Origin of the sequence: Rickettsiella massiliensis 20B (assembly GCF_000257395.1) — a bacterium.
Lineage (GTDB): Bacteria > Pseudomonadota > Gammaproteobacteria > Diplorickettsiales > Diplorickettsiaceae > Diplorickettsia > Diplorickettsia massiliensis.
This window is the reverse complement of record NZ_AJGC01000002.1, coordinates 506,372-564,042: the sequence shown is the minus strand read 5'-3', so window position 1 is coordinate 564,042 and position 57,671 is coordinate 506,372. Positions and strand designations below refer to the sequence as shown.

Here is a 57,671-nt window from a genome sequence, read left to right as displayed (position 1 = left end):
GATGAACAACTATATTTAGACATAGGGACTCTTTATCTGCTTGTTTCAAATGATTTTTCAACTAACAAATCATCTTCTTTTGATACAGGAAACGGTGCCTCCCAAAAAGAACATCCACTTAAACGATCGCATTTTTTCTCTAAAAGTTTGTATTCATCTCCTTTTCCTCTATTTGAATTAAAATTTAATTCTTTTTTTATTATCTTACTTGATTCCTCTACCAGTCCAACTTTCTGCTGACGAATAAAATAACCTAACTTTTCTTCGGGTAAATCTTCTTCATATAATTCAATTGAGGTATTTAAGAGAAGATTCAAATACAGGAGAATATTTTCTGGTCCATGTTGTTTTGCTAATTCTCCAATCTTGAGAATACAAGCCTACTTTACTTGACTCTCCGCTTGAATTTTTTTAATTTTCAATTTTTTTATATTTTTTAAAGCTGATTTTTTATTTAATTGGAATATATTTAATTTTGAATTTTCTTTTTCATAAACTTGTTTTTGTTCTTCCTCTGCTTGTTGGGAACACTGTTGTATTTTTGTAAGAGTTACTACTCTAAATTGATCAATAAACTCATCGCCATATAAATTACATTTTATTGTTTTTTGATTATTTTCTTCATATTTTTTAATCACTTCATTGACGGCGTTATTGATAGAATCTGGATTATTATGATCAACATAACTGCCAAAGCTAATTGATTTGCCTCGATTTGAATCAAGTAAAGTAGGTTAAATCATTGATGCTTACTGATGCGTTCACTACCCACAAATCAAGCACTACGAAGCGTTAAAAGTGTTTAAAGCGCTAAAATAAAAAAGGCACCGCAAGGTGCCTTTTTTATGAAAAAATATTTGAATTATTTTTTCATCATTTCTGATGAACTGGATTTGATCACTTCACCACGTGTCTCTTTAACAAACAGAGTTAATATTGCAGCAAAAATAAAGGCGACTGGAATGACACTCAACGCGTATTGAAAGCTTTCTACCGAGAATGCCATTAAATTGCCTTTCACAGGGATTCCTGTTAAGACATCCAGTGCCTTGCCTATCAAAGGCTGAGATAAAAACACCACTAAACATTACTAAAGAATTGATCACCGCAATCGCAGTCCCAGCTAAAGCCGGCACATTAATTTCACGGGCAATCGGAAAAACAATAATCTGAGCAGAACTACAGACTCCAAAAATAAACAGTAAAAAGGGTAATTGCGCACGGACAATTTGTGGACAGTAAATAATTATTGTAAATAACACCGCGCCGAACAATGCACCAATAATAATCGGGCAACGCCGATTACCGATTTTATCTGAAATCCAACCGACGAGTGGGCTCCCAATTGCCCAGCCTAAGAAAACAAAAGAGATATCCCAAGCCGCTGCTTGATTAGACAGACCATAGGCGCGAATTAAATAAGGAATACCCCACACTTCAGCAAATCCAGAAAGCGAAAGATAGAGGAGACTTCCAATAAGACCGACGATCCACATTTGTGGGTTTTTACAAAGTTTAAAAACCGCCAAGGAAAACTCACGATAGTTGAGCTGACTCGATGCCGCAGCCGCTTTCGTTTTAATCGTTTTGGTTTCTGGAATAATCAACCACATCAGCAAGGTTAACACTAAACCAACGGTGGCTGCCCAATCAAGCGTCGCACTCGAGCCCAAAACATGAACCAGCTTTGAAAGCGTAATATCACCAATCATTGCGCCAAACATGCCCAATGAAGTGGCCATCCCTGCAATAAAAGCAAAGCGTGAGGGCGGGAACCAGAGGGAAGCTAATTTTAATACTCCAACAAACGCAAAGGCCGAACCAAGCCCTACTAAAAACCGACCCGCTTGCGCCGTAGGAAGATGATGATGGGCAAATAAGTAGGTCCCAATCGCACAAACACAAGAAGCAAAGACCAATAATTTTCGTGGCCCAAAGCGATCCATCATAATCCCAACGGGCAACTGCATTGGAGTATAGGCGTAGTAGTAAAAAGCCACCAGATGACCGAATGCAACACCACTGATACTAAATATTTTTAGAAGATCTTCGCTCATCACACTGGGCAAGATCCGCAAAAAATATTCATAACAGTAAAAAAGTGCTCCTAAACCACATACTAACCAAGGAAACAAGCGAACACGTTCTTTAGGCATAAATCTCCCCGCCGTTGTAATAATTAGTAGAATTGGCTAAGTGTGTGCAAAAATAAGATACTTGTAGAAAAGTATCTCTATAATGACGAAGCCTAGCCCGAGGCATTAAAAACTAGGCAGCTTCAGCAGTATCGCTAGATTTATCAGATGTTATTTTTGCGGAGCGATTTCCATACTTTTGTTTGAACTTATCAACACGCCCACTGGTATCAACAATTTTCTGTTTCCCAGTGTAAAAAGGATGGCATTTGGCACAAACTTCAATAGAAAGTGAAGAGTCACTGAGTGTTGAACGCGTCTCGAAGTGATTACCACAGCTACATGTTACGGTAATTAACTGATAGGCCGGATGAATATTGGGCTTCATACGTTTTTATATCCCCTGTAAAGAAATTAGGCGCGCATTATAACAGAACAAATCTTAAAAAAAAATTTCGTCTGGAAGTTTCTTTTGCAACAGTCCGTCAAAGAGGCTGAATAAAGAGAAAAAAGTAGGCTTTTTGCCTACTTTTTTAGGTTTGCTCAGGTGAGAATCATTTTCCATTTTATGTTATCTTCCCTACCTATGATTTAACAAATTTACATAAAAAATGGCCCTCTAAACAAAAAAGGATGTTTGTATGAAGAACCGCGCTAATCAAAGTCCCTCAGAAAAATAAAGCGCTGAATAATAATATTTCGTCCATCGGTTATGAAAACGAGACCGTTTAAAAAGAGTACTTTTATCGTCCAGCCCACCTTGTTGTCGGGGGGACTGCTGCTCTTTGCTGGTTTTTGTGAAATGGCACACGCTTCATTGGGAGACATGGGGATACGTATTGGTTATGGCTACGGAGAACCTAATCGCCTTCAAGGACAACGATTTGCCTTACAAAAGGAACTTGGCTTTCCCTTTCTTTGCCTTATTTATCCTTACAACCCTATTGGGATTTAAGCTTTGCACACTGGCACGTCAAATCCAGCAGATCCAGGTACATCGATCACCCACAGTCGATTCATATCTTTGCGCTTTCTCCTGTTTTAAAGCTTCAGTTTAAAGGAAACTCCTTCTTCACACCCTTTATTGAACTGGGTATTGGGCCCAGTTTTTTAGAACAATCTGTATTGGGACATCGTCACCTTGGAGGACGTTTTGCCTTTCAAGATCAAATTGGCATTGGGTTCCCTTTAGATAAAAATCAGCATTGGCTGATCAGTTATCACTACATTCACTATTCAAATGCCGGTCTCTACCCGCCAAATCAAGGGATAGACATCAAACATTTTTTTAGCCTAACGATGCAATGGGGATAATATTTAGTACAACAAGAAAATAAACTGTACCATGGAAGTATTGTAAAATTGAACAGGCCTTTTATACTGCATAAATCTATTGGAGAGGCCACGTTGTTATGGTTAAAGCAAAAATAGCTCGAGTGACTGCTAGCACAGAATATCAGCCCTTACATCGTTTTGCTGAAAAAGCGTACTTAGACTATTCCATGTACGTAATTTTAGATCGGGCTTTGCCACACCTTGGCGATGGACTCAAACCGGTGCAACGTCGCATCATCTATGCCATGTATAAAAAATCCGCGCGCACGGTGGGGGATGTCTTAGGTAAATTTCATCCTCATGGCGAATCCGCCTGTTATGAAGCGATGGTTCTGATGGCGCAATCTTTTTCATATCGTTATCCATTGATTGATGGGCAAGGCAACTGGGGCTCACAAGATGATCCGAAATCTTTTGCAGCCATGCGTTATACGGAATCTCGCTTGACGCCTTATGCGCAAACTCTGTTGGTACGGTTGAATGGGCGCCGAATTTTGATGCCACTTTAGAAGAGCCACGCTTATTACCGGCACGTCTACCCAATATCTTACTCAACGGCGCCAGCGGCATCGCTGTGGGTATGGCCACGGATATTCCGCCACATAATCTTCGTGAAGTGGCCTCTGCCTGTATTCACTTACTCGACCATCTCCCTATCCGATCTCTGTCAGTTTATACAAGGACCTGATTTTCCAACGGCGGCAGAAATTATCACGCCTCGTGCAGACATTGAAACGATGTATCAAACAGGCAAAGGCAGTATTCAAGTTCGCGCCGTTTATCATCAAGAAAAGCGACAAATTATTATTACAGCCCTGCCTTATCAGGTTTCGGGTGCAAAAATTATTGAACAAATTGCTGAACAAATTCGAGAAAAAAAATTACCCCTGATTGAGGATCTCCGTGATGAATCCGATCATGAACAACCGACAGTTTGGTGATTGTTCCGCGCTCCAGTCAAGTCGATATTCCGGCTCTGATGGATCATTTATTTGCAACGACCGATTTGGAACGCAGCTATCGTGTCAATCTGAACATGATTGGTTTAGATGGCCGACCTCAGGTGAAGAACTTAGCGACTATTTTACAAGAATGGCTGGCCTACCGTGAAGAAACCGTCCGTAAACGGTTAGGTTTTCGTTTAGAAAAAATTTTAGCGCGCCTCCATTTACTGGAAGGTTTTCTGATCGTTTATCTTCATATTGACGAAGTCATTGCCTTAATTCGTGAAGCCGACGCCCCCAAAGACGAATTAATACGCCGCTACCCACTGAGCCTCACCCAAGCAGAAGCCATTTTAGAAATTCGCTTACGTCAATTAGCCAAATTAGAAGAAATTAAAATTCGCACCGAACAAAAGCATTTAAGCAAAGAGCGCGATCAACTACAAAAAATTCTCGGTTCAAAAACTCAATTAAAACAACTGCTGCGAACTGAGCTTAAAAAAGATGCCGAACAATTCGGTGATGAACGACAATCACCCTTAGTTGTTCGCCAAGCGGCGCAAGCTTTTCAGAAAGTAGAAATGATCCCAGCGGAGGCCATGACTCTGATTTTGTCAACCCGCGGTTGGATCCGTGCCGCAAAAGGACATGACTTTGATGTGGGAGGCTTAAACTTTAAAACAGGTGATTCGTTAAAAAGTGTTGCTAAAGGAGATAGTCGTCAATTAGTGGCTTTTATTGATCAGGTCGCAGTTATTCGACGCCCATTCATACATTACCCTCCGCACGTGGGAGTGGTGAGCCACTCACTAGCCGTTTTAATCCACCGGTGGGTACGCAGTTCATCACAATGGTCACCGGTGAATCAGAACAACTGGTTTTAGTCGCTTCGGATGCCGGCTATGGATTTATTACCGAACTGAATGCACTGTACTCAAAAAATCGTAGTGGAAAAACACTGTTAAAATGCCCCGAATCCAGTCAAGTCTTACCGGTTCGCTCCATTACCGATTTAGAGAACAATCAAATTGCCGTGGTCACGAATACCGGTTATTTATTAATCATTGCCGCAAAAGAACTACCTAAATTACCTCGAGGCAAAGGCAATAAAATTATCCAAATTCCTAGCAAACAGTTAGCCACTCGTGAAGAATATGTTGTCGATCTGGTTATTTTTAGCTCATCAAAACAGTACGCTTGAGTTACGCGCAGGGAAACGTCGCCTCACTCTGAAAGCCGCTGACTTAAAAAAACTATAAAGGAAAGCGTGGACAACGAGGTCATAAGTTACCTCGCGGTTTACAACGCATCGATCAACTCGCAGTTGATACGGATTAATTATGGACTGCTCCATTCAAAAATCAACTTACCTACTCTTTTTATTATTAGCTATTTTTTGGAGTGGTTCTTTTGTCGCAATTAAGGCCATGGTCCTTTGGATTCCTCCTTTATTATCGGCCATGTTTCGTATCGGGATTGCCTTACTTTTTTTAATTGGCCTACTTATCTTTTTACGTAAGCCTGTACACGCTCCTTTCTCACTACGTTGGCGACTTTGGGTAACCGGTTTATTTTCACAAGGGATTCCTTTTAGTTTGTTATTTTGGGGTGAAAAACACATTGCACCCGGTCTTGCCGGTATCTTAAATGGAACAGTACCCCTTTGGGCCTTTATGCTCGGTTTATTTTCACCAAAAACACGCGATATCTCGCCACTCAAATGCGTGGGATTAATCATGGGACTGATTGGCACAGCGGTTATTTTTGGACCGATGCTGGATACACAAGGCTTACAACCGGATGTTTTAGGCCTGATTGCGATTTTACTCATGGCTATCAGTTACGCCATAGGTAGTTTACTTGCGCAACATTTACTGCGTGACACTACATTCAAATTAGACGTTTATACCAACATCTACCATCAGCATTGGGCAAGTTTTATTTTTGTTCTTTTACTGACTCTTTTTTTTGAATCTTGGCCCAGCTCGACTATTTTTACCCAGCATCCTATTATTGCTATTTCCGCTCTTTACTTAGGTATTTTTTCGACAGCCCTCGGCTGGCTAATTTACCTATATTTGATTCGCGAATGGGATGCTGTCCGTGCGAGTGCGGTGATGTATCTCGTCCCAATTATGGCACTTTTCTGGGACTTTCTTTTCTTTCATCGCATCCCCCAATGGACAGAAGGGGTTCGGGTATCCTCATCATTTTAGGTAGTATTATTTTTCTACAATGGCCTCGCTCTCGATGCACCAATTAACCTGCTTTTGGCTTGATCGTCACTCAAATATTTCTCCCTTTCCCCGTGCACAGCCATTTATTTTCGAGAAAAAGTTCTGTGTCGCTTATTATTTAGGTGAATGCACACGCTTCGCCGCTAAAACACGCTTTAAATGCGCCGCAAACGCTTGAGGCCCCATTTGCCCAACAATACGAGTATTATGAATTTCTTGTCCTTCTGGATTTAAAAATATAAATGTAGGTGGAGCAATCACATTAAATCGTTTTTCAATCGCCTTACTGGATCCATCATTGGTGGTCACATCAACACGTAAGACAATAAAACGCGAAAGAAAACGCTTTACATAGGAAAGACGATATGCTCCATTTCTTTACAGGACAAACACCAGTCCGCATAAAAATCTAACATAACCAACTTGTTTTTCTGCTTCGCCTTGAGTAACGCCTGATTCAATCCAGGAATGCTTTTAATCGCTTCAACCTGTATACCTGAATCGGTAGAAGTCGTTTGTGCCGATTTTGTCAGATGAAACGATTTTGCATTAACAGGAATCACACGCAACAATAGCCAGGCGGCCATCATTAACATCATGACACCTAACACAATTTTAACCCAATTCATCCATCGACCTGATTTTGGTAACCATTTGCCAGCAGACGTTCCGATAATTAACAAAGGAACCCCTGAACCGAGTCCTAATATGAATAAGGAAAAACCACCTAAAACTGGGCTACCCGAATTACCGATATAAGTGAGCACGCCCACCAATGGTGCCGTAATACAAGGCGAAATAACCAAGGTTGAGAGTGCTCCCATCAGTGCAACACCCAAATAATTGCCTCCTTTTTGGCGATTCGTCAATTCAGTTAATTTGTCATGCCAACGGGTCGGTAATCGTAAGTCGTATAATCCAAATAGCGAAAAAGCGAGCAGGACAAATAATAAGCTCACCACGCTAATCACCCAAGGGTTTTGTAGAAAAGCTTGTAAGTAACTCCCGGCTAACCCTGCAAAGACTCCTGCAAGCGCATAGGTCAAGGCCATAGCCAACACATAGGTGAGAGACAAAGTAAAGGCTTTGGTTGTATTGAGTTGCTTTTGACCTAAAATAATAGCTGATAAAATCGGGATCAAGGGTAAGACACAGGGGGTAAAAGATAATAACAAACCAAAACCAAAAAAACCGATTAAAATTAAACCAAGATTATTTCCAGCTAAGAGCTTCATCGCCTTGCTTTGTTCACCACTCATATCTTCTGTTAATTGTTGATGTGCTGTTTTTTTAGTGGTGTCCGATGGTGAAGTGAGGGGGGTTGGAGAAACCATTTTTGGATTCGCCACTGCAGCGGCGGAAGTCGGCGCAGCCGCCACGAGCGCGGCTTTCACTGGAGGAGAGGATGGGGAAGCGATCTTATTCTGCTTTTTAGGGACAGATGTCACCACTTGGATCGTTTTTTCACAGGTGGGTAGCAAAATCCCGCCGCAGCACATCCTTGATACTCTATAGTCAGTGGTAAATGAGCTGGAATAGATTTTGTAAACTTAATAACCGCGGTTACGTGATTTTGATAAACCTGATAATCGCCTAAAAATCGATTATGTTTTGCTAACCCCTTCGGCAGAACCACCGCTTTAATTTTTGCCTGTTTGCTCTGAAAATGAATTTTATCACGGTACAGATAATAACCCGGTTTAATCGCCCACCGCGCCTCGACACTTTCCGAACTTAATGGCTTGACCACAACTTGAAAAACTTGATCAACTGGCAAGGGGTTTTTTGCATCGCTCGGTGAAACCAGCGATGTCAAACACAAGAGGAGTCCCAACCACTTACTGCCTGTTTTTAAGGTTGATGCACTCTTTGCAAACCAAAATTTGCTTACTTTTTGATAAGAAAACAAAACATAGCCCTCCTCTTTCATTGAACTTGTCTCAGAAACAAGTTGAATCTTTACTCTATGGTTCCGAGCCTAACATGTTTTTAGGAGGAACTGTACCTTTCCCTGCCCTAATTTAGGTCGAATGAATGCTTTTTATTATTTAAATATCGTTATTTTACCCTTAAATCGATAAAATAGCGCTATTATAATATAAATTATAATCTAAATTGATAATAATTATTATTAGATAACTTCCTATTTTTTCAAGCTTTTCTTAAAGTCTAGGTTGAGCGCCAAAGCCCCCCTCATATATCATGGGAGCTCCTCTGACCTAGTCAAGAATCAAAGGATAATGGATATGCAAAATACACTCGATCAACTTCCCGTTCTTCCTATCCAGGTCCCCAGCACGGGTATGCCGCAGCAACCCTTGAGAACCTGTGTAGAGCAAGCACTCGAAAATTATTTTTCACAACTAGAAGGAACTTTACCCTGCAATCTTTATGAGCTGGTCCTCGCTGAAGTCGAATCACCCTTATTAGATGTTGTTTTACAACAAACTCGTGGAAATCAAACAAAAGCCGCTCTTTTGCTTGGTATTAGTCGGGGGACTTTACGTAAAAAACTAAAACAATATGATCTCGCGTAATTAACGCTATACTCTGTTCAGCTCTTTTCTTATTCATCAAAAACAACAACAAAAAATTTATGATTTTTTGCTTCTCTACCAAAAAATGGCCTCATGGCCTTTAACTAAAATTGTAATAATAAGGAAAGATTCGGTGTTACGCTGTCAGAATAAATTATTCTGGTGTTTCCACTCATATGCATGGTGTAGCTTATGAACAATGAGCTATTTTTTGTGCGCCATAGGTTCACCTGAATGACAACTTTTTTATATAAAAAACCACTCCAGGTGGTTTTTTATTGGTTTTAAACTTGACAGACTTGCCTGACCTTGCGCACAATAGGCGCCTCTTTGGCTATGTAGCTCAGCAGGTTAGAGCACAGCACTCATAATGCTGGGGTCGGTGGTTCGAGCCCACCCATAGCCACCAAAAAATATTATTAAATCAAATACTTATACAAAACTCTCTTCCCGCTTGTTTAAAACCCATACACTCCAAGTATCCAAATTTTTACCTTGCTATATGTTGAGTGATTTCTTTATTCAACACAATTCACTCGCCACGAAAAAACGATTACTAGACGACTATAGACACAATCCAACTTTCACCGACTATTTAGTTTTCCCTGATCAATGGGCAAGCTGCTCGTGAAACAAGCATCCGTGAATCATTCTGCGCGGAGGATTGTGAAAAAAATATCGCTCGATTATCCGCCTGCTTTGTCGTCACCCAACTATCTGAGTTAACCTTAGACCCCCATTTCATCTGAATACAACACAACCTGCTCATTACAATTCTGATCATCAATCACTTCATAACTCGCTAGCACTTTTTTACGCGTTGCTCGAGTAGATCCAATGAATCAATATCAGTATGCGGGTAAGCTCGCCTACGTTTCACCTGATTAATTCGATTCATGCATGAAAGAACTCCAACCTAGATAATGTAATACATACTTCAGTAAATATAGACTGCCTATCCAGTTGTTATAATTGTCGTCTCGAACAAAACTTCTATTATGCTTTTTATCTCCATCGCTTTTAGTGTGTTGTAAATGTTCTAATATTAGCTGTTTATAAATTGGCGTGGGGGCTTCTGGAGAACTTTGATACCCTCCCGGGATTACTCTGGAGAGAAACTGACGGCCCTGTTCTTTTACCCAGCCTACAATCTGACCAATTGGGCTAAACAAGCTTATTGCTAAATTTGAGATATTTTCTTTTTCTCGAGAAAAAAAACGACGATTTCGCTGAAATTTTGTCGTACGATTCAATAATACACGGTAACCTGCTTGTTTATACTCAGCGATTTTTTCTTCTAACAGCGGGGCATTTATTATTCTTTGTATTTCACTGTTTATAAAGATCTCTTTATCTATAAATCTTATAGGTAAAGTTTCTATTTTCAGTATTTCATAAAACTGAATTAATAATAATGTAAAACGCTGTGCACGCATTGTGATATTCTGATCGAAGGCATTTGTAATCACTAAATTATTTCCTGAACGTGCAAAATGATAATTTCCAGATTTTTTATCAATCATTAATTCGTTTTCTTCTTCTATATCTTCAGGAAAAATAACTATAATTTCCTTATCCCGGCTAAATTGTAATGGTAATGGTTTTAAATCTAAGCCTTTTAATTCCATGGTCACATGATTTAAAATAATATGTAACCTTTTATACCAATGAGTTCGCCAAGCATCCTTCAAGCGAACAGTTACGAATGTATATTCTGCTTGCTCAGTCGAGAATAAATTTATTAAGAGATCATGATCTGATGAATGTATTTGTGCTTCAATTTTCAACTCTAAATCTTTTTCAAGTTGCGTCCTTATTTCCGTTAAATCTAAGGTATTAATTAAATTTCCCACATCAACATCGTACAGGATGATCTCAGGAATAGGTAAATGACCCTTATCTAAAATTTCATACCAGAAGTGATACGAAAAATATTTTCACCACCGTTTCCAATATAATACGGATTATTATAGAGAACATTATAATTTCCATTTCCAATGGTAATGGTTTCATTTTTTAAAGGTAAGTGAACAACGATATACATCTTTAGTTTATTCGCTATTTCAGGATAATCGTTAATAATACTTTCTACCGGCTTATCTGTGCTTTGCAAGGCATAAAAGCTATTGTTTCCCTTTTGATGGATACTTTTAATTTTATCAAAAAATAACTTAGCTCTAAGCTAAAAAAGCACGGGCATTTCATAACCTTTACTTTTTTTCTAAAAGTTCGGTCATCGCATGCAGCGTTTCCTTTTGATCCGATAAAGTTGCATTACGCAACGCAACACTTGGAATATGAAGTAATTTATTAGTCAGCCGATAACTAAAACGTTTGAGGACTTCTTCTGCTGGAAATCCTTTTTTAAGTAAAGAAAAAGCCTGATTAAGCTCTTGTTCGGAATCCTGTTTCGCTTGTTGGCGGTAAGCTTTTATAAGCAACGAAGCTTCTTTATTTTTTTCTAAACGCCGGTAATCCGCTACTTTTTCAGTAATAAACGCTTCGGCCGCGATGGCCGCGGTGCGGCGTGAAGCCTGATTTTTTTGAATCCAATACTGGAAATCATCTAATCTAGAAAGATAAACGTCTTCGAGTTGATTGACGGCCGGTTCAATATCACTAGGCACCGCAAGATCCGCGATAAACAAGGGGCGCCGTCGTCGTTTTTTTAAAGTGCTTGCAAGTACTTGTTTTGTAATTAAGAGAGAAGTACTCGCTGTCGCTGAAATCACTATATCGACATAGGGAATGTGCTCGTTAATTTGTTCAAGCGAAATCAATTGCGCACCAATCGTTTGAACTAGTTTTTTAGCGTGCTCAGGTGTTCGATTGGCGACATAGAAATGCTGTATCCCTTGAGAGACAAGATGTTTAGCGACTAAAGTAATGGTTTCCCCCGCACCAATTAATAAAACGCGTGTTTCGGCCAGGCGTGCAAAAATTTGTTTGGCCGCGTGCACCACCGCAAAACCCAATGAAACAGGATGAGCATTAATTTCAGTTTGTTGACGAATCTGTTTCGTGGTTTTGAGTAAGTAGTTTAAAAGTGGTCGTAATTGAGTTTTGACAAATCCTAAAGATTCAGCAAGAAAAAAGCTTGTTTGAGTTGACCTACAATTTGTGCTTCACCGACAATAACCGAGTCAAGACCACTTGCCACACGTAATAAATGGCGGAGCGCCGCATTATGGTGATACGTATACCAAGCGTCTTGTAATAATTCAGGAGAAAGCTGTTTGGTTTGGCAAAGCCAATTGCACAGCTCGGTGACTTGGCCGTTCACTCCATAAAACTCAGTACGATTACAAGTCGACAACATAACCACTTCTTCGGCTTGGGTCAGTTGTTTAATTTCGCGGAGTGCCGTCGCCATACTCGCGGGTGAAAACACCACTTGTTCACGTACTGCCAACGGAATGGTTGCATAACGAAGACCACACGCGAAAAGATTCATAAAGATTTAGGTCTCTTGTTGCAAGTGGAGTCGCGCCCATTCCTCTTTATAGGCCACGTCTACTAGACGAAAACCGGCTTGCGCATAATGATCCTGTATGCGTGTGACTTGTTCGCGTAAAATACCCGCTAAAACACACCGCCCACCTTTTTTAACATACTGAGCAAATCGTTCAGCCAGCTGGGTAAGCGGTTCGGCTAAAATATTCGCGATTAACACATCCACTTTTTCAGGAGGATGAAACTGTTCTGGTGAAAAAACAAGGATTTGTTCACGACGAATCTGGTTTTGGATGGCATTCGCTTGGGTCGATTCTAAGGCCTGTGGGTCATGATCCACCGCCCACACTTGACTTGCTCCGCATTGGATAGCCGCTAAGCTTAAAATACCCGAACCACAACCGTAATCAAGCACAGTCTGTCCGATTTGCATCTGTGCATCGAGCCACTCTAAACACAGTGCCGTACTCGGGTGGGTTCCTGTACCAAAAGCCAATCCAGGATCCAACCAGACAATAGTCCCTTTAGGATCAGGCACAGCAAAACCATGAGGACATACCCATAAACGCTGACCAAAACACATCGGTTGAAAATCATTTAACCAAAGACGTTCCCAAGGTTGGTCGGCAATCGGTTTAATTTGGCAATTTAAAATCACTTTTTCGGTAAACCGCTGTCGTAATTGTTGAATCAGTTCCTCTAACTGGAAGTGCTCAGGAAAAAGCGCATTCACCTCGACCAAAGACCATAAAGGGGTGGTATCAGGGTCTGGTTCAAACAAAGCTTGTTCATCTGCCGCTTGCCAAGTAATCGCCACGGCCTCGGAGGTTTCCAAAAAATCACTCATTGCCGCAACATACGCTTCCTGAGTCAGTAAAGATAAATTTTGCCAAGCCATATCAACGTGCCAAGTGTTGTTCGAGATAGTGAATATGTGTGCCACCTTTGATGAAATTGGCATCTCTCAATAAGCGTTGATGCATTGGAATATTGGTTTTGATCCCTTCAATCACAATTTCATCTAATGCCGTACGCAGACGCGCTAAAGCAATATCCCGTGTTTCACCATAAGCAATCAATTTCCCTATCAAAGAATCATAGTAAGGGGGTACCGGGTAACCGGTATAAATAGCGGTATCCACGCGTATCCCAGGGCCACCGGGCGGATGATACAACGTAATGGCGCCCGGTGAAGGCATAAACGTTTCGGGATCTTCGGCATTAATACGACATTCAATGGCATGCCCGCGAAAATGGACATCACTTTGTCGATACCCTAGTTTTTCGCCTGAAGCAATGCGCAGTTGTTCACGCACTAAATCAAAACCGGTGATCATTTCCGTAATGGGATGTTCAACTTGAATCCTGGTATTCATTTCGATGAAATAAAAATGACCGTCTTCATAAAGAAACTCAAAGGTCCCCGCACCACGATATTTCATATCCCGACAGGCTTTCACACACAGCTCACCAATATGGCTCCGTTGTTTGGGCGTAATGCCCGGTGCCGGCGCTTCTTCAATGACTTTTTGATGGCGACGCTGCATGGAACAATCGCGTTCACCTAAGTGAATCGCATGACCTTGACCATCACCGAGAACTTGAATTTCAATATGGCGAGGCGTTGTTAAAAATTTTTCGAGATAAACGCTAGCATTCTTAAAATTGGCTTGCGCTTCCGAACGTGTTAAAGCAATCGCATTGAGTAAAGCGGCTTCGCTGTGCACAACCCGAATTCCACGACCACCCCCACCTCCTGAAGCTTTGATCAGCACAGGATAACCAATTTTTTGCGCCATTTTTAAATTTTCAGCATCATTATTACCTAATTCCCCTTCTGAGCCAGGAACACACGGTATTTTAGCCTGTTTCATTGCGGCAATCGCTGAGACTTTATCTCCCATTTTTCGAATGGTATCCGGCTCAGGGCCCACAAAAATAAAGCCACCTTGCTGGACACGCTCGGAATGAATCGCAACCGTTTGAATGCCCATCTCTTTACACGCACGTAAAATACGTAAGGCAATTTCACCTCGGTTTGCAATCACTACTTTATTTAGCATGGCTCTGACCTATTTGTGTTTCGCATTGCACAAAAAATATTATTACGTTTTTTTACTCGTCCACGGTTATCCGTAGAACCTATTCAATAATGAACAACGCTTGATCGTATTCAACAGGCATCCCATTTTCGACTAAACGTGCTTTGAGGACACCCGCTTTATCCGCTTCAATTTGATTCATCATTTTCATTGCTTCAACAATACAAAGCACATCCCCTTTTTTAACGATTTGCCCAATTTCCACAAGTCGGATTAGGGGCTAAATAGACCGTACCGACCATAGGCGATCGAACTTTGTGGCCCGTTGGCTCACTTGTCGAACCAGTTCCGACTTTGGCCGCTGGCTCAGCAGTTTGTCTCGTGATCACCTGAGCCGAAACGGGGGGCGTAATACCCAACGTCGTTGCAGAGGTCAGCTCACGCTTAATACGTATTGACTGTGCCCCTTCGGTGAACTCAATTTCACTGAGATGATGTTCATCCAGCAGTTTAATGAGCTGTTTAATTCTTTCAGAATCCATAGAAACCAAACCTCTTTTTTCAACCAGGTATTCAGCCGCTTATTGGAGCATATTCACTTCTCCTTGGCTAGTCTTTAGAAAGCGAATCCTGAGAAACAACTTGCTAATTACCTCAATCGATATATCCCATCGATACGAGGCTCTATTGTGAAAACGAAACGGCTTGGCTAGGATGGAATAATTGAATCCATTTTTCGACAAAGCTAGACGGTGATGACAAACAATTTTGGATCCATCCCCTGCCATCGATTACGTGGCGTTGGGCCGAAAATAACCGCGTTGTTAGCGAAATGCGGGGTACAAACTTTAGAGGATTTATTACTCCATCTCCCGCTTCGCTATGAAGATCGCACACAAATCACACCGATTGATCAGTTGTCCTTTGGAAAACCTGCTTTAATGTACGGGACACTGTGCACGCTGCTCACACCACGCAATCCGCGTGGTCAGCCTTTTTGTTGTCGTATAGAAGATGAAACCGGAAGTATTGATTTACGTTTTTTTTCCTTGCACCCGAAGCAACAAGCACTTTTTACGGTGGGTCGCCGCTTACTTTGCTTTGGCACTCCACGTATTTCTGGGCGCAGTCGATTCACCTGGGAAATGGTACACCCAGAAATTCAATGGCTCCATGCGAATGAAAAAATGACCTTACCCACCCATTTCACGGCAATTTATCCGACCACACAGGGACTTTCACAAACGACCTGGCGACGGCTGGTTACACAAACATTCACTCTGGCTTCCACTCAACCTCGCGCGACGACGGACAAACGCCCCCTCAACTTTTTTTACAGATTACTTAACCACTTTTTTACAAAAAATAGGGGATGAATCGCTACCCGATAGTTGGCACGCGTTACGTTTTTTACATCAACCCCCGGTCGACGCACCTCTAGACCAGTTGTTGAATAAAACCCATCCCGCTCAACGACGCCTTATCTTAGAGGAATTACTCGCCCATGCTTTGAGCGTACAACAACGTAAACAGGCGCGCCGTCAAGAGTGTGCTACCGCTTTGCCACCCAATCGGGGCTTGATTGAGCGTTTAATGCAAGCATTACCTTTTCAACTGACTTCGGCACAACAACGTGCCGTAGAAGAAATCAGTGCGGATATGCAGCAACCCTATCCCATGCAACGCTTATTGCAAGGGGATGTCGGTTCTGGAAAAACGATTGTTGCCGCGCTGGTCGCTCTACAAGCGATTGAAAATGGATTCCAAGTCGGTTTGATGGCACCCACTGAGTTACTCAGTGAACAACATCGACATCATTTTTGTACTTGGTTTGAGCCATTGGGCCTAAAAGTGGTCAATTTAACAGGAAAAATGCGTGTTAAAGCGAGAAGCGCGGCGCTACAAGCGATTGAGTCCGGTGAAGCCGCGATGGTGATTGGTACTCATGCACTGTTTCAAGAAACGGTCCGTTTTGAAAAATTAGGCTTAATCATTATTGATGAACAACATCGTTTTGGTGTTCAACAACGTCTCGCGCTCTGGGAGAAAGGTTTACAAGCCACTCAACAAGCCCATCAATTATTCATGACGGCCACACCGATTCCACGGACATTAGCCATGACGACGATGACAGAATTAGATTTATCCTTCATTGATGAAATGCCGCCAGGTCGTTTACCGATAAAAACCGTTGTTTTATCGGCTGGGCGGCGCGGAGAAGTCATTGAGCGAATTCGGCAACTGGGTTTACAAAAAAACAGGTTTATTGGGTCTGTCCTTTAATTGAAGAGTCAGAATTACTGTCTTTGGAAGCCGCCACCACCCTATTTCAAACCTTACAAGCGTGTTTACCCGAATTACAGTTAGGTTTGATTCATGGCCGACTCAGCGCTCAGGAAAAAGAAACGATTATGCAGCAATTTAAAAGCGGTCAGTTTGATCTCCTCGTCGCCACCTCGGTAATTGAAGTGGGGATTGATGTTCCGAATGCGCAGGTCATGGTCATTGAAAACGCCGAACGCTTAGGGCTCGCACAACTGCACCAACTCCGTGGTCGTGTCGGTCGTGGTGATGAACAAAGCTATTGTATTTTACTGTATCAAAATCTATCCCCCATTGCGCAACAACGCCTAGCTATTATGCAGCAAAGTCAAGAGGGGTTAGTCATCGCACAACGTGATTTAACACTCCGTGGTCCTGGCGAAGTATTTGGGTTTCGGCAAACCGGCTGGTTACCGTTACGAATCGCGGATTTTACACGGGATCAATATCTACTGCCCAAGGTCCTACCGCTGGCGCAATATATTATGGATCAAGCGCCCTATCTGATTAAACCACTTATTGAACGCTGGCTAAAAACGACCGCGGAAACCTGTCGAAAAACTTGAATGATGTGTTCTAAAACATACTCTCTTTAACAGAGGCCTCTACTGTACTCTTCTTGATAGTTTATGCTGTTTTTTCATTTTTTATATTTAATTTTTATTAACAAGTTTGACTTGTTAATGATTCGCTCTATATCAAAAATGATGATCCCTCACGCAGATAAAAAAATACCTATTGAAGGCTCTTTTTGAATAAGTCATCTTTTATTCCAAAGCACAGGTCAATATTATTTATTTATTTTTATAATATAAAAATAAATAAATAATAACTTATAACTTAATTATGAATTATTGCATTTTATCTATTCTTATCGCCTATAACCACGAAATCTTTTTATCAGATTCCCCATCAAAAACTTTTTTATTCTTTAATTTTAGATGATATATAAGATATATAGATTATATTTTATCTAAAAATAATATTTTCTTAATAATTATATCTTACAATTAAATAGAGCCTAAGTTAGGTTTTCATATTTAATTGACTATCCTTATTATCTATATGCCAAAAAAAATAATAAAAAATTACAAAAAATTATCTTATCACCTGGAAGAGCATTATTAGTTCTAATCGAGCAATATAAAAATGAATTAAAAACACTTTCAGGAAAATCTGAAAAAACGGCATCAATTAATGAAAAAATAAAGAAGTTAGAAGATGCTCTCGAAAAGCTATATTTATTGTATTTATCTGGCACAAAAGATGAAATAGATGGCTATGCCTTTAGAAAATTAGTTACTGATGAATCGCTAACAAACTACACGCTCTCTTATGATTATAAAATCATTGATAACGATCCCACAAGACGATATTTTGAAACTCATTTAGCCGCAATAACACTAAAAAACAGCTTGAAAAAGCTTGATATAGAAGATTTAACATCTCACCATCAATTTCTTTATGACTTACTTTCTGAAACAAAGAAAAAAGAGGTCACCGAAATATTTTATAATCCGACTTTACCTTTGGGTCAGTTTAATATCGAATATGTTAGTGTTCTTAAAAGTCTAAACGATACACCTTCTTACAAAGAAGCGTCTGAGTTAGATCAAGAAAAGATGTGTCTATTAATAAAGTGTTCAATTCTTAGTGTCTTTCTTATGACAAATAAACCCTCTACTATCTCCTTTCCAATTGGAATATATAATATAGGTCTTTTTAAAAAAGAAAATCGAGGCGTAAAAACTCTATTTAGACAAGAGAATGTTCATTCTAATCATCTAGGTATTGTAAAAAGTTATATGCCCCTGCCCATAAGTGATATTGCTTACAGAGAGAATAAACCGTTTCCCTATTTAAGAAGTGCTGATAACACAACTTTTTATAGTGATGCACAATGGCCCCGTAAAAATTTTAGATTGCTAACCCACCCATTTTCCAGCTCAATCTCTGGAACAATACTGTGTCATCTTAGAGTAGCAAAGTATTTGTTAGATCAATCGTCGTTAAGCTTTAAAAACAGTAAACACTTCGCGAATTTTATTCGATGTGTTATCTCAGTCCTGTTATATCAAACAGGAGGGCACAGCCTAAATGAATATGTAAGTGTATTAACCTTACCTGAAGTCATCAACGCATTTGATCAATTAGAAAATTTTAACAGTATAGATGAAAAAACATTATTTTTTACAGAAAATAAAGCGGCTTTTTATCAAGCAATTGATGCTACAATTGTCTATTGTAATACTTTATTAAGAAAAGAAAAACTACATAATGAGCTGAAAAACGATTTTTCAAAAGAAGAAGATGATCAATTTAAAAATGAAGAATTAATAAGCAAAATAAATAAATAAATATGATGCTCATATTTTCAATTATATTTCTAATTACATGAATGAAATCGAAAATGCATTTTTAAAACGACTTGAAAAAATTAAGTGTAAGAAAATACTTGATTTCGAAATAAGCCAAGAAGAATTTGTAAGCTATATTCATTCAATAAAAGTCGCGCCTGAACTATCAGATATGAATATATTTTGTCGTGATAATATACTTGCCCCTAAGCTACGCGCTTATTACTTAGCGCAAATAAAAAAAATAAAAAGCCAAGTCATTTCATCCTGTCAAACTAGTGATAACCAACACCTAATTACTAAATTTAATGCCGCTATTCAACTACAATATGATTATGTCCAAGAAACAATGAAGCCCGATATAGTTTGTGTAAGAATAAAATTATATAATTTACAACAAGAAATCAAGAAATCAAGAAAAATATGAAGAAAAATTATAACACTCTTTCGATGAGCCCAGGAGAGAGACAAGGAGACCATTGCAAGAGCGATACGAGGCCGAATAAACCTCGATAAATACGCATTGGTTGGTGGTCGCTCTATTTACTATTGCTAAACTATATTAAAAATAGTTTAGCAATAGTAAATAATCTAGAAAAAATGTTATACATAACTAATTACAAATAAAGCTTATTATTAGAAAAATAATTTTTCCAACAAACGATTGCCTATACCGCTTAATCATACCCGTCCAAATAATAAATAATTCGTTTAAAGTTTTTAGAAAAAGATCTCAACATATCATGTAATGACTATCGCTCGATCATTTTTTGGATAAGAATTTACATCAAGCTTTATCAAAAAAACCGGAATATCTAGAAGGAACAAAGGAACAATCGTTTTTTAACAAAAAAACTGTATTTTCTTATAAGAAATGAAGTCACCTAGTTGGCGACTTCATTGGTTTTTAACAACAAGAATACGAATCTATCCTTATTTTCCTATTGAACTTGTTTTTTCTTTGGTACGTATAGATCCGTAATAGTGCCTTCGATCATTTCACTAACATCAGTGTTTCCGAAAGTGTTGGGTGTGGGTGAATGGTTAATGCAATATCCTCGGCTTCACAACCCATTTCAATGGCTAACGCGACTTCACCAATCAGTTCTCCCGCATTGGGGCCCACGATTCCTGCACCTAAATCGTTGTGTTTCTTGACCTAAAGAACGACCACTGGCCATCCACGGGAAAACCGCTTTTTCATAAGCAATCGATTGGGCTTTTGCTTCCATTTCTGTCAGGCCTACCCAAGCAATTTCGGGATCGGTATACGCAACAGAAGGAATACAACGTGGCTCAAAATAATGTTTTTTACCGGCAATCACTTCGGCCGCAACGCGTCCTTCCGCCACTGCTTTATGCGCTAACATCGGGTTACCGACAATATCACCAATCGCAAAAATATGCGGCACAGCGGTCCGTAGTTGTTTATCCACCTGAATAAAACCACGCTCATCCACTTCAATCCCTAATGCCTCCGCGCCAATGAGTTTACCATTTGGTTTACGCCCAACCGCGGATAAAATTCGATCGAATCGTTGTGGTTTATCTGGCGCACCTTCTCCGGAAAAATGAACCCAAAGGCCGTCTTTTTTCGCTTCCACTTGCGTCACTTTGGTATTTAATAAAAACTTATACTGCGCACTTAATCGTTTAAATAACGGTTTAACAATATCTTCATCTGCACCGGCAATGATATGGGCATTCGCTTCGACAACGGTAATCGATGCTCCCAAAGCGTGATAGACAGTCGCCATTTCCATACCGATAATTCCACCGCCTAAAATCAACATTTCGCCCTGTGTGGCTTCCAGTGCCAGCGCACCCGTTGAATCGATAATGCGTGGATCGCTTGGCAGAAAAGGAAGTTGTACAGGCTGTGATCCGGCTGCGGTTTTTTTCCATCGATCGTGAGAGTTAACTCATTTTTCCCAGTAAATTGTCCTTCACCCTGAATCACTTCCACTTTACGTTGTTTGGCTAACATCGCCAAACCACCCGTCAGTTTTTTCACAACACTGTCTTTCCAGACTTTTAATTTTTTAATGTCCAGTTTTGGTTTGCCAAACTCAACACCGAATTCTTTCATAGCTGCCGCATCTTCAATTACTTTCGCCGCATGCAATAAAGCTTTAGAAGGGATACAACCCACATTTAAACAAACACCACCTAAGGTACTGTAACGTTCAACCAAGGTTACTTTTTTCCCTAAATCCGCCGCACGAAAAGCAGCGGTGTAGCCGCCCGGCCCACTCCCTAAGACGAGTACTTCAGTTTTTTTGGTTTCTAAGTCAGCCATACTTTCCTCTTTTATGCAGTAATATGAGTTATGTTATTTCATTCGTACAAAATAGTGGATGATCTCGTCTTTAGAGCAACCAACGTCGAATATCCGCAAGACAATCGGCCAAATAGACAATAAAGCGCGCGCCTTCGGCCCCATCAATCACGCGATGATCGTAGGATAACGATAATGGCAACATTAAGCGAGGAACAAATTCGCTGCCTTGATATTGCGGTTTATATTGTGCTTTTGAAACACCCAAAATCGCGACATCCGGAACATTGACGATCGGCGTGAACGCGGTCCCACCGATTCCACCTAAACTTGAAATCGTAAAAGAATTTCCTTGCATATCTGCGCTCGTCAATTGCTTGGCACGTGCTTTTTGGCTTATTTCACCTAATTCTTTGGCTAGTTCAGATAAACTTTTTTTATCGACGTCACGAATCACCGGAACAACCAAACCTTCTGGTGTATCCACGGCAATTCCAAAATGAAAATATTTTTTTATAATCAGTTGCTGACCATCTGCCGACAAGGACGCATTGAATGAAGGAAACGCCTTAAGCGTTGTCACAACGGCTTTCATAATAAACGCTAAGGGTGTCAATTTAATACCGGACTGTATCGCAAAATTAGCCTGCGCTTTACGAAACGCTTCCAGTTCCGTAATGTCCGCTTCATTAAATTGCGTCACATGCGGAACTAATAACCAATTACGATGTAAATTTTGGGCCGTGAGTTTCTTAATCCGAGAAAGGGGTTTCGTTTCCACCTCCCCAAACGATTTAAAATCAATATCCGGTTGTTTCGGCGCATGAAAATCGCCTTCCGAACCACGCGAAGAGGAACTTAAGGACGATTTTACATAGTTTTGTAAATCTTCTTTTATAATCCGTCCTTTTGTCCCGTCCCCCGAATGGAAGCTAAATGAATGCCGAATTCGCGCGCTAAACGCCGCACACCTGGCCCGGCATGCTGATCACCCACTTCCTCTTCTTGATCTAAATTCAAGTGCGAAGCTCCATGCAATGTCTGCGCAGATGATTTCACCGTATCGCTGTGCGAAATGCTTGTTGACGTTTTCTGTACAGGTTCCGTTGTCGCAGCGGATGCATCTGCTTGGGTCGACGTTGCCGTCGCTTGTGCGCCGGCTTCTTCAGCAAAGTGCATGATCAAGTCACTTTTAGAAACTTTATCACCCACTTTGACTAAAATCTCGGCCACGGTTCCACGCACATCCATCGATGCTTTATCACTTTCCAGGGTAATTAATGCGTCTTCAGGTTGCACCGTATCACCGACTCTTTTAAGTTAGACAAGTGAAATTCTCCTCACTAGTTATAATAAGATGATGAGCGTTCATTAGACCTCAAAAGGATTCGGTTTTTTCGGGTCTATTGAGTAACGCGCCAACGCTTGTTCAATTTCTTGGGAAGTCACACTCCCTTCGGCCTGTAAAGCATACAGCGCAGCCAGCACAATATAATAACGATCCACTTCAAAAAATTGACGTAATTGTTCGCGCGTCGCACTTCGACCAAACCCATCCGTTCCAAGTACCACATAACGTTGTTTAAAGAACCCACGAATTTGATCCGCGTTTAAACGGATATAATCGGTCGCTGCAACGACTGGCCCCGGACGATCCGCTAAACACTGTGCAACGTGACTCAAGCGTGGGGTTTGCGTCGGATGCAGTAAATTGTGTCGCTCAACTGCTAACGCTTCTTTACGTAACTCTGAAAAATTTGTCGGAATAGACCTTCCATACCAAAAGTACGTGACTCATCGGGAACAATCGGTACAATCCGTGGTGCTAAGGCTTTATCTTTTAAAAGCTGGCGCAAAAGTTCAACAAAAACCATCGTCGTCGAAATACTGCGCTCTTTTGAACCTTGCAAAACATTATTAAACACCGCCAAATCCGGTGTTGCTAATTTTTCACTGGTGTGTGTCCGCCGTGCAGGTAAGTAGCCCCCTAAATTTTTTCGTTTTTCTTGTAAGTAACGAATTTCCGGACTCTGTACGCCGGGATGATGAAAACTTAAATTTTCCACTTCTTCATCACTTAAGGGTAATTTAAAACGATCACGAAACGCGAGCAGTTGCTCGTGCGTCATTTTCTTTTGTTGATGGGTAATATTTTGTCCTTCTCCCGCCGTCCCCATCCCATAGCCTTTAATCGTTTTCGCTAAAATCACGGTTGGCTGACCCGTATGTTGCGCTGCCGCTTGGTACGCAGCATAAACTTTTTTGATATCGTGTCCACCACGCCGCAAACGCCAGATGTCTTCATCGGTCATGTCCGCGACCAGTTCTTTGAGTTCTGGATATTTTGCAAAAAAATGTTCACGAATATAAGCACCATCTTTCGCACGAAAATTCTGATACTCGCCGTCAATGGTTTCCATCATCAATCGCGGCAATAACCCTTTTTTATCTTTGGCAAATAATTCATCCCAGGAGCTACCCCACAGCACCTTAATCACATTCCAGCCCGCGCCACGGAAGACCCCTTCCAGCTCTTGAACAATTTTTCCATTCCCGCGCACCGGACCATCCAGACGTTGTAAATTACAATTAATGACAAAAATAAGGTTGTCGAGCTGTTCACGTCCAGCAACCGTCAAAGCGCCTAAAGATTCTGGCTCATCCATTTCGCCGTCACCACAAAACACCCACACTTTTCGCTTTTGTGTATCGGTAAGACCGCGATAATGTAAATACTTGAGAAATCGTGCTTGATAAATCGCTTGCATCGGACCTAACCCCATGGAAACGGTGGGAAATTGCCAAAAATCTGGCATCAACCATGGATGAGGATATGAACTGATCCCTTGCCCACCAATTTCTTGGCGAAAATGGGCTAACTGATGCTCCGTTAATCGCCCTTCAAGGAAAGCGCGTGCATAAATTCCCGGAGAAGAGTGTCCCTGGATATAGAGTAAATCACCGCCATGCTGCGCATCGGCGGCATGAAAAAAATAGTTAAACCCGACTTCATAAAGCGTCGCGGCGGATGCATAGGAGGCAAGGTGGCCACCTAATTCTGAAGAGACTTTTCCCGCTTTTAATACCATCATGACCGCATTCCAACGAATCAAGGCGGCAATACGCTTTTCTAACGTTTCATCTCCTGGGAACTCAGGTTGGTCTTTAACGGCTATCGTATTCACGTAAGGAGTTACCAACGCCTGCGGTAAAGACGACCCCGCGTTGACGCGCCGTATCAAGCAATTGTTGAACCAAAAATTCAGCACGCGCTTTGCCTTCGACTTTTAATACGGATAAAAGCGCGTCAAGCCATTCTTTGGTTTCGATGGGGTCTAGGTCTAAATTTAACGTGGACTGCGTCATAAACGGTGCTCATCCTCAGAAAAGTAGAGTTTTTATAAATAATAGGATCCATTCTACCGGGATTGGTGAGGGTTTGTCCTCTTCTACGATAAAGAAACTGCCCTAAGACTATCGTGCCAATACATTATAGAATGATCTTACCGGCTTTTTTGGGTCAAACAGCCGGTAAGATAGACTTGTTTTTCAAGATTTGAGATGTGCTACAGTAACATACCGAGCGTAACCGCAAAGACAATCAGTAAAAAAAGTATCAGCGCTCGATCAATAAGCTGGAGTGCTTCAGGGTAATTCTCATCTTTAAGTTCTGTATTATCTGGCAAGCCTAACGCAACACGACTGCCCCGTTCAATCATTTCCCCATTAAAAGAAGGATCTCTTAATAGATAGTTCAAGAAAAAATGGCTCTTACCCACCAAAGCATTGATTATTGTAAATAATCGAACCGGCAGCCAATCAAGGAATCCTTTTAATTTTGCAGCGACTTCGCCTAATCCAGGATGAGAGGTAACTTGTTGCGCACAACGTTCCACCAAACGATACGTTAACGCGGCAATCGGTCCAAGCAAAGCAAACCAAAAAATCACCGCAAAAAGCGTTTCATTGGCTTTGTTAAAAATGAATCGGTGATGGGTCTTACTCTCATAAATATTGTCTGGGCCTAAACAATAAAAGAGGACGGCTGCGCCCAGTACGAATCCAACAAAACCACATAAAACAGTATGACTTGGAACATAAATAAGAGCAAACAGTAGGACGATCGGCAAGACAATCAACAAAAAGAAAATATAAGGATTTTTTGCCCATGCATACTGACCAAAGCATTGTTGTACTTTGTTTACATACGCACTCAACCAGTTAAAACGGTGCAGTGCTTTCCCAATAGAAAGAAAGCGCTCTAAACTTAAACAAAGTAAAAGAGTAATAAATGTCATGGTGTATCTTGACTCCTGGATTTTAACATCGTACACATGCGCAACGCTTCATAGTATTGAACTATTTTTGGAACATTCTTTATTCAATTCAGTCTGCAATACAGTAAAGCGCGCTATTGATCAAAATTTTTAATTCATTGACCTGAGGATGATAGTTTAGTCTACTCGCAGCTTATCGTTCAAGGCTAAGGGTGTTGGGTAACGCAAAACCACCCAATAGGACGATCCCACAAAGGTTAAAATCGTCGCTGCTTGAATTAAATAGTTTGCTTTCGCACTAATCAAAGCCGGCGTCGCTTCAGCCGCCAAATACGCAAGCAACAAAGAAAACTCGCTCGCTTGCCCTAAACGAACACCCACTTCGCGAGCAATGCTTTTCTTCTCGCCAGACCAACGAAGTAACACGGCAAACAACCAGGGCTTGATAAGCAGAACGAGGCCAGCCAATAATAAAGCCGGTAAGATTCAAAACTTGCACCAATCGCAAAGAAAAACATCGTTAGACAAAAATCACGTAACGGCTTCAAGTTATCCGCAATAAACGCCGCGATCGGTCCTTCAGCAATCGAAACTCCCGCTAAGAACGCACCGATCTCAGCAGAGAGTCCGAGCGCACGAGAAAGTTCTGCCAAACCTAAACACCACCCGAGCGCGACCAAGAATAAGTATTCTTTTACCCGATCAAACCGAACAAACAGTTTACTAATAAAATAATGCTGGACAACAAACGCAAACCCAAGAATAAAAGGAAAGGTGATAAACGTCAGTCCTAAATCAATCCATTTTGATCCAGTTAAGTGGGCGCCGTGAACAATCAATAACATGCCAATCGCTAAACAAATCCTGTAACAGCAACACACTAATCATCGTTTCACCAATCGGCTTATGATGTAAAGCCATCGTCGGTAAAAGCTTTAAGCCGATAATCGTACTCGAGAAAATTAAACTTGCACCAATGAGTAAACTTTCCAGGAGTGCAAAACCAAAGAAATAGCCGACTGCAAAACCTATCGTCGTGAATAGCGCACTGAACACTAACGTGGCCAACGCCGTTTTACGCAGACTTCGATAAAACTCTTGTGGTGTTAAATCAAGACCCACTAAAAATAGCAGAAAGATAATACCGACATCACCAAAACCACGCGCTACCGTAATGTTAGGTACTAATTTCAAACCACTCGGGCCTAACAAAACACCTAACAGAATATAAGCCACCAATAAGGACTGTCGAGTATAGAGTGCGATGGTCGCTAACACCGCTGCACCCGTAAAAATGATGAACGTAGAAAAGACGAAGCTGTGATCCATGTGCGTTACTCCTCCAAACAAAGTAGAGACGCATTCCCACCGGCCGCCGTAGTATTAATTGACAGTGTCCGCTCCACACATAAACGTGGCAGATAATAAGGTCCGCCGGCTTTCGGTCCGGTGCCCGATAATCCTTCACCACCAAAAGGTTGTACGCCCACAACTGCGCCAATCATACTGCGGTTTACATATTGATTTCCTACATGTACTTGCCGGGTAATGGTATTGATTATACTTTGAATACGGCTTTGTATCCCTAACGTTAAACCATAACCGGTTTGATTAATCGCTTCAATCACCTGTGTACGATCATGCGCCGCATAACGGGAACTAAATGTAAAGCATGGAGTAACTGAACCGCTGCGGCGGCGATCAGCGTTGTTTGTCCAGCTGGTTTTGCAATCACCGTGTTTCCCGCGGCTAAAGCGGCGGTGACCTGGCCAATAAAAATGGCTAATGGAAAATTCCAAGGACTAATACATGCAATGACACCACGACCATGTAAACTAGACCAATTTTCTTCACCGGTTGGTCCAGGTAATAATTGCGGAACACAGTCTTAACGACAAAAATCAATGGCTTCACGCACTTCAGCCACAGCATCCGGTAACGTTTTACCGGCTTCACTGACCGCTAAAGCTATAAATTCAGCCAACCGTTCTTCAAATAAATCAGCCGCCCGTTCTAAACAAGCCGCCCGTATTTCAACCGGAGTTTGCGACCAACTCGCAAACGCTTGATGTGCGCTGGTTAGTGCCAGTTCCAATTGTTCAAGGCTCGCTAACGTCACCTCACCAATCACCTGCTCTGTCTGCGCAGGATTGACTACTTTTTTTGTTTTCTCACCAGACTGTAATTGACCATCAATAATTGGGCCAGAAACCCGTTGCACTTGACTCGCTGCGGTGATTTGTTCTGCAAGAACTGCCCATGTATTCGTATCACTAAAATCAATTCCTCGTGAATTTTTACGGGCATGACCATAGATATCCGCAGGCAAAGGAATTTTAGGATGCGGAATCGCTTGCAAGTTCCCCTCAATCGGAACATTTGGATCGACGATTCGATTGACAAAAGAAGTATTCGCACCATTTTCCAAAAGACGGCGGACTAAATAAGCGAGTAAGTCTTCGTGGCCACCCACCGGGGCATAGACTCGGCAAGGGATATTAAGATGCTCAAGACCCACAACGTGATCATAAAGCGTGGCGCCCATTCCATGGAGGCATTGAAATTCAAAATCGCGATAATCACCAGCCATTTCAAGAATGGTCGCTAAACTATATGCATTATGCGTCGCAAATTGTGGATAAATCTGTCGCGTATGCGCCAACATCTTTTTAGCACATGCGATAAAACTGACATCGGTTGCCGTCTTACGGGTAAAGACCGGATAACTTTTCAGTCCTTTGACTTGTGCATTTTTAATTTCTGTATCCCAATACGCGCCTTTAATCAGGCGAACCATCCAGCGCTTACCCTGTTTTTGACTTAAATCAATCAACCAATCTAAGACAAAACGCGTCCGCTTTTGGTAAGACTGAACCGCTAAACCAAATCCTTCCCAATTTCCTAAATCACCATCACAAAACACATTCCCAATAATATCCAGTGAAATATCCAGCCGCTCGGCTTCTTCAGCATCTACCGTCAAAGTAATGTTATTGTCTTTCGCCTGGAGTGCGAGCACTTTTAGTTGCTGCGTTAAAAACGGGACCACTTCTTCTTTTTTGGCAAACTCATAGCGCGGATGTAATGCCGATAGTTTAATCGAAATACCCGGCGCATCTTTTAAATGTTTCCCTTGTGCCACTTGACCAATGGCTCGAATCGCTGTTTGATATGCATTGAAATAGCGGTTTGCGTCGGCTTGAGTCCGCGCTGCCTCACCTAACATATCATATGAAAAACGATAACCACGTGCTTCCAGTGGTACTGCGCGCTTGAGGGCTTCGTCAATCGTCTGCCCCATCACAAACTGACGACCCAATAATTGCATCGCCTGTTTCACTGCACGTCGAATAATCGGTCCACCGGTTCGTCCTAAAAAACGACACAGTTGAGTCGATAAGCCTTGTTCTTCATCTGACTTAAGCAACTTGCCTGTTAAAGGAGCCCCAAGTACTCGCATTGACAAAAAAGAATGGCTCTGACCAACATGCGAAGTCCAGTCTACCCCGCTAATTTTATCTTCTAATAATGCATCCACCGTTGTTTTATCCGGGATCCGGAGTAACGCTTCCGCTAAACACATTAAAGCAATGCCTTCTTGACTCGACAAATCATACTCATACAGAAAAGCGTCTAAGCCTCCAGTGGATAAGCGTTTAGCACGAATTTTCTGGATCAATTCTTTCGCGGTCTGCGCCACTTCAACCGGCAATGCCGCTTCTTTTAGCAACGCCTCGACAACTTCCGTTTCATCTGCGTAGTAAGCATCCGCGATAGCTTGACGAAAAGAAGCATCCTGCATCGACATTAAGGGAAAAGACATCCGAACCTCGCATAAAATATAAAATTGTTTTTTTCAATGTGGCGCCGTGTTGTGGGTTCATTGCGTTGATGAAAAACCACTCGGCAAATCACGCCACGCCTAAACTATCTTGATAAAAAATCTGGATCTCTAGTCATTGCAATGAAGAAGAATCAGGACAGTAATTTAGTCATACAGCAGTTCATCTAACGCCGTTTGCTTCTCTGAACCGCCCGCTTGGACTAACTCCTGCAACACATCCGTAATACACAAATAACGCAAAATATTCGGTGTTACTTCGTCAAATGTAACTTTCACGCCGAGTAACGATTGCTCTACTTCATCAAAGGTTGCGCCAATCCCATACCCTAAACATAAAGAACACAGCTGGTCCGCTCGACGTGCAATCGCAGGGAAAATTCCCTTTTCTGAAAAGATTTCTTCTTCTGTAATCACTCGCCCCTTGAGCGTAAACGTGGTTCCAAACGTTTTAATAATGGTACAAAGTGCTTTTTTTAATTCCATCGCTGTTTTACTCCTTCCACCAGGGAATCGCTACTTTACGAGGACCCGCTAAGACATTGCGTAACCAGCGCCAAAATACTGGTACTGAAAAGCCATAATGCTCCAGTAGCCCAAAAAAAGCCATGGCCGCTAACGCCAACAGAAAGCTCCAAAGACGAATATGAATCAAAAATAACAGTAAAGGAAACGCCGCCCGCGCATCGATTACAAAAAACCGTGGGGTACGCGCAGAATCTCGCCAATGCGCTTCTGTTAAAACACGAGCCATAAACCACCTACTTCTTACCTTTATTCTAAACACTGCATTCAGTGGCGCTTTAGAGCTTAAGCACAAATTTGAAGCAGTGCCTTGTGGCACGAATCATACCGCATGTATCACTGAATTTAAAGCAATGGGCCGGATTCTATATCAATTCTATAAATTGATAATTTTATTAAATTTTAATCTAATTACAAGTTAAAGAATCGGCTCAAAACGGCATGTACTATTCTAAGGAAAGGTCCTTCCTTTATTAGGATCAACAAAGAATTGGAACGAAAACCCGAACCTCTGTTCGCTAAACAAATCACTTTACATATAGAAAAATTTGCTAATCTATCTTTTAGGCCAACGCCCATCGCGCTCCACTCGCCATGCAGAGATTGATCCATAGCCAAAAAGCTTTATTGTATATCTTGACCACACAGCACTTCAACCGACATACGATAAAGCCCGTTCCGGGCTTATCTAAGCAAACGTTTGCCTTATCTCACAAGCGATACGCCCTTTTATTATCTCAAGAAAAGTCGCAATCCAATCGGGGCAGAAGCCGGTTTGCACTGCTCAACCTGAGCGGTATTCGGCTCCAAACCCACCGCGGCCAGGACCCCAGAACGCAAAGCACTTTTACCAAAAAATCCTAGTCTATTCGTTACACCCTTAGACCAACCTTTTACTATATCTTCAAGATCTAATTTAGTCTTTGGCACCTGATCCTGAGTAGACTTTCCATGTAGTTGATCTAACAAACAATTTATATTATTAATTCTACGTATTGAAGCCGCGCGATCTTGCTTCTTGATATTTTCTGGTGTAGTAGTTTGCGCAAGATAGCGAATAAGCGCTTGACGAATATTCAGATCAAATAAATCGAATTCTTCTTGACTATCTGACACCTCCTGGAGGATGCGAATCAAAACATTATTTAAAGCAACATCTAATGAAATCGTTTGGATTGACTCTAATTTTTTTGCGCACACTGTTTCATCTTTATAGTCACCGTGTTCTTTAATATTTTTTACGATAGCCCCTAACGTCTCGTTTTTATTATAACAAAATGCAAGCTTTTTATTAGTCAGTTCCTTTTCTAACCTCTCTAATAATATGATTTGTCTTAGCTCTTTTACTGCTATCGCTGAACTTTCTTTTTCTGTCACTTCTTCGTGAGAAGGCCACTGACTGGCGAAAGCAAATACGGTTGAATGATTCGTTATGACCTCATCCTCTAAGTCTGAAATATCAGAGCTATGTTCAGATGAAGAAAACCATGGGGTTGTTAAACCGACCCCTGAGCCATCAGAATTTCTTTCAAAAGAAGCCTCGTCTTGAAATAAAGAATCATCATTTTTGTTGGATAATAGTTAGATCCTCTGCTTTTAGCTTTTTCTTCATTTTCCATCTGGAAACACATCATCATTTTCTGTTAACGCTTGATTTTCTTGTCTAGGCATCTGATATTGAATGTAATCTAGCTTTTCAATCACCTGATCTATATTCCACCTAGCTTCGGGAAAAATATAGGTCATACACCTAGCTAGATTCTGTAACGCTTCTTTTTGCTTTCTTTCACTGTTAGAAAGTGTTTCTTTTTCAATCTTTTCCCTATAAGAAGAAAAGTTTTTTTCTCATCTACCGACAATTCGCTGAATCGACTCTCAAACTGCAAATCAAGTGGAAAAAAATCTCTTTTTATCATTTGACCGAGCGCATGAATATCGACTTGTTCAGTTGGGAATTCCTGAGTTGGCTGTTCAGGTGCATAATAAAAACTCGTCATATGTCTAGAACACCCTAACTTCTCACCTTGATCTTTGGAAAATCCTCCACCTAAATCAAGTAAAGTTATTTCAGCAGCAGAACTATTTTCATCATAATTAATATAAATATTTTCTGGCTTAAGATCGCAATGAATAATTTTTTGATTACAATGTAAACCTCTAACTTCTTTTATAAGAGCTGAAAATATTCTTAATCGAGTTTGAAAACTAGGAAATACTTCTTTGTTTGTATGTAACCCCAAAAAATAATCGAGCCTTTCACCCGGTACTTGTTTCATAACTTGAAATACAAATTGATCTTTATTTAGATGGCTTTCAAATTTAATAGGTGTTTTTGCGCTTATCTTAGAATAAGCTTTAAGTAAGGTCGCTTCTCTTTCTATCTCTATTAATGAAACTGTATGCTTTAAAATAGGATCAGTATCTGTTCCTATTTTCTGTTTTATATTCCACTGCTCGCTGAAGGAATATTTAAATAATTTCTGTTTTTTTACTATTCGCTTTTTCGATGAAACCGAATATAGTTTTTTTTCATTAAGGGTAAAATCAGAATTCAAACAAATTGTTTTTAAGACAGGATAAATCAGACTAAACGCGCCCCCTTTATCTTCTGCTTTGCCGAGCACTTCAATACGATACCCATCTTTTGGTTTTTTAGAATTTCCTTTTTGTTCTTGATGACGAACCAAAATATTACCATTAAATTCAAACCTATAATTATATCGCTGTTTTGTTTCCGGATGTATCCAATGATAATCATAAAAACCAGACTGCAAAAGGAAAGCCTTTTCTTTTGTTTTTTCTACTTCACTCATCTTCTGCTTAAGATAAGGAAAAAAAATCATTAAACAGATCAGATGCGGGTCAACTTTTGAAAAGTCAATTTTATTCAAACTAATTTTAGTCAAGTCAACATTAGTCAGATTAACCTTGGCCAGATCTACCTCAGGAAGACCGGCTTTAGTTAAATCTATGGAAAGATCTATTTGAGAAATGTCTACTACAAGAAAAATTAAATATAGAAAAAATCTAATAAGGAAAGATTAATACAGCTATCAATATAATTAGGTGCGCCAGTCATAATATAAAAATTTTTTTATTATAAAGTCAAAGCATAATAATAAAATATCTTTAATACAATATTTTAATATATGGAAATTATTATATTTTAATAATCAAAACCGATACTAAATAAATAAAAATCATCATTTATTTAAATATAAACTGATTCTACAAATAGTAAACTAACGATTTACTCTCAATACGATATGGTATTACTTATCTTTAAAAAATTAGTTAAGTATTTTAAGTTTTTTGATAGAGTGATTACTTTTTTATGAGCAAGCATTTTATACGTACGACATAATCTGCTTCGATTGTTGCACATTACGCATAATGAGTTTTAATTCCATTCATTTTTTGACTCATCGCCTATTTATTCAAGCGATTGAGCGCTACCCCTATACGCACTAAATCGTTTAGCCGACTGTTTTAAAGCATGGGTTAAATCACTCCTGCTGATTAAATTTAAGCTTTATCCAAAGTATCAGCGAAGAGATAATCTTTTAAACCAAATGAATGAAGAAGCCTAAAGCCGCTGCATCTTATAAGCTAATTAACTCGATGCTTAGAGCCCCTCTACTGTTTTACGCCATTTCCTTTCGATAGGGATTGCTAAAATCGAATGGGCCGATTATAATTGCCACGCTTATCTTTTGGCCGAATAGCTCAGTCGGTAGAGCAGAAGACTGAAAATCTTTGTGTCGGTGGTTCGATTCCGCCTTCGGCCACCAGAAAACTCAATTAAAATCAACAAGTTAACTTCTTTACCTCAGATTCAATTTTTTGTATTACCAAAATAATACCAAAACTAACTCGAAATTATTGATCTTCATTAAGCTTGCTTTCCGGTATCTGAATTTGTTAAATCTAATCCAGCTTCCACCTCTGTCCACTGTGGCTCATGTCCTTCCTTATATTTATCTGTCATCGCTCGTGTTGCATGCCCAGCCAGCGCTTGTGCATCAATTCCACGATTTTCATATTGTTTGATTCCTAATCAACGAATCTCGTGAAAGGTGGGACGCTTCGCCATTGGTATTGACTTGAATCGCGGCAGCTTATCTCTGATACTAGAAAATGTCCTTGTCAGATAATCTGGTGTTATCTGAGTGAAATGTTGCTTACTTTCTGCTTTATAATTCTGCTTACTATGTTTATCAGGTTTTCTGTGGAGAATAAAAGGACTTAAAAAACAATCACGGCAACGACTCAAAACGTTTTGCAATATAGGCGTTATCTTAATTTTAAGATAAGCTGAATCTCCATGTTTCTCCGTCTTATGCTGGATAACATACAAATAACGCTCTTTAATATCTGAAAACTTTAAATTAACTAAATCTTCCCGTCTCTGCAAAGTCTGTAAACCTAAGTCCATTGCATTCTTAAACCACGGCTCTGCTTCGTGGTAATTATAAATATCCAAAAATCCTTCTAACTCCAATCGCTGCCGCTTCTTTTCTTCCATTTTTGGCAGCGTCTTCTCAACGGGGTTTTCTTTGCATAAACCTTTCACTATTGCATACTTAAAAATTACTATAAGTAAACTTCGATAACGATTTGACGAAACCGATGGGAATTTATCTAAAAACTCTGAAACTTCTTTAATCGATAACTCATCAATTAATTTGTCACCTAACTCTTTACGAATATGGACTAACTTTTTCTTATGCTCCTTGATTGTAAGAACAGCTAGTTTGCGTTCTGGCATTAGCTCAAACTCAAACCGATCTAAAAAGGTATTGAATGCTTGGACAGGTTCATTGATGACCTTCCCAACTATATCACGACCTGGCAATAACATTGAATTCAATAATCATTCATTATGATATTAAATTGCGATCTGCTATAGATTGCTTCATCCCAGAAACTATCGGTAGCTAGCACTATACAATCGATCAAGTCTAGCAAACAAAAATTCTTTGCTAAAGTTTTTTCAATCGCTGCTTTCGCTAATTCATGTGGTCTTAACTGACTTTCAGTATAATTAGATAAGCCTATGGCTTTAAAAATATCTAACAAATTTTTTTCATGGTCAAAAAAATGGAGCTCAGAAATATTTTTTTGTTGGCCCAATTCGTAACCAATACTTCCTAAATAACATTTATTCTCTTTCATAAAGTCCATTACAAGTAGCCATCTGTATAAAAATACTAATTCTTCATCAATAAAATACTCTAATTTTCAAATCAAATGCATATACGGTAATTAACTAAACATATAAGTAATATACTATAATTAATTAAGCCTAATAAACAACTATATTCTTTTTCTGAAAACCAGAGATGCCATTTAAGGTCTTTATAAAAAATTGAGTATCATAAGTGAATAAATTCTTTTGAAAAGAAGTAGCAACTACAGCGGCGGTATATAAATTATCAATACTTAATGGAAAAAGCTTCCAGTTTAAAAGCTCTGTTTGCTCAACAGTCGAAATTTTCAACCAGTCAAGCGTCACTGCAATTTCGTCCAGATTAACGGAAATATTAGCAAGATCTACCGCCAAACCTATTCCTTTAGCCTTTAAAAAGGCTTCTTTCCTAGTCCAACAACGAAAAAAGTTTCTTCCTTTTCTCGTTGACTCTTCAAAGTTAAAAAAAATTTCTTTTCAGATGGAGAAAAAATAGTTTCGCTTAGACTTTCTATTGATTTCTTTTTATCGTTATATTCTATATCGATACCTATCGGATCTTCCACTGTTACTGCTATAAGAATAAGGTCGTGCGAATGTGATATATTAAACTGAATCTTCAATGGGCTTTGTAAATTAGCTAGTGCAGGTTTTCCATAATTTTCGATTTTAAAATGTAAGCATTGCGGATCACAATCTAAATAATTAGCCAGAATCAACCGCTTCATGCTATGTGTTACTTGATAACGATATTGATCGCGCGCAAATTTAAAACGTTCCGAACGCTTTATCTCTTCAGGTGAAAGATTGAACGGGTGGTTAACGTTATTCAGATCGACTAGCCAAATATGTAATTCTGATCGAGAAATCGATAAGTTGACTGGCGGCCTTTCCCATAAAATCGAATTCATATTATTATAATCTTATAAAAAATATACTTATCTGCGTTCTAAAAAACTTTGTTGAATTAAATAATTATTTAACTTTACTAAGTTTAAATGCTAATTTCAATATTCGAGTATCTTATTATCTAAAAAATCCGTGCGGGACTTTTGCGGGAGTGAACTATACTCTTATGTGCTTTTGCGTGATAATTGTAATGGCCGCCACAAATAAAAATATTGTTTTTTCAATTACTTATAATTTAAGTGCGTGACTGAAAATCTTTGTGTCGGTGGTTCGATTCCGCCTTCGGCCACCAGAAAAATCAAGAGATGAAAGAGATTGAAGAAAATATTAAAAATCGTGTGTCGTAATCAGCACTAAATTTTTGAATCAAACGAGAGAATTTGGACATAAATAGTTCCTCTCATACTTTAAACATCAGCTCGTGCAGCTTAGCCTTTTGCACATCATCCACCTCCATACTGCGATCAAAATTTTTCTCTGTGGCATAATGGCCCTAAGTTTTATTAATTTTAGAAAGTGCACTTAAAGAATCTTTAACATACTTTGCGTTAATGGTTCTATCATCTGCAATGCCAGCTTGCCAATTCATACCAGCTTTTCCATCACCCAGTCTAAGTGAGCGACAGCAGCATAAATAGACTCTTGTTGTAGCGACTTGAGATAAGCTTGACCCTCTGGCTTCTTGAGAAGACGACTTGCTATAGACGAATAATTTTTAGGCGAAAACGCAGCACTCAGAGCAGCTCGCTTAACGTCCATCTTTCCGCTCTCTTTCATTTGGGTTATAAGATTGTTATAGAAAGTGAATTGCTTTTGAGTTAATCCATTTGGTAAATGGGTTTGATTAGCCATCTTTATCTAAATTCCATTTCATTGACCATTTAGTAAACGAAAATAAAAATCTTACTACTCAATTTTAAAGCAAGGAAAATAAAAATGACCATCGCCATTCATCAGCCCCATGACAAATTTTTTAAACGCAATCTAAAGGAAAAAAAGTAACGATTGATATTCTAAAAGCTCACCTTGAACCAGAAATATACGAAAAAATTGATCTTAATTCCTTGGCATTAACTGAAAAAAGCTTTGTTATTCCGCAGCTTCGTGAGATCCGCAGCGATATAATTTATAAGTGCCTTATTAATAATAAGCCAGGTTATTTAAATTTTCTGTTTGAGCATCAATCAACACCTGATTCCTTGATGGCCTTTCGTTTTTTACATTCTACAGTTTCCCTAAGTTATGAACATCTTTTGCAAGGACATAAAAACTACCCATTATCTTGCCGTTTTGCATATACCATGGGGAAGCATCGCCTTATCCTTATACGAATGATCTTTATGATACCTTCGAAGATCCTGAGTTGGCACGTAAGCTGGTTTTAAACCCTTTAAACTTATAGACCTTACTGTACTTTCGGATGAGGAAATTAGCCAGCATGGTCTTGCTGCTCTCATAGAAATGCTATTTAAGCATCAGAGAGATAAGAACTTCTTATCTATTATGAGGAAAATGCTACAAAACCAGCTTGTGCAAAATATAATCAAACAGCTGAACATTTCCTACCTGAATGATATGCTAAACTATGTACTATCAACGACTCAAGATGAGACTGAGCCCAAGGCAGCTCAACATTTAATTGAAGAACTAATTAAGGCCTTTCCTACAGCAAGGCCGAAGAGAAGAGAACTTTGTTATTGCTAAAAAGATGTTAGCTAAAAGACTAAACCATGAACTCATTAAGGAAATAACAGGCTTATCTGATCAAGATTTGCTTAATTTAGCTTAAATAAGTTTACTTTCGCGTTAAATATCTTTGAAATATATTTCTAACCTACGCTACATATTCAATTTGGCTTAATAAACATATATAATTATTATACAAGTTTAATAACAATTAGAAGGGTATATATGACTATAAATAACGAAGCTGCTGCTATTACAAAATGGACAGACAAACTTAGACAAGAATTTCGTGGTTTCTACCAAGAATTAGACACAGAAATTAAGAATTATCAACGAAAAACAAATCATTTAACTGACATAACCCACCAAGGAGTCGAGATTGAGGCAGAAACAAAGGATATAAATAAGTTGAATAAAGCTTTTAAGTCCTTAACTAAAGTCTACCTTGACTTAAGCAGTAACTTAACTAAATTAAGCGATACAATTGATTTTAATGAACAAATAGAACAGAAAGATTTAGATACAATCAAGAAAAATATGCGACAGTTTGAATCCGAATTAGAATCTATAAGCGAAACTATTAAAGATAATTTTTTTAAAACAAAATCAGAAAAATTCTTGTTAGAGGTAAAATCTATCTTCTTCGAAATAATTAATCTTATAACCGGCAAAGGTTACACTCGCCATATTATTACAGAGCATAATGTTATCTTATTAGATGGGCCAGATAGTTATTATGCGCCTATAAAAACTCTTCCTGAACGCCCAAAAAATTCCTTATTTTTCACTAGCCAAATCGAGCAAGAGCTGGCTCAAATTGAAAGAACAATACAACTATCTTTTAGGTAATATTACCTAGTGAAAATTTTATTTCGTTAATTTAATGACACAGCTTTTCCATTAAAGTTGTGTCTCGATAAGCAGTAAGTACACTCATCAAAAACTTAGCTTGGTCAGGGGTTATTTCCTGTTCAGCCAAGCTCCTTAAGATAGCGTTACCTATTTCGAGCAAGGCTTTAGGCTGGTCTAGCTCTTGCGGTAACTTTAAATTAATCGAACTATCCTTTGCTTTAGGTATAATTCTTTCCAAACAGAAACGCAGGGTATTAGTATCGCCTGACTTTGCTAATTCAATGGCTTGTTCCACCAACTCATCGGCGTGAGACTCAAGCAATTTTAGCCAACGAGTCTTTTTATTTAACACTCCTTTCGGCTTACCCTTGGGATTACCGCTCTGGCCTGGTTGATATTTCATTTTCTGTTTTTTCCTTCTATTTTTCAGGTTTGGTAAAAATAGCCTGTAACATTGTAATATCAATATAAATCATTGATTTAACTACATTTTTTATCTTATTATAAATGTTACAGCTGTTACAGAGGTTTTTTGCTATTCCTGATTTTTTTCCTCCACCTTTGCTTCAACAATCCGAGAAGGAAAATGGTACAAACGATACTGTTTATTATTATCTGATCGTACACGTATCGATATAGTCATGTTCTTTCCTTTTTAGGAGGATATAAAAGACCTTTTTTGTTTAAAATAGTTGCCACTAACCGAGGCTCTCATAGTTTTCACAAATTTCCTTTTTGAAGGTCGTCGTAAAAACGAAATAATCACCGGCGGTATTTCCCTGCTGTGCCTCGTTTCTAAAACCGGCTCGATTTCCTTTAAAGGATGATTGAGCTATGAACGTATCGAAACGGGATGACCGTGACTCAAAGAAATGACGAACCTGCTCTACTATTTTTTCTTCTTCAGAAGAGCTCAACCCACTCTCCCGATGGTCATTTATCCATGATTCAAAACAGGTAAACGCCGCTTCGATGCAATCACCCACAGCCACTCTACAATACCCCATTCTATCGCCAATTCTCCAGCCGCAGCAACGCAAAGCAAATCGTTCCACTACGCGTTTAACTTGCCCGTGTGCGTCATCTCCCTTGAGACGCGTCAAAAAAATCTGCGCTATCTCATTTCTTTTTTTCAGAATCATTTTTTTATCTTCCTTCACTAAATGGGTTAAAAAAGCGTCAATAGCAGTACCATAGTTCTTTTGACATTGGGCTTTCAAGTAATTAGATAAACTTGCGCCATCTTTATGACCATGCAAGTCTTCAAATATCCCGTAACCTTTGCCGGCATCAGCGGAAATATTCACAGAACGAATTTCTTGTCCCGCTTTAATGGTTTGTCCCGCTGCTTCTAAGTGCGCTCTTAAAGTTAATTCACCACTGGTTAAGAAAACTAACACCATAACGCTCTGTTTCTAGCTTGTCCGGTTTTAAATGCAGATGCTTTACTTTGACCATTCGCTAACATATAAAATACTTCGCCAGCAATACGCGCACTAAGCTGCGATAGTTCATCTAGGATAAGTAATGCATGATTATGTTGTGCAGCCAATCCTTCTAAAGCATTATCTGTGGCACGTAGTGTCTGGACGTAGTCTTTATTCCCATAGACTGAAGCGGCCACGGCTAAAGCGGTACTTTTTCCGATGCTGCTTTCTCCCACAAGATGAAAACTATCACTTTCTAAACCTAATAAGCCCACGAGTGGGGCCAGCAAACGCCATGGCTACTGCAAGCATCAATCGTGAATTACCGGCGCAATAAGAGGAAATATTATGAGTCCATTCATCTGATCTGGCGCCTAATTGCCTATAGTTATGCAGAGTGTAATCGCTATGATAAATTAAAGTCTCTTCATTTTCAGAGGAAAGGGTAATAGATTTTATCCCCTAATATAAATGATTGCTTGTGCCAGCCAGTATTACCTACACAACGCACATTAATTTCTTTAAGGTAGAAAGCAGCCGCTTTAAACGCACTATTAGCACCCTGTCCACCAATAGGATCGTTTAATACAACCATCGCCAAGTCCTAGAATCGGTTTCTTAGAATTTAAATTAATCGTTGCTTTTCTGACTATTGGAATATCACTTCCTTGAAGTGTGGCTTTATTATCTGTTAGGACTGCATCGTGATAGTGCTCTGCTTCCAAGGAGCGAACTTTTTTAATATCTCTAAATATTTCACATAACAATTTTTTTATTAAATCAATAACTGATCGATGATCATCCATCCAAATTGGTGGTCTATATAGTTTAAAACGGATCAACTAGTGACCCATAGCTATCAAAGACTTTGGCAAAATTCAAACCTAAGTTATTGATTTAAGATGAATCACCTAGACACAAAATGTGACTTTTTTATCACTCAAAAACAAACAAAACATAATTTCATCAACTAGTTAGCTAATTTATAACAAAAAACTCATAATACGCTAGCCTTCTCAAAAACTATTCACCAGAATTAGTTACAATAACAAACGAAAAAAAACCGTGCGGGAGTTTTATGGGACAGCAACATGCTTTTATATGCTTTTGCGTGACAATTATAATGACCGCCACAATTAATAATCTTATTTTTTTAATAACTTAAAATTTAAGCTGAGGCCTGAAAGGGAAAGGCAACAAACAATCTATGATGAGATAAAGAGAACATTGTTAAAGAATGACTAAACATTTTTTATATCATCTATTAATAGAGAATCATCTCATCTAGATACGCTTGATTAAAATAACTTTCAAAGTCTTGAGAGTTATTTTAGTCTTTATATTAATAAAGTGAACTTACTTTTCATAGCATCCAAAAATAACTTCTTTTTCTGCTCTAGTGCTTACAGAATTAAGCACCCTAAAATAAGTCCATTCTCATTTTTTTTAAACTAGAAAAAATTAAGTTTTGAAACAGCCTGAAAGTTTTATAAATAAATTTCTTTATTTATAAAAATAACGAACCAATACTTATTTAACTATCGGACCAATTAAATGATACTTTTATCATAAGATTTAAAACTGATAAATTTATTTCCTTATTTGCAAGCATAAATTCTACTAGAATTCTGGCTTTCTTTTTCTGTTAAATTATCAGAGATTTCTCTAATAAATAAACCCGGTAAGCGAAGTATTTTCTTAGAAAAGACAACACTTGCTGCATTACTTAATGAATTAAAAAAAGAGCAATGATTACTCGCTAAATTAGTAGTACTATTATCAATGAAAGCTTTATCCATGTCTTGATCGATGTCTTGCTGATTCTGTTCTTGTTTATTATTTGATCGAATAAAATTTAAAAAAGTTAATGTAGTTAAATAACTTGCTGATTTTAACGTAGGAGCAAATAAAAATTGTAGAAATAATTGGTTAAATCGCGCTGAGAGCTCAGGCCAAAACTCTAGCTTATCAGATAATTCCCACAAATTAGAAAATCCATATTCTAATTCTGTAACAATCAAAAACAATAATCCATTAAGAAGATGATTGATGCCGATTCGTTGCTTCTCTATTAGATGCTTACTGATAAAGTACTCAGAAAGACTATAAAATAATAAGATTGGAATCTGTAAAGATGAAAAATAACCTAGACTTATTAAACCAATACGTGGTATTAGTTTTAGAATAGATTTTTTAATTGCCGACAACTGGGTTTCATCGATGACTCCCTCAAAAACACCTTGTAAAATGGGAATACCCGTTATATAAAAAACGTGTTTGAGATCATTAATCAATTGTTCAGAGATGAGTTCAGATAAATCTACCTGATCACGTAAACTCTTGGTAAATTGTGATTCATTTACAGTATATGGATTATGCCAATAGGCCGCGTAAGCACTTACAGCGCTTGAATTTATTGATTCATTAAAAGATGAATGTTCATTCAATAAACTATCACCCCCTGGCCAATAAGAAATGATCTCGCTTGTGTTGATCGACTGATTAACAGATAGATAACTATTAGATAAAGTATTATTTTCTAGTAAACTACTCAATATTATGTTCTCAGCTCTGGGCATAAACTGTATCTGACAAGTCTTATTAACTGCTGAATTAAAAAAAGTAACGCTAATATTTTTATTTTGTAAATTTTTCCTAAAGACTGAACAATTATTCTGTAACCAATCTTCAGGTAAATCTTCAATTGCACACTGAAATTCATCGTGTACTGGGTAAGCAACTGCGGCACACAGAGAGCTTAAATCTACTGTTGTATTACGACTTTCATAGATTGGCTGAGCTCTTCCTAATAACAAAACTTTTATCGGATTTTTTACTATTAATCTTATTGTACGTTGAATTTTATTATAAGTATCATCAATGTAAACTGTGATATTAAATTCAGCATCACGTGGAATATTGGCCTGTAAAATACAATCGTCTGAAATGCTCGAAAAACGGTTAGAATAATTTAGAAAACAATGAATTATTTGATCGTTTAAACTGACTATCTTTAATTCGTTTCTCAAATTTATAGTAAAGGGTATTCTTGCTGTTAACTCTAAAAAATATCTTTTTGAGCTAATAATGAATAAGTGAAATTTTCTGCTATTCTAAACGCATTAATAAAATCAATCATCTGCTTTTTTTGATCGGATTTCGAGTAAACTGCGTCTATAAAATAATAATAAGGTAACTGCAATTTGCGCCCCATCAAACTGGTCGGACTATGGATATATACTGCTTGAGCTAATAATTGAATATCTTGGTAAGTTAACAGCCTATCTGCACCTCCGAAAGTTTCAAGCAAACTAAAATAGTGTGTGATCTGATCGTTTGAAAAATTAAAATTGACTAATAATTCTTGTGCCCTGGTTTCATTAAGACGAAAACCTTCTCGAGGTAAATCATAATGCATGATAGAAAAAAGAGAAAGTGGCGTATAATTTATCCCGTAATTAACAAGACTATAACCTTTTTTAGTAGGCGCGTTATAGATTAAAAGTTGATTCGTTTCTTCGGGATTTGTTTCGTGTAGATGTGGAATATTGAGTAAATGAAATACTTCATGAATAAGAAAACCTACGCCATAATATTTAAATAGTAATATATTGTTTTTGCAAACTATCAAGGAGGGAGCAAACCCGTTTTTCCAAGCTTCACAAACACCATTAACCTGTTCGCGATATAATACGTTCACAAACTCTTCAGAAGCAACTGTAAAAACAAGTGGATCATCATTTATATTTTCCTCATGAGGAGGAAATTGATGACTTAAATGAACCAAACCTAATTGATTAAGAAGGTATTCGGCAACATCCATGCGCTCAACAAAGTCTTTATCATAATAATCTTTTTTATGGACAGGATAGCTTTTAGGTCGATCGGGGATCTGCGATAATATACGTTGCCTGTCTTTTTTTGATAAGCCTGACAAGCCACGGTTTATAGTGTCGATAATGCTCATAAGAATAATATAATGAAAAAATTTTTCCTTTTTGTTCTTCACAAAATAAAGGCTTATTTTCAACAATAAAGTCACTAGTTTTGGATTGATTTTTCATACAAATTCTTTTTTTATGAACCAGATTTAATATTATAATAATAAAAAAATTATGCAACAAAAATATTACTCTAAATAGGAGAAATTTTATTTTTTTATTTTTTTAGATTGATCTTAAGAAGAGAATTTTAAAATAGAGCAAGTGCGATGGATCAACGACGGATTCAAACTAAAATAGAATTAAATAAAATAACTTTCCTACTGAGAAGAAAAATCACCATCCATTTCACTGCAGATTCATAATCCACCTGATGCAATTTTTAAAAAACTTTTCAGTGATATTGATGTAGCACGAACCTTTATTAAAAACTACTTAGACCTCATTCTCGAACAAAAATGAATTTAAGTTCTCTAAACATTGAATCGGCTCTTTGATTGAAGAAGAACGCTCACAACAACATTCCGAGATCTTGTGTTCCCTTAAAATCGACGGCACAAAAGGTTATGTTTATATCAACGTTGAACATCAAAGTTCACTACATAAAGTGATACGGTTTCGGATGCTCCGTTACAAGTTAGCTATCATGAAGCAACACCTTGATCAAGGATATAAAAATTGCCTGTAGTGGCTTGTATGCTTTTTTACTATGATAAAGTAGCGCCTTATCCCGATAGCCTGAGCTTGATTGACTGTTTTGCCGATCCGATTTACACACCAACACTTTTTAAGTGCCTATCTTCATAGATTTACGCTGGATACCGGATGAAACTTTTTCAAATCATCATAAACTCGAGCTTTTAGAGCTTATTCAGAAACATATCTTTCTGAACAAGAAATACGTTGTTTAGAAAACTAGCTTTTATTTTTTTCCTTACATTACCCTTTTAATTTGCCTCCTGCTACCGAGCTTTTTCGACAAATTGTTTCGAGTCATAAATAATAAAAGCGCTCATTAACGCCTTATTCCTTAAGGATTATATATTCACTCACCATCGACTCCTCGTCATGAACTCTTTATAATGACCAAGCGTTGTGCGCTCATTTTTATATTCTTGTTTATTGATTTTCTTTGAGAGTTCACATCAAGCAAGCATTAAAAAACCATTGTGTCGACGACTGAATTTCGTCTTCGACTTCACTCAACCTGATTTATTTTTGGATATGCTCGATGCTAAATTGTTCTTCACTGCCCCCTATTGCGATACTCGGTGCCGGTGCCTGGGGTACGGCCTTAGCGATTCATCTTGCACGTCAAGGTCAAGCGGTACGATTATGGTCTTATGATCCACAACAAGTAGCCGCTATCAATCAAACGCATCATAACACTCGTTATTTTCCTGAATATCGTCTATCTGAAACCATTGTTGCATTAAAAACCATTGCTGAAACAATTACTCCAGTAGAAGATATTCTGATTGCAGTACCTAGCCTCGCTTTTCGCGATACCTTGCATCATTTAGCGGCGGATTTAAAACCCCATCATCGGTTAGTTTGGGCCACAAAAGGGTTAGATGCAACGACGCATCAACCACTTCATGAAATAGCACAAGCTATATTGGGATCGATTGACAAAGCCATTTTATCTGGCCCCAGCTTTGCGCGAGAAGTGGCGGTCGGACTTCCCACCGCGGTCACGTTAGCTTCGCAACAACCACCGTTTTTAGAAGCCCTCGCAAAACGTTTTCGCAGTCCACAGTTTCGAGTAGATTGTACGCAAGATGTCTTAGGCGTGGAACTGGGTGGCGCAGTTAAAAATACAATTGCTATCGCAATGGGTATTGTCGATGGTTTGGAATTCGGTGCGAATACGAAAGCGGCCCTGATGACTCAAGCCTTAACAGAAATGATCGCACTTGGACGTGCGTTGGGCGCACAACAAGAAACGTTTCTCGGTCTATCTGGTTTAGGCGATTTAATTTTGACCTGCACCGATAATCAATCCCGTAGTTTAGCATTAGGGCAAGGACAAACGTTAGAGAAAGCCAGTGCATCCATCGGCACGACAGAGGGACTCGTCGCTGCGCGACATGTTTTTTATCTTCTGCAACAACATCCTCACGTCGAGGCGCCTTTGTGTACAGCGGTTTACCGGATTTTATACAAACATGCCCCAATGACTATACTCTTGGATTTTTTTAACCAAACGACTGCTTCATAATCTCAAACATACGTATAATAAGCGTGGCAGATACTTCATTTCAGCAAAGGCTTGCGATGTTTAAGAATTTAATACAACACTTTTTAGAATCATTGCAACAAGATCCCTGTACAGAGAAGAGATCTACTCTGAAATGATTCAATGCTTTCTTCTGTATATTCTATGTGTTTTGTTTTTTTCGATTAGATCGCTTTCAGGCAATTCACTCAGCAAGTGTTTTACGGCATAGGCATTGCCTTTCGTTTATTAGTGACGGTCAGGATTTGATTTTGTGTCAATTGCTGCCTAAGGTGGCATATCTGTAAGACATCATTTTTATCAATATCATCATAATCTGCTGGATGTGCAAACACTAAAGGCAGAATACCAAAATTAATCAAATTTTGACGATGAATTCGTGCAAAGCTTTTTACAAGCACCGCACGAACACCTAAGTAACGGGGTGCAATGGCGGCATGCTCACGACTAGAACCTTGCCCATAATTTTGTCCACCCATAATCCATGAGCCGCTTTGCTGAAACTTTAAAGCACGTTCTGGATAACTCGGATCCAATTGATCAATTTGCTAATTCCAGGGATATTACTGCGAAACGGTAATACTTTCGCGCCCGCGGGTAAAATCGTATCGGTTGAAATATTATCGCCCACTCGAATTAAGACGGGCCCTTCAATTTGACTGGCTAAACTCGGAAACTGTGGTAAAGGCTGGATATTCGGTCCTTTTTCCAGCCGAGATGGTGCTCGTATATTCTCCGGGGCAATTAACATCGCAGTATTAATACGTAGCGTTTTGGGTTCATGAAAAACAGGATAATCCCTTTGTGCACTGAATGTTCGTGGATCAGTGATTTGACCCATTAACGCTGAAACGGCCGCAGTTTCGGGGCTACAGAGATAAACTTGATCTTCTTCTGTTCCCCGGGAAATTTCTCGGGACCGTCCGTAAGCTAATTTTTCCAGTGGCCGGCGCCTGTCCCATCCCAATACAACCGTTACAACCCGCTTGATGAATTCGTCCCCCTGCGCGAATTAATTTTTCTAGAATACCAAGCTCTGTCATATTCTCTAAAATTTGGCGTGATGTCGGATTAATATCAAAAGAAACACCCGGGGAAACTTGTTTACCCGCGACGATTTCAGCAGCCATTGCAAAATCACGTAACCCTGGATTCGCAGAAGAACCTATCATCGCCTGATGAATAGGTCGACCAACAACGTCTTTGACCGGCACCACCTGCCCAGGACTCGAAGGTAAAGCAATTAATGGTTCTAAGTCAGAAAGATTAATTTCTTCGTCTTCATCATAATGTGCTTTAGGTTCAGCGGCCAAAGCACACCAATCGCCTTCACGTTGTTGTGAACTTAGAAATTCACGGGTTCGTTCATCGGAAGGAAACACGGAAGTCGTTGCTCCTAACTCTGCACCCATATTGGCAATCACATGACGATCCATCGCTGAAAGATTCTGTAATCCTGGTCCATAATATTCAATAATTTTTCCGATCCCACCTTTTACATCGTGACGTCGTAACATCTCCAAAATAACATCTTTTGCACTCACCCAATTGGGCAAGGTTCCGATCAGCTTGACGCCCCAGATTTTAGGCATCGTAAAATGAAACGGTTTACCTGCCATGGCCATTGCCACTTCAAGTCCACCCGCACCAATCGCTAACATCCCCAATGAGCCGGCCGCACAAGTATGGCTATCCGAACCCAAGAACGTTTTTCCTGGTTTGCCAAAACGCTCCATATGCACAGGGTGACTCACCCCATTACCCGGGCCACTATAATAAAGACCAAATCGTTGGCAGGCACTTAAGAGAAAAAGATGATCATCCGCATTTTTAAAATCGGTTTGCAGTAAATTATGATCGATATACTGCACCGACACTTCTGCTTTGGTTCGATCCAAATTCATTGCTTCACACTCAAGCATCACCATCGTCCCTGTCGCATCCTGGCAAAGCGTTTGGTCGATTTTAATACCGATTTCTTTACCCGGCAGTAAATCCCCTTGTACGAGATGGGTTTGGATCAATTTTTGAGCTAAATTTAATGACACGTGAATCCTCCTTGACGCGAATTGACTCCGACAATCCATGTTGCTGATTATAGTGCTTGATCGAAGACGACGCTCGTCAATCTCTGCATAAGCGACATTCATTGATCGATCGTCTCTTTTTAAAGACGATCGATTCGACTATCCTTTAAAGAGAATTCATCGCAAATGTAAAAATCGATTTATACGAAAAAATTTACTATAAAAATAGAATACTCTTTTTTAATGAACGCGTAGACAATCAAACTTTTCATACCGCAATAAAGAGCCAAAAAAGATAATTATATAACCTTAAGACAAGTATATGGAAATTAAAAAGATCTATAGTAAACTAAGGCCTCACAATTATATTGGGATTCAGTTATGAGTTTAACCGTTACGCGTTGGACGGATTTTATTGCTTTTCTGATTTGCACCACGTTCCTAGTCATCGGTGCTTATCTACAATACACCTTAGGACTTGTCCCTTGCCCACTGTGTATCATTCAACGCTTCTTAATCACCTGTCTGGGTATTCTTTTTTTGATGGGGGCTTTGTTTAATTTTTCACCTACGACTCGCTCTTTTTTACATACCTTCACTTTTTTATTGTCCGCCATCGGCGCAGCCGTTGCGAGTCGACAATTATGGCTAGAACATTTCCCTTCCGATAAGCTGATCAGTTGCAAAGCCAGTCTAGCCGAACTCAATCAATCGGCTTTCTTTCAGCAAGTGATTGACTTGTTTTTTAAAGGAACGAGTAATTGCGGCGCAAGTCCATGGTCTTTCTTAGGTTTAAGTATCCCGATGTGGTCTTTACTGTTATTTTTATTTTTGATTGTCCTGACTTTACGTCAAGTCTATTTAAACCGCATCATGAATCAGCGCAACGCGTTATTTTAATGAATAGGCAAACACACCACCTAGCGGATCGTTTATTTTATTTACCCCTATTATCTAAACCAACTCACTCGGCAGACCCTCTGTCTATCCATAACTTCGGCTTGGGCAACCCATCAAAGACCGAGTGATATCAACCGTTGATAGCGTTTTTCTAAACGACTTTGTGGATCTTCTTGACGAAGCTGTGCGTATTGCTCAAGGAGTACTGTTTTGAGTCGTCTCATCATCTCTGCTGGATTTCGATGAGCGCCTCCCAATGGTTCTTCAATCACTTGATCCACTAATTTAAGATCTAACAAACGATCGGCAGTCATTGCCATAATAGCTGCCGCTTCTGCTGCGTGATTAACCACTGTTTTCGCCGCCTGATCGACACTGGCCGCAGAGGATTTCTCTTTATTACCCCAAATAATCGACGCACAACCTTCTGGAGAAATAGCAGAATAAACACTGTATTGCAGCATTAATAAGCGATCCGCCACGCCAATCGCTAATGCGCCACCCGACCCACCTTCACCAATCACCGTCGCAATCACGGGTACATTCAATTGACTCATTGCTTGCAAGTTCGCAGCAAGGGCGCCACTTTGATTGCGCTCTTCGGAAGCAACGCCCGGATCTGCGCCAGGTGTATCAATAAACGTCAAAACAGGTAGTCGAAAACGCTCAGCGAGCTGCATTAAGCGTAAGGCCTTGCGATAGCCTTCCGGTTTCGGCATCCCAAAGTTACACGCCGCTCTTTCCACCGTATTACGTCCTTTATGCTGACCAATCACCATAACGGGTTCAGTGCCTAAATACGCTAACCCACCGATGATCGCGCGATCATCGGCAAATTGCCGATCACCATGTAATTCATCAAAATGGTCAAAAATATGTTCAATATAGTCAAGAAAACGAGGCCGATGGCTATGGCGTGCTAATTGAACCACCTGCCAAGGCGTTAGCTGACTGAAAATTGAACGCGCTAATTTAATACGATCACGTTCTAAACGTTCAATTTTATCGCTCAAATCAATTTTTGTATTGTTTCCAACCTGACGTAAATCTTCGATCTGCGTTTCAATATCAATGATAGGTTGTTCAAAATCTAAAAAATTGAGTCCCATAATTACTCACTTTCAGTTGCTTTATTTTGATCAGCGACTTCCGATTCAAATTCATAATCAAATTCTTCTCGTAAACGTCTTTGTTCTAAATAGTCCTCAATCGCTCGTCGCTTCTCCAGAGAAAAACGCGGAGGTAGAGTCTTCGTTTTTTTATCTAAATCATCGGCTAATGCCAACTCTTCTACATCTAAATCATCATCTTCATCATATAAAATATTCAGAGGTAACTCTACGTCACTATGTGGGTCATTTTCGTCTTCTTCTAGTAAGACATCAGATTTTTCGTACTCCATAGATCCTACCTATTTTAAATTAATAGCCGCCTATTTCACGGCCTACTTTAGTAGGTGTCCCCCCCCTTTGGCAAGCAGAACCTCTATTCAAGAAAAAATCCGGGTCTCATTCTGCTTCTAGGTCATTTGTCCTGAGTCAACACACCTAACTATTACGTCAAATTTCAACACGCCAACGCCCAAATCGGCCGCCTTATTCCCTAATCATCGTACTCTAAAGTACATCATTCACTTCTACTACCATTGATGAGTTAGGGCTTCCCACCGACCGGTTAAGCGCGTGTTCTCTGCTTTTTGGCAACAATCTTCACTTTCTTTGTTTTTGGCTTTTGACGTTTAGGAATAATAATTTCTAATACGCCCTGATTCCCTTGAGCCGTTACCTTTTCCGCTTCCGCCGTATCCGGTAAGGAAAAGCGACGATAAAAACAACCTTGTAAATACTCCACTCGTGTATAACCTGCTTTTTTTCTTTTGAATGGGACTTCGCTGTCCTTTTTATGGTCAGCACGCCTTTTTCCATCGATACCTCAATATCGCTCGGATCGACGCCAGGAAGATCGGCATAGATAATAAACCGATTGAACTCTTATTTTATGTCTACGCACGGTGCCCAATGACTGGTTTCCACTAAAGAACCATCTTCTAATGGGTACAACTCAAAAAAACGATCCCACTCTTGAGATAAACGTTGTAAGTGCTGTAACAGTGTGGCAGATCGATAACACGCTGTATTCGACATAATCACGTTTCCTTGTCTTCCCAAAAGCCAATTTAGTTTAACTGAAAAATCAAATAATCCTACCTTCTCTCAATGACTTATCGAAAAAGGATGCTTTTTTTGAGGGTGCGCGGTACCCAATACGCAAACTTTCTTTTTAGGTTATTTTTTAACCAAAATTTATTCCCAACACCATGATAACGCTTATCCGCTTACAACAACATCTTATCCACAGTTTTTTACACAGAAACTGTGGACAAACACGACTTGATAACGATGCAGTAGTTTTATATTTTGTAAAAGTGTCTGTATAGTGATCCCGGCTCATAAAAATAAGGGCTGGCTTAATCCTATTTCATAAAAATAGAACTTTAAAGAAATATTCATTTACTCGACGCATTAAGCAAATTGAATTCAAAGAATAGGGAATAACAATCATTCAAAACGCTCATCGACCCTGTTTTATTTGTTATATTCTGCGCTTTTAAAAAATATACTTTGTATCTCTAACTGAGAAAATTTTGTCAAATAATAATTAGCGTATCATCGCTTAAATAAACAAAAAATAATTTTTTACTGAATTTCTTCTGCCTTTTTGTCGTTTCCTTATGTTCAAGAAATGACAGAAAGAATTTAAAACAGCACCGCAATAACACGCTAAAATTTAATCTCTTTACCTAAAGTCATAGGTTCAGTCATCGTCGTCTCAAGTTCCTACCTGGAAGAAGATGGACCAGGACTTTCAGGAGGTCTTTGAAAACGAGCGTGCAAAGGGTCATTGATTTGTGAAAAAAATTGAAGCCCTTGATACAAGCTTTTCAACCTTTCAGTTAATACGATACAATGTTGCCTCCCTTCATCGATATGAGCTTCGATCCTTGCTAACAGTTCTGGCACTTTTTTAGTGCTTTGCAGTAAAAATCTGTATACATTAAATTTATCTAACTCTATTTTCATTTTTTCTTTAGTAGTTTGTAATCTTTCAATCTCCTTTTCTAATTCTTTAATAGACTCACTTTATAATTCAATATCTTTAGGACACATAACGCTTACTCACGGCTAAAACTTTATGCATCCAAAGGAAGCCGTTTCTTAAATGTCTACTTACACTCATTATTTAAACAATTAGCAAATGCATTGACGTAAAGAAGAAATCATGTTCTATTTCCATTAACCTGGAAAATAAGTTTTCTCGTGGGCCTGCCTTGTTGATCCATCCAATCTCACAAAGGCCAAACATCCAGCAAAAAACGGAATTCCATTTTTTCACTGAGAATCAAACCCAATGTCCTACTACGATCAACATCTTTTTCTCTGCATCAATCACCGCGATTCAGGTAAAAATAGCTGCGCACAACGCGGTTCTGAAGCCCTGTTCGTTTATTTAAAAGAACAGATAAAAAAACTACCTAATAAAAGTCAGCGGTTGCGTGTCAATCGAGCCGGCTGTCTAGGACGTTGCTCGGAAGGACCGGTATTAGTCATTTATCCAGAAGGAATTTGGTACCATTGCCGCACACATCAAGATATTGATGAAATTATTACCAGTCATTTTATTTTACAGCAGCGCGTCCCGCGCTTAGAACTGGCTTGCCGCTCGCCCGGAAAGAACATTGCCCCCTCTACTACCGAAAACTAAGCGTTAGAGGAACCTAGCTCTAGTGAAAACCTACGCGGCCGATAGACTTAAAGGTTGACAATCCAGGCACGATGCCTATTATTGTACCATTTTCTCTTTGCCCATTATGTAAAGGTTTTATGTCACACAGACTAAACCGATGCGCTAAAGGGTTTCGGCTACAAAAACACAAATGAAGCTATCTTTACGTGAGCGCGTCAAACATTTTCATCCCAAGTATTGGTTAACTTGGTTAGGTTTGGGATTCTTATATCTCGTGAATAAACTCCCCTATCACCAGCAACTGGCAGTAGGTCGAGGAATTGGATGGATCGGCTTTTATAGTTTAAAGCGGTTTCGTCATGTTGCCCGGATTAATCTCTCACGTTGTTTTCCAAATCGATCGGAAGTTCAACGTGAACAACTTTTAAAAGAACAATTTGCTTCACTCGGTATGGGCGTGGTCGAATCGACGATGGCTTGGTGGACACCTATCGAAAAATTACGTCCTTTGTTGCATATCGAAGGCCGGGAACATCTTGAAAAGGCGCTCGCTAAAAAACAAGGCGTTTTACTCTTAAGCGCGCACTTTAGTTCACTGGAATTGTGTGGTCATTTATTTTCTGAAGTATTTCCGATCCAGGTTGTGTACCGAGAACAAACAAACTTAGTATTCAATTCTTTCTTAAAAGGCAAACGTAATATCCAACAAATGCAGTCGATCCCACGCTCTGGTATTCGATCAATTATTCGCACTTTGCAAAATAATGGTACCGTTTGGTATGCTTATGACCAAGATTACGGTCCGAAACACAGTGTGTTTGCACCTTTTTTTGGAATTGAAACGGCGACAATTACCACCCCACAACGCTATATTGAACTCACTTCTGCGCAAACATTCACTGCTTTTTATCGTCGTTTACCCAACGGGAAAGGCTATCAAATTACACTAAGCCCCGTAGATCTCACACATCTCAATGAACGAGAAGCGGCCACGCGCTTAAATCAAGCTTTAGAAAAAGCGATCCTTCTCGCACCTGAACAATATTTTTGGATTCATCGCCGTTTTAAAACTCGTCCTGACACACAAACCGATTTCTATACAGGATCGCCAAAATGAATCGTTCTTTAATCGGTGGCATCTTGCTTATTATCGGTACGAGTATTGGTGGAGGAATGCTGGCTTTACCGGTCGCCACGGCGCAACTCAGTTTGATGGCAACGCTTTTTGCACTCATCGCCTGCTGGGCGGTGATGACAATCAGCGCCCTTTTGTTATTAGAAGTCAATCTGTGGCACTCTGCCGACAATAATCTAATTAGCATGGCGCACTCGACCTTGGGTTGGGCGGGACAGCTATTTGCTTGGTTGATTTATTTGTGTCTACTTTATGCGCTACTTTCTGCCTATATCGCGGGAGGAGGCGATGTGCTGCGTCATCTTCTTCTTCACTTAGGAGTTAACCTCGGAAGTCGAAGTGCCAGTTTATTATTTACAGTGCTACTGAGCAGTATTGTCTATCAAGGCATCGCATGGGTCGCCCATCTTAATCGAGGATTGATGTGGGCCAAATTACTCCTTTTTGTTTGCTTAGTAAGCTTACTGGTTCCTTTTATCTCAACGACACTCCTCACCTCCACGTATGTAAGTTCACCTACCGCCCAGAAGGGGACTCTTTTTCAGAGTCTGGCGGTCATCATCACGTCTTTTGGTTTTGCGATTGTGATCCCAAGTCTACGCATCTATTTTCGCGGGGACACACGCTCACTGCGACGATCGATTCTCCTTGGCAGTATTATTCCGCTGATCTGCTATCTTTTGTGGGTGCTGGTGATAAGAGGTGTGATTCCAAACACGGGAGAAAAAAGTTTAACGACACTGCTGCATTCTGGACACGCTACGGGGAATCTAATGGCTACCCTAGGTTATTGGTTAAATCGACCTCGAATTACGCAGATTGCGCAAGTCTTTACCTCTATCTGTTTAGCCACTTCTTTTCTCGGTGTTTCCTTAAGTTTGTTTGATTTTTTAAAGGATGGCTGCCAACGTATCACTAAAAAAGTACCTAAAAGCGGGCTCTATTTCCTCACATTTACTCCGTCCTTAATCCTCGTTTGGTTCTTCCCCCATATTTTTATTCAAGCGCTCTCACAGGCGGGTATTCTTTGTATTCTCCTGTTAATCCTCTTACCCGTCGGCATGGCTTGGAGTGGGCGTTCACAGCAGTCGCAGACAAATAGCTATCGTGTCTTGGGTGGAAAAGTCTTACTTTTTTTTTATAGGCTTAGTAGCCTGTGGGCTCCTTCTTCTTCGTTTTATCGGATCTTAAGCAACTCATGATCAATGGCAAACAATTGGGTGGTATTTTATTGATTACGGGAAATGCGATGGGTGGAGGAATGCTCGCTTTACCTTTGGCCACGGCACAACTTGGCTTTATTAATAGTAGTTTATTTCTTATCGCCTGTTGGGCACTGATGCTCGCGGGGAGTTTACTTTTGTTGGAAGTCAACCTCGAATTTCCTGAACAAAGCCATTTTGTCTCCATGGCTCGAACCACATTAGGACGTACGGGTGCGATGCTCACTTGGCTTTGTTATCTACTCCTCCTGGTCTCACTACTCTCAGCGTATACAGCCGGTGGCGCTGATTTTTTACAAAGATCACTCCAGACAATCCATTTTTCAATTTCACTCAAAGTCAGCGCAATTCTGTTTGTTTTTGCGTTTGGCTTGATTGTCTATCAAGGTATCCAGTCGGTCGATCATCTCAATCGCATGCTCATGGGTGGTAAATTACTCATCTATGCGTTACTCATTCTCTTGTTACTTCCTTACTTGTCATCGACTCAGCTTCATCGTGAATCCTTTGACCTGTTCCCAACGAGTTTAACGATAATGGTTACCTCGTTTGGATTTGCCGCGATTATTCCCAGCTTACGTTCTTATTTTCACAGTGATGTCGCACAATTACGTCGTATTATCGTGATCGGCAGCCTGATTCCACTGATTTGTTATCTTCTGTGGAATGCGGCGGTGATGGGTATTCTGCCTTTTAAAGGTCCAGGCAGTCTCGAATACATTGCTCATACCCAACGCTCAACCAGCGAATTAAGCCACCAGTTAAGCCAAACACTCAACGTAAAACTCATTTCCGGTTTCATTTGGAGCTTTACCTCGATCTGTCTTCTGACCTCTTTTTTAGGTGTGAGTTTAAGTCTCTATGATTTTTTACGTGACGGTTTAAACTTAAAAAATACATTTTCTGGAAAAACAATTACCGCACTTCTCACGTTTTTACCGCCACTATTGATTGTATTCTTTTTTCCAAACACCTTTGTGCGCGCATTGAATTACGCGGGCGTCTGTTGTGTCATTTTATTAGCCTTACTGCCTGCATTAATGACTTGGTCGAGACGATATCAAAAAAAAAATCACTTCTGCTTATCAAGTACGCGGGGGGAAACCCTTATTAGGCTTGGTCATTCTTGCCACCTCGATTATCATTGTCCGATCGATCATGACATTTTTAGGGAAATAAAAATAAAATAATTTATTTTTTTATTCTTTTTTACTGAAAAGAAGCCACACATCCGATACACTATCGACTAAACCAGGAATGAGTTCTGAACCTTTTTATTTTAGTCTGCCCTGTACACGAAGTGCATCGGTTTAAATAACAAGGACGATCAATCTAGCGTTGGAATTCCAATCATGTCTTATCAAAAAAAGCTTGCAGATGCCCTTCGGGTACTGAGCATGGATGCGGTTCAACATGCAAAATCCGGACACCCGGGTATGCCCATGGGCATGGCCGATATTGCTACCGTACTTTGGCAGGATTTTTTACATCATCACCCTAAAAATCCACACTGGTTTAATCGAGATCGTTTCGTATTGTCTAATGGACATGGATCAATGTTGTTGTATGCACTGTTACATTTAAGTGGTTACGATCTCAGCATGGAAGATCTGCAACACTTCCGACAATGGCACTCGAAAACACCCGGTCATCCTGAGCAAGGCATGACGCCAGGTGTTGAAACCACCACCGGCCCGTTAGGACAAGGATTTGCGAATGCGGTCGGATTTGCATTGGCTGAACGCACGCTCGCCGCGCAATTTAATCAACCGAATTATCCTCTCGTCGATCACTATACCTATGTGTTTGTAGGGGATGGTTGTTTAATGGAAGGTATTTCCCATGAAGCCGCTTCTTTAGCCGGTTGCCTCGGCTTAGGTAAATTAATTGCCTTTTGGGACGATAATGGGATTTCGATTGATGGCGACGTATCCGGATGGTTCCGAGATAATACCCCTCAACGCTTTAGAGCCTACGATTGGCATGTTGTTGAAGACGTGGATGGGCATGATGCAGAAAGTATTCGCCTGGCCATTGAAACAGCACGACGTGTCACCGATAAACCCAGTCTGATTTGTTGTAAAACGCAAATTGCCTTTGGCTCACCCAATTTTGCT

63 protein-coding genes, 2 tRNA genes and 6 pseudogenes (1 of these 71 cut by a window edge) are annotated in these 57,671 nt (G+C 39.6%); 22 read left to right on the top strand and 49 right to left on the bottom strand.

What is annotated here, in order from left to right; genetic code table 11:
- Positions 1-32: 32 nt before the first annotated feature.
- The 4 genes from S3O_RS0108730 to rpmE form a co-directional block, all read right to left on the bottom strand.
- Positions 33-317 carry a hypothetical protein gene (locus S3O_RS0108730; protein WP_010598724.1) on the bottom strand — a complete coding sequence of 95 codons (285 nt, stop codon included), beginning with the start codon at positions 315-317 and terminating at the stop codon, positions 33-35.
- Between the two features lie 63 nt (positions 318-380).
- A complete protein-coding gene (locus S3O_RS0108725) occupies positions 381-638 on the bottom strand; it encodes a hypothetical protein (protein WP_010598723.1) in 258 nt (85 codons plus the stop codon).
- Positions 639-917: 279 nt separating this feature from the next.
- On the bottom strand, positions 918-2,156 hold the full coding sequence (locus tag S3O_RS14590; protein ID WP_010598722.1) for an MFS transporter: 1,239 nt from the start codon (positions 2,154-2,156) through the stop codon (positions 918-920).
- Positions 2,157-2,268: 112 nt separating this feature from the next.
- Positions 2,269-2,523, bottom strand: coding sequence for a 50S ribosomal protein L31 (rpmE, locus tag S3O_RS0108715; RefSeq protein ID WP_010598721.1), 255 nt, complete (start codon positions 2,521-2,523; stop codon positions 2,269-2,271).
- 324 nt (positions 2,524-2,847) lie between these two features.
- Here rpmE and S3O_RS0108710 point away from each other — a divergent pair, with 324 nt between their 5' ends.
- From S3O_RS0108710 to S3O_RS0108695, 4 genes and pseudogenes are all read left to right on the top strand, one after another.
- Positions 2,848-3,090: a hypothetical protein gene (locus S3O_RS0108710; protein WP_010598720.1), complete on the top strand. Its 243-nt coding sequence runs from the start codon at positions 2,848-2,850 to the stop codon at positions 3,088-3,090.
- Positions 3,054-3,449: an acyloxyacyl hydrolase gene (locus tag S3O_RS12460; RefSeq protein ID WP_010598719.1), complete on the top strand. Its 396-nt coding sequence runs from the start codon at positions 3,054-3,056 to the stop codon at positions 3,447-3,449. Before S3O_RS0108710 ends, S3O_RS12460 begins: the two co-directional genes overlap by 37 nt.
- Before the next feature lie 98 nt (positions 3,450-3,547).
- Positions 3,548-5,752 (top strand): annotated as a pseudogene (gene parC / locus S3O_RS14585) (DNA topoisomerase IV subunit A).
- Between the two features lie 2 nt (positions 5,753-5,754).
- Positions 5,755-6,630: a DMT family transporter gene (locus S3O_RS0108695; protein WP_010598714.1), complete on the top strand. Its 876-nt coding sequence runs from the start codon at positions 5,755-5,757 to the stop codon at positions 6,628-6,630.
- A 135-nt stretch (positions 6,631-6,765) separates the two neighbouring features.
- Here S3O_RS0108695 and S3O_RS15935 read toward each other — a convergent pair whose 3' ends face one another.
- The 3 genes from S3O_RS15935 to S3O_RS12445 are packed head-to-tail and all read right to left on the bottom strand — an operon-like array spanning position 6,766 to position 8,581.
- Complete coding sequence (locus tag S3O_RS15935) at positions 6,766-6,960, bottom strand: hypothetical protein (protein WP_050816883.1); 195 nt, start codon at positions 6,958-6,960, stop codon at positions 6,766-6,768.
- A 38-nt stretch (positions 6,961-6,998) separates the two neighbouring features.
- Positions 6,999-8,132, bottom strand: coding sequence for a cytochrome c biogenesis protein CcdA (locus tag S3O_RS14580; protein ID WP_192805930.1), 1,134 nt, complete (start codon positions 8,130-8,132; stop codon positions 6,999-7,001).
- Positions 8,096-8,581, bottom strand: coding sequence for a protein-disulfide reductase DsbD N-terminal domain-containing protein (locus S3O_RS12445; RefSeq protein ID WP_010598713.1), 486 nt, complete (start codon positions 8,579-8,581; stop codon positions 8,096-8,098). Before S3O_RS12445 ends, S3O_RS14580 begins: the two co-directional genes overlap by 37 nt.
- Before the next feature lie 316 nt (positions 8,582-8,897).
- On the opposite strand from S3O_RS12445, the gene fis reads away from it, so the two are divergent.
- The gene (gene fis / locus S3O_RS0108685; RefSeq protein ID WP_050816889.1) at positions 8,898-9,188 is read left to right on the top strand and encodes a DNA-binding transcriptional regulator Fis; all 291 of its coding nucleotides are present in this window, start codon (positions 8,898-8,900) and stop codon (positions 9,186-9,188) included.
- 332 nt (positions 9,189-9,520) lie between these two features.
- Positions 9,521-9,597, top strand: a tRNA-Met gene (locus S3O_RS0108680).
- A gap of 475 nt (positions 9,598-10,072) precedes the next feature.
- Here the strand turns inward: S3O_RS0108680 and S3O_RS0108675 are convergent.
- From S3O_RS0108675 to S3O_RS14570, 8 genes and pseudogenes are all read right to left on the bottom strand, one after another.
- A complete protein-coding gene (locus tag S3O_RS0108675; RefSeq protein ID WP_029463753.1) occupies positions 10,073-11,041 on the bottom strand; it encodes a hypothetical protein in 969 nt (322 codons plus the stop codon).
- A gap of 47 nt (positions 11,042-11,088) precedes the next feature.
- Positions 11,089-11,301, bottom strand: a complete 213-nt coding sequence (locus S3O_RS0108670) for a hypothetical protein (protein ID WP_029463752.1) — start codon at positions 11,299-11,301, stop codon at positions 11,089-11,091.
- 97 nt (positions 11,302-11,398) lie between these two features.
- Positions 11,399-12,229, bottom strand: a pseudogene (gene hemA / locus S3O_RS15930) (glutamyl-tRNA reductase); the annotation flags it as partial.
- A gap of 32 nt (positions 12,230-12,261) precedes the next feature.
- Positions 12,262-12,642, bottom strand: a complete 381-nt coding sequence (locus tag S3O_RS15925) for a glutamyl-tRNA reductase (RefSeq protein ID WP_010598710.1) — start codon at positions 12,640-12,642, stop codon at positions 12,262-12,264.
- Positions 12,643-12,648: 6 nt separating this feature from the next.
- Positions 12,649-13,539 (bottom strand): 50S ribosomal protein L11 methyltransferase, encoded by an 891-nt coding sequence (gene prmA, locus S3O_RS0108660; RefSeq protein ID WP_010598709.1) that lies wholly within the window; start codon positions 13,537-13,539, stop codon positions 12,649-12,651.
- A 1-nt stretch (position 13,540) separates the two neighbouring features.
- Positions 13,541-14,704 carry an acetyl-CoA carboxylase biotin carboxylase subunit gene (locus S3O_RS0108655; protein ID WP_010598708.1) on the bottom strand — a complete coding sequence of 388 codons (1,164 nt, stop codon included), beginning with the start codon at positions 14,702-14,704 and terminating at the stop codon, positions 13,541-13,543.
- Between the two features lie 79 nt (positions 14,705-14,783).
- The gene (locus tag S3O_RS20195; protein WP_010598707.1) at positions 14,784-14,948 is read right to left on the bottom strand and encodes an acetyl-CoA carboxylase biotin carboxyl carrier protein; all 165 of its coding nucleotides are present in this window, start codon (positions 14,946-14,948) and stop codon (positions 14,784-14,786) included.
- Positions 14,926-15,225 carry an acetyl-CoA carboxylase biotin carboxyl carrier protein gene (locus S3O_RS14570; protein ID WP_010598706.1) on the bottom strand — a complete coding sequence of 100 codons (300 nt, stop codon included), beginning with the start codon at positions 15,223-15,225 and terminating at the stop codon, positions 14,926-14,928. Before S3O_RS14570 ends, S3O_RS20195 begins: the two co-directional genes overlap by 23 nt.
- A 213-nt stretch (positions 15,226-15,438) precedes the next feature.
- Between S3O_RS14570 and S3O_RS18275 the strand changes: the two genes are divergently transcribed.
- The 5 genes from S3O_RS18275 (at position 15,439) to S3O_RS0108625 (ending at position 19,789) form a co-directional block, all read left to right on the top strand.
- The gene (locus S3O_RS18275; protein WP_010598705.1) at positions 15,439-16,059 is read left to right on the top strand and encodes an ATP-dependent DNA helicase RecG; all 621 of its coding nucleotides are present in this window, start codon (positions 15,439-15,441) and stop codon (positions 16,057-16,059) included.
- Positions 16,060-16,129: 70 nt separating this feature from the next.
- Positions 16,130-16,966: a DEAD/DEAH box helicase gene (locus S3O_RS18270; protein ID WP_202798027.1), complete on the top strand. Its 837-nt coding sequence runs from the start codon at positions 16,130-16,132 to the stop codon at positions 16,964-16,966.
- Positions 16,967-16,989: 23 nt separating this feature from the next.
- Positions 16,990-17,571, top strand: coding sequence for a helicase-related protein (locus S3O_RS18265; RefSeq protein ID WP_010598703.1), 582 nt, complete (start codon positions 16,990-16,992; stop codon positions 17,569-17,571).
- A 678-nt stretch (positions 17,572-18,249) separates the two neighbouring features.
- Positions 18,250-19,362 (top strand): hypothetical protein, encoded by a 1,113-nt coding sequence (locus S3O_RS0108630; RefSeq protein WP_010598702.1) that lies wholly within the window; start codon positions 18,250-18,252, stop codon positions 19,360-19,362.
- A gap of 37 nt (positions 19,363-19,399) precedes the next feature.
- Positions 19,400-19,789: a hypothetical protein gene (locus S3O_RS0108625; RefSeq protein WP_010598701.1), complete on the top strand. Its 390-nt coding sequence runs from the start codon at positions 19,400-19,402 to the stop codon at positions 19,787-19,789.
- Positions 19,790-20,303: 514 nt separating this feature from the next.
- On the opposite strand, the pseudogene lpdA reads toward S3O_RS0108625, so the two are convergent.
- From lpdA to S3O_RS0108555, 16 genes and pseudogenes are all read right to left on the bottom strand, one after another.
- Positions 20,304-21,661: pseudogene (lpdA, locus tag S3O_RS14560) on the bottom strand (dihydrolipoyl dehydrogenase).
- Between the two features lie 70 nt (positions 21,662-21,731).
- Positions 21,732-22,421 (bottom strand): 2-oxo acid dehydrogenase subunit E2, encoded by a 690-nt coding sequence (locus tag S3O_RS18260; protein ID WP_010598699.1) that lies wholly within the window; start codon positions 22,419-22,421, stop codon positions 21,732-21,734.
- 113 nt (positions 22,422-22,534) lie between these two features.
- The gene (locus S3O_RS18255; protein WP_010598698.1) at positions 22,535-22,939 is read right to left on the bottom strand and encodes a biotin/lipoyl-containing protein; all 405 of its coding nucleotides are present in this window, start codon (positions 22,937-22,939) and stop codon (positions 22,535-22,537) included.
- Positions 22,940-23,011: 72 nt separating this feature from the next.
- The gene (locus S3O_RS20545) at positions 23,012-23,323 is read right to left on the bottom strand and encodes a transketolase-like TK C-terminal-containing protein (protein ID WP_010598697.1); all 312 of its coding nucleotides are present in this window, start codon (positions 23,321-23,323) and stop codon (positions 23,012-23,014) included.
- Between the two features lie 44 nt (positions 23,324-23,367).
- Positions 23,368-24,825 carry a pyruvate dehydrogenase E1 gene (locus S3O_RS0108605; protein ID WP_010598696.1) on the bottom strand — a complete coding sequence of 486 codons (1,458 nt, stop codon included), beginning with the start codon at positions 24,823-24,825 and terminating at the stop codon, positions 23,368-23,370.
- The gene (locus S3O_RS20540) at positions 24,806-25,006 is read right to left on the bottom strand and encodes a hypothetical protein (protein ID WP_010598695.1); all 201 of its coding nucleotides are present in this window, start codon (positions 25,004-25,006) and stop codon (positions 24,806-24,808) included. Before S3O_RS20540 ends, S3O_RS0108605 begins: the two co-directional genes overlap by 20 nt.
- 200 nt (positions 25,007-25,206) lie before the next feature.
- Positions 25,207-25,938 (bottom strand): membrane protein, encoded by a 732-nt coding sequence (locus tag S3O_RS0108595; RefSeq protein ID WP_010598694.1) that lies wholly within the window; start codon positions 25,936-25,938, stop codon positions 25,207-25,209.
- Between the two features lie 156 nt (positions 25,939-26,094).
- Positions 26,095-26,298 (bottom strand): hypothetical protein, encoded by a 204-nt coding sequence (locus tag S3O_RS19050; protein ID WP_235776225.1) that lies wholly within the window; start codon positions 26,296-26,298, stop codon positions 26,095-26,097.
- The gene (locus S3O_RS19865; protein WP_268869454.1) at positions 26,283-26,762 is read right to left on the bottom strand and encodes a cation:proton antiporter domain-containing protein; all 480 of its coding nucleotides are present in this window, start codon (positions 26,760-26,762) and stop codon (positions 26,283-26,285) included. The genes S3O_RS19050 and S3O_RS19865 overlap by 16 nt, the downstream gene beginning before the upstream one ends.
- A complete protein-coding gene (locus tag S3O_RS19860) occupies positions 26,713-27,246 on the bottom strand; it encodes a cation:proton antiporter domain-containing protein (RefSeq protein WP_010598693.1) in 534 nt (177 codons plus the stop codon). The genes S3O_RS19865 and S3O_RS19860 overlap by 50 nt, the downstream gene beginning before the upstream one ends.
- Positions 27,247-27,251: 5 nt before the next feature.
- Positions 27,252-29,719 (bottom strand): annotated as a pseudogene (putA, locus tag S3O_RS14545) (bifunctional proline dehydrogenase/L-glutamate gamma-semialdehyde dehydrogenase PutA).
- A 186-nt stretch (positions 29,720-29,905) separates the two neighbouring features.
- Positions 29,906-30,244 carry a type IV secretion IcmS family protein gene (locus S3O_RS0108580; protein ID WP_010598690.1) on the bottom strand — a complete coding sequence of 113 codons (339 nt, stop codon included), beginning with the start codon at positions 30,242-30,244 and terminating at the stop codon, positions 29,906-29,908.
- Positions 30,245-30,251: 7 nt separating this feature from the next.
- Complete coding sequence (icmT, locus tag S3O_RS0108575) at positions 30,252-30,512, bottom strand: IcmT/TraK family protein (RefSeq protein WP_010598689.1); 261 nt, start codon at positions 30,510-30,512, stop codon at positions 30,252-30,254.
- 503 nt (positions 30,513-31,015) lie between these two features.
- Positions 31,016-31,660, bottom strand: coding sequence for a hypothetical protein (locus S3O_RS0108570; protein WP_010598688.1), 645 nt, complete (start codon positions 31,658-31,660; stop codon positions 31,016-31,018).
- Between the two features lie 231 nt (positions 31,661-31,891).
- Positions 31,892-32,029 (bottom strand): hypothetical protein, encoded by a 138-nt coding sequence (locus S3O_RS17495; RefSeq protein ID WP_156792846.1) that lies wholly within the window; start codon positions 32,027-32,029, stop codon positions 31,892-31,894.
- An 8-nt stretch (positions 32,030-32,037) separates the two neighbouring features.
- Positions 32,038-33,096 (bottom strand): protein kinase family protein, encoded by a 1,059-nt coding sequence (locus tag S3O_RS0108555; RefSeq protein ID WP_192805929.1) that lies wholly within the window; start codon positions 33,094-33,096, stop codon positions 32,038-32,040.
- Between the two features lie 902 nt (positions 33,097-33,998).
- On the opposite strand from S3O_RS0108555, the gene S3O_RS0108550 reads away from it, so the two are divergent.
- Positions 33,999-34,074: transfer RNA gene (locus S3O_RS0108550), tRNA-Phe, on the top strand.
- 266 nt (positions 34,075-34,340) lie between these two features.
- Here S3O_RS0108550 and S3O_RS0108545 read toward each other — a convergent pair.
- The 5 genes from S3O_RS0108545 to S3O_RS17810 form a co-directional block, all read right to left on the bottom strand.
- Positions 34,341-35,144 carry an integrase gene (locus S3O_RS0108545; RefSeq protein ID WP_408005668.1) on the bottom strand — a complete coding sequence of 268 codons (804 nt, stop codon included), beginning with the start codon at positions 35,142-35,144 and terminating at the stop codon, positions 34,341-34,343.
- A 5-nt stretch (positions 35,145-35,149) separates the two neighbouring features.
- Positions 35,150-35,467: a hypothetical protein gene (locus S3O_RS0108540; protein ID WP_029463749.1), complete on the bottom strand. Its 318-nt coding sequence runs from the start codon at positions 35,465-35,467 to the stop codon at positions 35,150-35,152.
- 121 nt (positions 35,468-35,588) lie between these two features.
- Complete coding sequence (locus S3O_RS0108535) at positions 35,589-35,942, bottom strand: 4'-phosphopantetheinyl transferase superfamily protein (protein ID WP_083827734.1); 354 nt, start codon at positions 35,940-35,942, stop codon at positions 35,589-35,591.
- Entirely contained in the window at positions 35,864-36,382 is a 519-nt protein-coding gene (locus S3O_RS0108530) for a 4'-phosphopantetheinyl transferase family protein (protein WP_010598683.1), read from the bottom strand. Before S3O_RS0108530 ends, S3O_RS0108535 begins: the two co-directional genes overlap by 79 nt.
- A gap of 583 nt (positions 36,383-36,965) precedes the next feature.
- The gene (locus S3O_RS17810; protein ID WP_328264375.1) at positions 36,966-37,157 is read right to left on the bottom strand and encodes a terminase small subunit; all 192 of its coding nucleotides are present in this window, start codon (positions 37,155-37,157) and stop codon (positions 36,966-36,968) included.
- A gap of 227 nt (positions 37,158-37,384) precedes the next feature.
- Between S3O_RS17810 and S3O_RS20535 the strand changes: the two are divergent.
- Positions 37,385-38,084: pseudogene (locus tag S3O_RS20535) on the top strand (Rpn family recombination-promoting nuclease/putative transposase).
- 207 nt (positions 38,085-38,291) lie between these two features.
- Positions 38,292-38,915 carry a hypothetical protein gene (locus S3O_RS0108505; protein ID WP_010598680.1) on the top strand — a complete coding sequence of 208 codons (624 nt, stop codon included), beginning with the start codon at positions 38,292-38,294 and terminating at the stop codon, positions 38,913-38,915.
- A 31-nt stretch (positions 38,916-38,946) separates the two neighbouring features.
- Here the strand turns inward: S3O_RS0108505 and S3O_RS0108500 are convergent, their stop codons facing one another.
- From S3O_RS0108500 to S3O_RS0108475, 7 genes are all read right to left on the bottom strand, one after another.
- Complete coding sequence (locus tag S3O_RS0108500; protein ID WP_010598679.1) at positions 38,947-39,321, bottom strand: DUF5681 domain-containing protein; 375 nt, start codon at positions 39,319-39,321, stop codon at positions 38,947-38,949.
- 295 nt (positions 39,322-39,616) lie between these two features.
- Positions 39,617-40,321, bottom strand: a complete 705-nt coding sequence (locus S3O_RS15905; protein WP_010598678.1) for a DNA/RNA helicase — start codon at positions 40,319-40,321, stop codon at positions 39,617-39,619.
- The gene (locus tag S3O_RS15900; protein WP_010598677.1) at positions 40,312-40,635 is read right to left on the bottom strand and encodes a DUF927 domain-containing protein; all 324 of its coding nucleotides are present in this window, start codon (positions 40,633-40,635) and stop codon (positions 40,312-40,314) included. The genes S3O_RS15905 and S3O_RS15900 overlap by 10 nt, the downstream gene beginning before the upstream one ends.
- Complete coding sequence (locus tag S3O_RS20530; protein ID WP_408005677.1) at positions 40,595-40,795, bottom strand: DUF927 domain-containing protein; 201 nt, start codon at positions 40,793-40,795, stop codon at positions 40,595-40,597. The genes S3O_RS15900 and S3O_RS20530 overlap by 41 nt, the downstream gene beginning before the upstream one ends.
- Before the next feature lie 104 nt (positions 40,796-40,899).
- Positions 40,900-41,151, bottom strand: a complete 252-nt coding sequence (locus S3O_RS17800; protein ID WP_010598676.1) for a hypothetical protein — start codon at positions 41,149-41,151, stop codon at positions 40,900-40,902.
- 792 nt (positions 41,152-41,943) lie between these two features.
- Complete coding sequence (locus tag S3O_RS0108480) at positions 41,944-43,374, bottom strand: hypothetical protein (RefSeq protein ID WP_010598675.1); 1,431 nt, start codon at positions 43,372-43,374, stop codon at positions 41,944-41,946.
- Positions 43,375-43,406: 32 nt separating this feature from the next.
- A complete protein-coding gene (locus S3O_RS0108475; RefSeq protein WP_156792845.1) occupies positions 43,407-44,312 on the bottom strand; it encodes a hypothetical protein in 906 nt (301 codons plus the stop codon).
- Positions 44,313-44,779: 467 nt separating this feature from the next.
- Here S3O_RS0108475 and S3O_RS20525 point away from each other — a divergent pair, with 467 nt between their 5' ends.
- Both S3O_RS20525 and S3O_RS0108465 read left to right on the top strand, forming a co-directional pair.
- Positions 44,780-44,974, top strand: a complete 195-nt coding sequence (locus tag S3O_RS20525) for an Rpn family recombination-promoting nuclease/putative transposase (RefSeq protein WP_050816881.1) — start codon at positions 44,780-44,782, stop codon at positions 44,972-44,974.
- Between the two features lie 543 nt (positions 44,975-45,517).
- The gene (locus S3O_RS0108465; protein WP_010598672.1) at positions 45,518-46,507 is read left to right on the top strand and encodes an NAD(P)H-dependent glycerol-3-phosphate dehydrogenase; all 990 of its coding nucleotides are present in this window, start codon (positions 45,518-45,520) and stop codon (positions 46,505-46,507) included.
- Positions 46,508-46,773: 266 nt separating this feature from the next.
- Here the strand turns inward: S3O_RS0108465 and S3O_RS20520 are convergent.
- Positions 46,774-48,612: pseudogene (locus S3O_RS20520) on the bottom strand (aconitate hydratase); the annotation flags it as partial.
- Positions 48,613-48,933: 321 nt separating this feature from the next.
- Here S3O_RS20520 and S3O_RS0108455 point away from each other — a divergent pair.
- Complete coding sequence (locus tag S3O_RS0108455; protein ID WP_010598671.1) at positions 48,934-49,452, top strand: disulfide bond formation protein B; 519 nt, start codon at positions 48,934-48,936, stop codon at positions 49,450-49,452.
- A gap of 113 nt (positions 49,453-49,565) precedes the next feature.
- Here the strand turns inward: S3O_RS0108455 and S3O_RS0108450 are convergent, their stop codons facing one another.
- From S3O_RS0108450 to S3O_RS19015, 5 genes are all read right to left on the bottom strand, one after another.
- Positions 49,566-50,561: an acetyl-CoA carboxylase carboxyltransferase subunit alpha gene (locus S3O_RS0108450; RefSeq protein WP_010598670.1), complete on the bottom strand. Its 996-nt coding sequence runs from the start codon at positions 50,559-50,561 to the stop codon at positions 49,566-49,568.
- A 2-nt stretch (positions 50,562-50,563) separates the two neighbouring features.
- Complete coding sequence (locus S3O_RS0108445; protein WP_010598669.1) at positions 50,564-50,854, bottom strand: PA3496 family putative envelope integrity protein; 291 nt, start codon at positions 50,852-50,854, stop codon at positions 50,564-50,566.
- Between the two features lie 272 nt (positions 50,855-51,126).
- Positions 51,127-51,303, bottom strand: a complete 177-nt coding sequence (locus S3O_RS19020) for an Hsp20/alpha crystallin family protein (RefSeq protein WP_010598668.1) — start codon at positions 51,301-51,303, stop codon at positions 51,127-51,129.
- Positions 51,234-51,425, bottom strand: a complete 192-nt coding sequence (locus S3O_RS19845; protein ID WP_328264374.1) for an Hsp20/alpha crystallin family protein — start codon at positions 51,423-51,425, stop codon at positions 51,234-51,236. The genes S3O_RS19020 and S3O_RS19845 overlap by 70 nt, the downstream gene beginning before the upstream one ends.
- Positions 51,426-51,443: 18 nt before the next feature.
- Positions 51,444-51,596 carry a hypothetical protein gene (locus tag S3O_RS19015; protein ID WP_235776220.1) on the bottom strand — a complete coding sequence of 51 codons (153 nt, stop codon included), beginning with the start codon at positions 51,594-51,596 and terminating at the stop codon, positions 51,444-51,446.
- A gap of 1,264 nt (positions 51,597-52,860) precedes the next feature.
- Between S3O_RS19015 and S3O_RS0108430 the strand changes: the two genes are divergently transcribed.
- The 5 genes from S3O_RS0108430 to tkt all read left to right on the top strand — a co-directional run.
- Positions 52,861-53,214: a (2Fe-2S) ferredoxin domain-containing protein gene (locus tag S3O_RS0108430; RefSeq protein WP_010598666.1), complete on the top strand. Its 354-nt coding sequence runs from the start codon at positions 52,861-52,863 to the stop codon at positions 53,212-53,214.
- Positions 53,215-53,386: 172 nt separating this feature from the next.
- Entirely contained in the window at positions 53,387-54,313 is a 927-nt protein-coding gene (lpxL, locus tag S3O_RS0108425) for an LpxL/LpxP family Kdo(2)-lipid IV(A) lauroyl/palmitoleoyl acyltransferase (RefSeq protein WP_010598665.1), read from the top strand.
- On the top strand, positions 54,310-55,533 hold the full coding sequence (locus S3O_RS0108420; protein ID WP_010598664.1) for an amino acid permease: 1,224 nt from the start codon (positions 54,310-54,312) through the stop codon (positions 55,531-55,533). Before lpxL ends, S3O_RS0108420 begins: the two co-directional genes overlap by 4 nt.
- Positions 55,530-56,744 carry an amino acid permease gene (locus tag S3O_RS14515; RefSeq protein WP_010598663.1) on the top strand — a complete coding sequence of 405 codons (1,215 nt, stop codon included), beginning with the start codon at positions 55,530-55,532 and terminating at the stop codon, positions 56,742-56,744. The genes S3O_RS0108420 and S3O_RS14515 overlap by 4 nt, the downstream gene beginning before the upstream one ends.
- 162 nt (positions 56,745-56,906) lie before the next feature.
- A protein-coding gene (gene tkt / locus S3O_RS14510) for a transketolase (protein WP_010598662.1) crosses the window boundary here: on the top strand, positions 56,907-57,671 show its 5' end (the start). Its footprint extends 957 nt past the window's final position; only the first 765 of its 1,722 coding nucleotides appear in the window; the start codon lies at positions 56,907-56,909; its stop codon lies beyond the right edge, outside the window.

Excerpts from the sequence above, each read along its gene's own strand:
- S3O_RS0108555 (WP_192805929.1), bottom strand. The coding sequence starts at position 33,096 with ATGAGTGAAGTAGAAAAAACAAAAGAAAAGGCTTTCCTTTTGCAGTCT.
- S3O_RS0108420 (WP_010598664.1), top strand. The coding sequence starts at position 54,310 with ATGAATCGTTCTTTAATCGGTGGCATCTTGCTTATTATCGGTACGAGT.
- S3O_RS0108505 (WP_010598680.1), top strand. The coding sequence starts at position 38,292 with ATGACTATAAATAACGAAGCTGCTGCTATTACAAAATGGACAGACAAA.
- S3O_RS14515 (WP_010598663.1), top strand. The coding sequence starts at position 55,530 with ATGATCAATGGCAAACAATTGGGTGGTATTTTATTGATTACGGGAAAT.
- S3O_RS0108455 (WP_010598671.1), top strand. The coding sequence starts at position 48,934 with ATGAGTTTAACCGTTACGCGTTGGACGGATTTTATTGCTTTTCTGATT.
- S3O_RS14570 (WP_010598706.1), bottom strand. The coding sequence starts at position 15,225 with ATGGATTCTGAAAGAATTAAACAGCTCATTAAACTGCTGGATGAACAT.
- S3O_RS17495 (WP_156792846.1), bottom strand. The coding sequence starts at position 32,029 with ATGACCTATATTTTTCCCGAAGCTAGGTGGAATATAGATCAGGTGATT.
- S3O_RS0108450 (WP_010598670.1), bottom strand. The coding sequence starts at position 50,561 with ATGGGACTCAATTTTTTAGATTTTGAACAACCTATCATTGATATTGAA.
- S3O_RS0108465 (WP_010598672.1), top strand. The coding sequence starts at position 45,518 with ATGCTAAATTGTTCTTCACTGCCCCCTATTGCGATACTCGGTGCCGGT.
- S3O_RS15905 (WP_010598678.1), bottom strand. The coding sequence starts at position 40,321 with ATGGTGTTAGTTTTCTTAACCAGTGGTGAATTAACTTTAAGAGCGCAC.
- S3O_RS19860 (WP_010598693.1), bottom strand. The coding sequence starts at position 27,246 with ATGGATCACAGCTTCGTCTTTTCTACGTTCATCATTTTTACGGGTGCA.
- lpxL (WP_010598665.1), top strand. The coding sequence starts at position 53,387 with ATGAAGCTATCTTTACGTGAGCGCGTCAAACATTTTCATCCCAAGTAT.
- S3O_RS17800 (WP_010598676.1), bottom strand. The coding sequence starts at position 41,151 with ATGGATGATCATCGATCAGTTATTGATTTAATAAAAAAATTGTTATGT.
- S3O_RS0108540 (WP_029463749.1), bottom strand. The coding sequence starts at position 35,467 with ATGGACTTTATGAAAGAGAATAAATGTTATTTAGGAAGTATTGGTTAC.
- S3O_RS12445 (WP_010598713.1), bottom strand. The coding sequence starts at position 8,581 with ATGAAAGAGGAGGGCTATGTTTTGTTTTCTTATCAAAAAGTAAGCAAA.
- S3O_RS17810 (WP_328264375.1), bottom strand. The coding sequence starts at position 37,157 with ATGAAAGAGAGCGGAAAGATGGACGTTAAGCGAGCTGCTCTGAGTGCT.
- S3O_RS20540 (WP_010598695.1), bottom strand. The coding sequence starts at position 25,006 with ATGACGCAGTCCACGTTAAATTTAGACCTAGACCCCATCGAAACCAAA.
- S3O_RS15925 (WP_010598710.1), bottom strand. The coding sequence starts at position 12,642 with ATGAATCTTTTCGCGTGTGGTCTTCGTTATGCAACCATTCCGTTGGCA.
- S3O_RS0108710 (WP_010598720.1), top strand. The coding sequence starts at position 2,848 with ATGAAAACGAGACCGTTTAAAAAGAGTACTTTTATCGTCCAGCCCACC.
- S3O_RS0108500 (WP_010598679.1), bottom strand. The coding sequence starts at position 39,321 with ATGAAATATCAACCAGGCCAGAGCGGTAATCCCAAGGGTAAGCCGAAA.
- S3O_RS19015 (WP_235776220.1), bottom strand. The coding sequence starts at position 51,596 with ATGTCGAATACAGCGTGTTATCGATCTGCCACACTGTTACAGCACTTA.
- S3O_RS19865 (WP_268869454.1), bottom strand. The coding sequence starts at position 26,762 with ATGTTATTGATTGTTCACGGCGCCCACTTAACTGGATCAAAATGGATT.
- S3O_RS0108580 (WP_010598690.1), bottom strand. The coding sequence starts at position 30,244 with ATGGAATTAAAAAAAGCACTTTGTACCATTATTAAAACGTTTGGAACC.
- S3O_RS0108655 (WP_010598708.1), bottom strand. The coding sequence starts at position 14,704 with ATGCTAAATAAAGTAGTGATTGCAAACCGAGGTGAAATTGCCTTACGT.
- prmA (WP_010598709.1), bottom strand. The coding sequence starts at position 13,539 with ATGGCTTGGCAAAATTTATCTTTACTGACTCAGGAAGCGTATGTTGCG.
- S3O_RS14590 (WP_010598722.1), bottom strand. The coding sequence starts at position 2,156 with ATGCCTAAAGAACGTGTTCGCTTGTTTCCTTGGTTAGTATGTGGTTTA.
- S3O_RS0108595 (WP_010598694.1), bottom strand. The coding sequence starts at position 25,938 with ATGACATTTATTACTCTTTTACTTTGTTTAAGTTTAGAGCGCTTTCTT.
- fis (WP_050816889.1), top strand. The coding sequence starts at position 8,898 with ATGCAAAATACACTCGATCAACTTCCCGTTCTTCCTATCCAGGTCCCC.
- S3O_RS0108445 (WP_010598669.1), bottom strand. The coding sequence starts at position 50,854 with ATGGAGTACGAAAAATCTGATGTCTTACTAGAAGAAGACGAAAATGAC.
- S3O_RS0108545 (WP_408005668.1), bottom strand. The coding sequence starts at position 35,144 with ATGTTATTGCCAGGTCGTGATATAGTTGGGAAGGTCATCAATGAACCT.
- S3O_RS0108625 (WP_010598701.1), top strand. The coding sequence starts at position 19,400 with ATGAATGAAATCGAAAATGCATTTTTAAAACGACTTGAAAAAATTAAG.
- S3O_RS0108530 (WP_010598683.1), bottom strand. The coding sequence starts at position 36,382 with ATGAATTCGATTTTATGGGAAAGGCCGCCAGTCAACTTATCGATTTCT.
- S3O_RS0108475 (WP_156792845.1), bottom strand. The coding sequence starts at position 44,312 with ATGAGCATTATCGACACTATAAACCGTGGCTTGTCAGGCTTATCAAAA.
- S3O_RS0108695 (WP_010598714.1), top strand. The coding sequence starts at position 5,755 with ATGGACTGCTCCATTCAAAAATCAACTTACCTACTCTTTTTATTATTA.
- icmT (WP_010598689.1), bottom strand. The coding sequence starts at position 30,512 with ATGGCTCGTGTTTTAACAGAAGCGCATTGGCGAGATTCTGCGCGTACC.
- S3O_RS18275 (WP_010598705.1), top strand. The coding sequence starts at position 15,439 with ATGACAAACAATTTTGGATCCATCCCCTGCCATCGATTACGTGGCGTT.
- S3O_RS0108430 (WP_010598666.1), top strand. The coding sequence starts at position 52,861 with ATGTCCTACTACGATCAACATCTTTTTCTCTGCATCAATCACCGCGAT.
- rpmE (WP_010598721.1), bottom strand. The coding sequence starts at position 2,523 with ATGAAGCCCAATATTCATCCGGCCTATCAGTTAATTACCGTAACATGT.